This window comes from Pseudogemmobacter faecipullorum (genome assembly GCF_020539525.1).
GTDB lineage: Bacteria > Pseudomonadota > Alphaproteobacteria > Rhodobacterales > Rhodobacteraceae > Pseudogemmobacter > Pseudogemmobacter faecipullorum.
This window is the reverse complement of sequence record NZ_JACDXX010000013.1, coordinates 55,097-110,776: the sequence shown is the minus strand read 5'-3', so window position 1 is coordinate 110,776 and position 55,680 is coordinate 55,097. Positions and strand designations below refer to the sequence as shown.

At 63.0% G+C, this 55,680-nt stretch carries 56 protein-coding genes and 1 tRNA gene (1 of these 57 running past the window's edge); 32 read left to right on the top strand and 25 right to left on the bottom strand.

The features are described from left to right. Positions 1-54: 54 nt before the first annotated feature. Positions 55-795 (bottom strand): rhomboid family intramembrane serine protease, encoded by a 741-nt coding sequence (locus H0485_RS14540; RefSeq protein ID WP_226936661.1) that lies wholly within the window; start codon positions 793-795, stop codon positions 55-57. Between the two features lie 82 nt (positions 796-877). Next, the gene (gene putA, locus H0485_RS14535) at positions 878-4,318 is read right to left on the bottom strand and encodes a bifunctional proline dehydrogenase/L-glutamate gamma-semialdehyde dehydrogenase PutA (RefSeq protein ID WP_226936659.1); all 3,441 of its coding nucleotides are present in this window, start codon (positions 4,316-4,318) and stop codon (positions 878-880) included. A 105-nt stretch (positions 4,319-4,423) separates the two neighbouring features. Between putA and H0485_RS14530 the strand changes: the two genes are divergently transcribed. Continuing rightward, positions 4,424-4,885, top strand: coding sequence for an Lrp/AsnC family transcriptional regulator (locus H0485_RS14530; protein WP_226936658.1), 462 nt, complete (start codon positions 4,424-4,426; stop codon positions 4,883-4,885). 884 nt (positions 4,886-5,769) lie between these two features. Here H0485_RS14530 and H0485_RS14525 read toward each other — a convergent pair. Further along, complete coding sequence (locus tag H0485_RS14525) at positions 5,770-6,645, bottom strand: lytic transglycosylase domain-containing protein (protein WP_435531508.1); 876 nt, start codon at positions 6,643-6,645, stop codon at positions 5,770-5,772. A gap of 365 nt (positions 6,646-7,010) precedes the next feature. Between H0485_RS14525 and H0485_RS14520 the strand changes: the two genes are divergently transcribed. The 13 genes from H0485_RS14520 (at position 7,011) to H0485_RS14460 (ending at position 19,315) form a co-directional block, all read left to right on the top strand. Further along, the gene (locus tag H0485_RS14520) at positions 7,011-7,214 is read left to right on the top strand and encodes a Flp family type IVb pilin (RefSeq protein ID WP_226936657.1); all 204 of its coding nucleotides are present in this window, start codon (positions 7,011-7,013) and stop codon (positions 7,212-7,214) included. Between the two features lie 267 nt (positions 7,215-7,481). After that, a complete protein-coding gene (locus H0485_RS14515) occupies positions 7,482-7,712 on the top strand; it encodes a Flp family type IVb pilin (protein ID WP_226936656.1) in 231 nt (76 codons plus the stop codon). Between the two features lie 60 nt (positions 7,713-7,772). Then, positions 7,773-8,618 (top strand): Flp pilus assembly protein CpaB, encoded by an 846-nt coding sequence (cpaB, locus tag H0485_RS14510; RefSeq protein WP_226936655.1) that lies wholly within the window; start codon positions 7,773-7,775, stop codon positions 8,616-8,618. 228 nt (positions 8,619-8,846) lie between these two features. Beyond that, positions 8,847-10,247 carry a type II and III secretion system protein family protein gene (locus H0485_RS14505; protein ID WP_226936654.1) on the top strand — a complete coding sequence of 467 codons (1,401 nt, stop codon included), beginning with the start codon at positions 8,847-8,849 and terminating at the stop codon, positions 10,245-10,247. A 5-nt stretch (positions 10,248-10,252) separates the two neighbouring features. Further along, entirely contained in the window at positions 10,253-10,897 is a 645-nt protein-coding gene (locus H0485_RS14500; RefSeq protein ID WP_226936653.1) for an OmpA family protein, read from the top strand. Between the two features lie 219 nt (positions 10,898-11,116). Continuing rightward, positions 11,117-12,403 carry a CpaE/TadZ family protein gene (locus H0485_RS14495; RefSeq protein WP_226936652.1) on the top strand — a complete coding sequence of 429 codons (1,287 nt, stop codon included), beginning with the start codon at positions 11,117-11,119 and terminating at the stop codon, positions 12,401-12,403. Positions 12,404-12,430: 27 nt separating this feature from the next. Beyond that, positions 12,431-13,918, top strand: a complete 1,488-nt coding sequence (locus tag H0485_RS14490) for a TadA family conjugal transfer-associated ATPase (protein ID WP_226936651.1) — start codon at positions 12,431-12,433, stop codon at positions 13,916-13,918. A gap of 9 nt (positions 13,919-13,927) precedes the next feature. Then, positions 13,928-14,896: a type II secretion system F family protein gene (locus H0485_RS14485; protein WP_226936650.1), complete on the top strand. Its 969-nt coding sequence runs from the start codon at positions 13,928-13,930 to the stop codon at positions 14,894-14,896. A gap of 8 nt (positions 14,897-14,904) precedes the next feature. After that, entirely contained in the window at positions 14,905-15,885 is a 981-nt protein-coding gene (locus H0485_RS14480) for a type II secretion system F family protein (protein WP_226936649.1), read from the top strand. A 19-nt stretch (positions 15,886-15,904) separates the two neighbouring features. Next, positions 15,905-16,462, top strand: coding sequence for a tetratricopeptide repeat protein (locus H0485_RS14475; RefSeq protein ID WP_435531507.1), 558 nt, complete (start codon positions 15,905-15,907; stop codon positions 16,460-16,462). Positions 16,463-16,509: 47 nt separating this feature from the next. After that, on the top strand, positions 16,510-17,367 hold the full coding sequence (locus H0485_RS14470) for a tetratricopeptide repeat protein (protein ID WP_226936648.1): 858 nt from the start codon (positions 16,510-16,512) through the stop codon (positions 17,365-17,367). Positions 17,368-17,369: 2 nt separating this feature from the next. Beyond that, positions 17,370-17,870, top strand: coding sequence for a prepilin peptidase (locus tag H0485_RS14465; protein WP_226936646.1), 501 nt, complete (start codon positions 17,370-17,372; stop codon positions 17,868-17,870). Between the two features lie 107 nt (positions 17,871-17,977). Beyond that, positions 17,978-19,315: a DUF8689 domain-containing protein gene (locus H0485_RS14460; protein WP_435531509.1), complete on the top strand. Its 1,338-nt coding sequence runs from the start codon at positions 17,978-17,980 to the stop codon at positions 19,313-19,315. 86 nt (positions 19,316-19,401) lie between these two features. Here the strand turns inward: H0485_RS14460 and irrA are convergent, their stop codons facing one another. Further along, positions 19,402-19,821 (bottom strand): iron response transcriptional regulator IrrA, encoded by a 420-nt coding sequence (gene irrA / locus H0485_RS14455; RefSeq protein ID WP_226936644.1) that lies wholly within the window; start codon positions 19,819-19,821, stop codon positions 19,402-19,404. 257 nt (positions 19,822-20,078) lie between these two features. Between irrA and fabA the strand changes: the two genes are divergently transcribed. Together fabA and fabB are read left to right on the top strand one after the other, a co-directional pair. Then, a complete protein-coding gene (gene fabA / locus H0485_RS14450; RefSeq protein ID WP_226936643.1) occupies positions 20,079-20,588 on the top strand; it encodes a bifunctional 3-hydroxydecanoyl-ACP dehydratase/trans-2-decenoyl-ACP isomerase in 510 nt (169 codons plus the stop codon). Between the two features lie 22 nt (positions 20,589-20,610). After that, positions 20,611-21,840, top strand: coding sequence for a beta-ketoacyl-ACP synthase I (fabB, locus tag H0485_RS14445; protein ID WP_226936642.1), 1,230 nt, complete (start codon positions 20,611-20,613; stop codon positions 21,838-21,840). A gap of 176 nt (positions 21,841-22,016) precedes the next feature. Here fabB and H0485_RS14440 read toward each other — a convergent pair. Next, a tRNA-Gly gene (locus H0485_RS14440) sits at positions 22,017-22,090 on the bottom strand. Positions 22,091-22,253: 163 nt separating this feature from the next. Between H0485_RS14440 and H0485_RS14435 the strand changes: the two genes are divergently transcribed. The 7 genes from H0485_RS14435 (at position 22,254) to nrdF (ending at position 28,563) form a co-directional block, all read left to right on the top strand. Next, entirely contained in the window at positions 22,254-22,592 is a 339-nt protein-coding gene (locus H0485_RS14435; protein WP_226936691.1) for a DUF952 domain-containing protein, read from the top strand. Next, positions 22,589-23,650 (top strand): quinone-dependent dihydroorotate dehydrogenase, encoded by a 1,062-nt coding sequence (locus H0485_RS14430; RefSeq protein WP_226936641.1) that lies wholly within the window; start codon positions 22,589-22,591, stop codon positions 23,648-23,650. Before H0485_RS14435 ends, H0485_RS14430 begins: the two co-directional genes overlap by 4 nt. Before the next feature lie 43 nt (positions 23,651-23,693). Continuing rightward, positions 23,694-24,128, top strand: a complete 435-nt coding sequence (locus H0485_RS14425; RefSeq protein WP_226936640.1) for a PaaI family thioesterase — start codon at positions 23,694-23,696, stop codon at positions 24,126-24,128. Between the two features lie 619 nt (positions 24,129-24,747). Further along, the gene (nrdH, locus tag H0485_RS14420; RefSeq protein WP_226936639.1) at positions 24,748-24,969 is read left to right on the top strand and encodes a glutaredoxin-like protein NrdH; all 222 of its coding nucleotides are present in this window, start codon (positions 24,748-24,750) and stop codon (positions 24,967-24,969) included. Positions 24,970-24,981: 12 nt separating this feature from the next. Beyond that, positions 24,982-25,407, top strand: coding sequence for a class Ib ribonucleoside-diphosphate reductase assembly flavoprotein NrdI (gene nrdI / locus H0485_RS14415; protein WP_226936638.1), 426 nt, complete (start codon positions 24,982-24,984; stop codon positions 25,405-25,407). Further along, the gene (nrdE, locus tag H0485_RS14410; RefSeq protein WP_226936636.1) at positions 25,389-27,515 is read left to right on the top strand and encodes a class 1b ribonucleoside-diphosphate reductase subunit alpha; all 2,127 of its coding nucleotides are present in this window, start codon (positions 25,389-25,391) and stop codon (positions 27,513-27,515) included. The genes nrdI and nrdE overlap by 19 nt, the downstream gene beginning before the upstream one ends. Positions 27,516-27,570: 55 nt before the next feature. Beyond that, the gene (gene nrdF, locus H0485_RS14405; protein ID WP_226936635.1) at positions 27,571-28,563 is read left to right on the top strand and encodes a class 1b ribonucleoside-diphosphate reductase subunit beta; all 993 of its coding nucleotides are present in this window, start codon (positions 27,571-27,573) and stop codon (positions 28,561-28,563) included. 51 nt (positions 28,564-28,614) lie between these two features. On the opposite strand, the gene H0485_RS14400 is transcribed toward nrdF, so the two are convergent. From H0485_RS14400 to ccrA, 5 genes are all read right to left on the bottom strand, one after another. Further along, positions 28,615-29,055, bottom strand: a complete 441-nt coding sequence (locus tag H0485_RS14400) for a hypothetical protein (RefSeq protein WP_226936634.1) — start codon at positions 29,053-29,055, stop codon at positions 28,615-28,617. Between the two features lie 105 nt (positions 29,056-29,160). Further along, complete coding sequence (locus H0485_RS14395) at positions 29,161-29,397, bottom strand: Lrp/AsnC ligand binding domain-containing protein (protein ID WP_226936633.1); 237 nt, start codon at positions 29,395-29,397, stop codon at positions 29,161-29,163. Between the two features lie 63 nt (positions 29,398-29,460). Continuing rightward, positions 29,461-31,011: an ATP-dependent DNA helicase gene (locus H0485_RS14390; protein WP_226936632.1), complete on the bottom strand. Its 1,551-nt coding sequence runs from the start codon at positions 31,009-31,011 to the stop codon at positions 29,461-29,463. Between the two features lie 73 nt (positions 31,012-31,084). Next, complete coding sequence (locus H0485_RS14385; protein WP_226936631.1) at positions 31,085-31,267, bottom strand: hypothetical protein; 183 nt, start codon at positions 31,265-31,267, stop codon at positions 31,085-31,087. Positions 31,268-31,422: 155 nt separating this feature from the next. Then, positions 31,423-32,715: a crotonyl-CoA carboxylase/reductase gene (gene ccrA, locus H0485_RS14380; RefSeq protein WP_226936630.1), complete on the bottom strand. Its 1,293-nt coding sequence runs from the start codon at positions 32,713-32,715 to the stop codon at positions 31,423-31,425. 257 nt (positions 32,716-32,972) lie between these two features. Here ccrA and H0485_RS14375 point away from each other — a divergent pair, with 257 nt between their 5' ends. Both H0485_RS14375 and H0485_RS14370 read left to right on the top strand, forming a co-directional pair. Next, the gene (locus H0485_RS14375; RefSeq protein ID WP_226936629.1) at positions 32,973-34,046 is read left to right on the top strand and encodes an NAD(P)/FAD-dependent oxidoreductase; all 1,074 of its coding nucleotides are present in this window, start codon (positions 32,973-32,975) and stop codon (positions 34,044-34,046) included. A gap of 74 nt (positions 34,047-34,120) precedes the next feature. Further along, the gene (locus tag H0485_RS14370) at positions 34,121-34,933 is read left to right on the top strand and encodes a glycoside hydrolase family 25 protein (RefSeq protein ID WP_255613692.1); all 813 of its coding nucleotides are present in this window, start codon (positions 34,121-34,123) and stop codon (positions 34,931-34,933) included. A 157-nt stretch (positions 34,934-35,090) separates the two neighbouring features. Here H0485_RS14370 and H0485_RS14365 read toward each other — a convergent pair whose 3' ends face one another. The 4 genes from H0485_RS14365 to H0485_RS14350 form a co-directional block, all read right to left on the bottom strand. Beyond that, complete coding sequence (locus tag H0485_RS14365) at positions 35,091-37,592, bottom strand: GcvT family protein (protein WP_226936627.1); 2,502 nt, start codon at positions 37,590-37,592, stop codon at positions 35,091-35,093. A gap of 163 nt (positions 37,593-37,755) precedes the next feature. Next, the gene (locus tag H0485_RS14360) at positions 37,756-38,544 is read right to left on the bottom strand and encodes an iron chelate uptake ABC transporter family permease subunit (RefSeq protein ID WP_226936626.1); all 789 of its coding nucleotides are present in this window, start codon (positions 38,542-38,544) and stop codon (positions 37,756-37,758) included. After that, complete coding sequence (locus H0485_RS14355) at positions 38,541-39,368, bottom strand: metal ABC transporter ATP-binding protein (protein ID WP_226936625.1); 828 nt, start codon at positions 39,366-39,368, stop codon at positions 38,541-38,543. The genes H0485_RS14360 and H0485_RS14355 overlap by 4 nt, the downstream gene beginning before the upstream one ends. Further along, positions 39,365-39,895 carry a Fur family transcriptional regulator gene (locus tag H0485_RS14350; RefSeq protein WP_226936623.1) on the bottom strand — a complete coding sequence of 177 codons (531 nt, stop codon included), beginning with the start codon at positions 39,893-39,895 and terminating at the stop codon, positions 39,365-39,367. Before H0485_RS14350 ends, H0485_RS14355 begins: the two co-directional genes overlap by 4 nt. An 80-nt stretch (positions 39,896-39,975) precedes the next feature. Between H0485_RS14350 and H0485_RS14345 the strand changes: the two genes are divergently transcribed. After that, on the top strand, positions 39,976-40,977 hold the full coding sequence (locus H0485_RS14345; RefSeq protein WP_226936622.1) for a zinc ABC transporter substrate-binding protein: 1,002 nt from the start codon (positions 39,976-39,978) through the stop codon (positions 40,975-40,977). Positions 40,978-41,079: 102 nt separating this feature from the next. On the opposite strand, the gene H0485_RS14340 is transcribed toward H0485_RS14345, so the two are convergent. After that, positions 41,080-42,063 (bottom strand): adenosine kinase, encoded by a 984-nt coding sequence (locus tag H0485_RS14340; RefSeq protein WP_226936621.1) that lies wholly within the window; start codon positions 42,061-42,063, stop codon positions 41,080-41,082. Next, positions 42,060-42,701: an endonuclease III gene (gene nth, locus H0485_RS14335; RefSeq protein ID WP_226936620.1), complete on the bottom strand. Its 642-nt coding sequence runs from the start codon at positions 42,699-42,701 to the stop codon at positions 42,060-42,062. The genes H0485_RS14340 and nth overlap by 4 nt, the downstream gene beginning before the upstream one ends. Positions 42,702-42,926: 225 nt before the next feature. Here nth and H0485_RS14330 point away from each other — a divergent pair, with 225 nt between their 5' ends. Continuing rightward, entirely contained in the window at positions 42,927-43,577 is a 651-nt protein-coding gene (locus H0485_RS14330) for a YiaD family glycine zipper/OmpA-like lipoprotein (RefSeq protein WP_226936619.1), read from the top strand. A 71-nt stretch (positions 43,578-43,648) separates the two neighbouring features. Here the strand turns inward: H0485_RS14330 and H0485_RS14325 are convergent, their stop codons facing one another. Further along, positions 43,649-45,643, bottom strand: coding sequence for an AsmA family protein (locus H0485_RS14325; protein ID WP_226936618.1), 1,995 nt, complete (start codon positions 45,641-45,643; stop codon positions 43,649-43,651). A 214-nt stretch (positions 45,644-45,857) separates the two neighbouring features. Here H0485_RS14325 and rimO point away from each other — a divergent pair, with 214 nt between their 5' ends. Together rimO and H0485_RS14315 are read left to right on the top strand one after the other, a co-directional pair. After that, positions 45,858-47,228 carry a 30S ribosomal protein S12 methylthiotransferase RimO gene (rimO, locus tag H0485_RS14320; RefSeq protein ID WP_226936617.1) on the top strand — a complete coding sequence of 457 codons (1,371 nt, stop codon included), beginning with the start codon at positions 45,858-45,860 and terminating at the stop codon, positions 47,226-47,228. 133 nt (positions 47,229-47,361) lie between these two features. Continuing rightward, complete coding sequence (locus H0485_RS14315) at positions 47,362-47,742, top strand: cbb3-type cytochrome c oxidase subunit I (protein WP_226936616.1); 381 nt, start codon at positions 47,362-47,364, stop codon at positions 47,740-47,742. 5 nt (positions 47,743-47,747) lie between these two features. On the opposite strand, the gene H0485_RS14310 is transcribed toward H0485_RS14315, so the two are convergent. Next, on the bottom strand, positions 47,748-48,155 hold the full coding sequence (locus H0485_RS14310) for a YigZ family protein (RefSeq protein WP_226936615.1): 408 nt from the start codon (positions 48,153-48,155) through the stop codon (positions 47,748-47,750). Between the two features lie 8 nt (positions 48,156-48,163). After that, positions 48,164-48,937, bottom strand: coding sequence for a M48 family metallopeptidase (locus H0485_RS14305; protein WP_226936614.1), 774 nt, complete (start codon positions 48,935-48,937; stop codon positions 48,164-48,166). A 173-nt stretch (positions 48,938-49,110) separates the two neighbouring features. On the opposite strand from H0485_RS14305, the gene H0485_RS14300 reads away from it, so the two are divergent. Beyond that, positions 49,111-49,374 carry a DUF8831 family protein gene (locus H0485_RS14300; RefSeq protein ID WP_226936613.1) on the top strand — a complete coding sequence of 88 codons (264 nt, stop codon included), beginning with the start codon at positions 49,111-49,113 and terminating at the stop codon, positions 49,372-49,374. Here H0485_RS14300 and H0485_RS14295 read toward each other — a convergent pair. Continuing rightward, the gene (locus H0485_RS14295; protein ID WP_226936612.1) at positions 49,365-49,622 is read right to left on the bottom strand and encodes a DUF167 domain-containing protein; all 258 of its coding nucleotides are present in this window, start codon (positions 49,620-49,622) and stop codon (positions 49,365-49,367) included. The two genes, H0485_RS14300 and H0485_RS14295, sit on opposite strands and share 10 nt — an antisense overlap. Positions 49,623-49,790: 168 nt before the next feature. Here H0485_RS14295 and H0485_RS14290 point away from each other — a divergent pair, with 168 nt between their 5' ends. Continuing rightward, positions 49,791-50,384: a nitroreductase family protein gene (locus H0485_RS14290; protein WP_226936610.1), complete on the top strand. Its 594-nt coding sequence runs from the start codon at positions 49,791-49,793 to the stop codon at positions 50,382-50,384. 67 nt (positions 50,385-50,451) lie between these two features. Here the strand turns inward: H0485_RS14290 and H0485_RS14285 are convergent, their stop codons facing one another. Then, positions 50,452-50,739: a DUF1467 family protein gene (locus tag H0485_RS14285; RefSeq protein WP_226936609.1), complete on the bottom strand. Its 288-nt coding sequence runs from the start codon at positions 50,737-50,739 to the stop codon at positions 50,452-50,454. 5 nt (positions 50,740-50,744) lie between these two features. Then, a complete protein-coding gene (gene mce, locus H0485_RS14280) occupies positions 50,745-51,149 on the bottom strand; it encodes a methylmalonyl-CoA epimerase (protein WP_226936608.1) in 405 nt (134 codons plus the stop codon). 159 nt (positions 51,150-51,308) lie between these two features. Between mce and H0485_RS14275 the strand changes: the two genes are divergently transcribed. Then, positions 51,309-52,052, top strand: a complete 744-nt coding sequence (locus H0485_RS14275; protein WP_226936607.1) for a response regulator — start codon at positions 51,309-51,311, stop codon at positions 52,050-52,052. A gap of 11 nt (positions 52,053-52,063) precedes the next feature. On the opposite strand, the gene H0485_RS14270 is transcribed toward H0485_RS14275, so the two are convergent. The 3 genes from H0485_RS14270 to H0485_RS14260 form a co-directional block, all read right to left on the bottom strand. Continuing rightward, the gene (locus H0485_RS14270) at positions 52,064-52,798 is read right to left on the bottom strand and encodes a GNAT family N-acetyltransferase (RefSeq protein ID WP_226936606.1); all 735 of its coding nucleotides are present in this window, start codon (positions 52,796-52,798) and stop codon (positions 52,064-52,066) included. Between the two features lie 553 nt (positions 52,799-53,351). Further along, positions 53,352-55,136 carry an aspartate--tRNA ligase gene (gene aspS / locus H0485_RS14265; RefSeq protein WP_226936690.1) on the bottom strand — a complete coding sequence of 595 codons (1,785 nt, stop codon included), beginning with the start codon at positions 55,134-55,136 and terminating at the stop codon, positions 53,352-53,354. Between the two features lie 242 nt (positions 55,137-55,378). Next, a protein-coding gene (locus H0485_RS14260; protein WP_226936605.1) for a primosomal protein N' crosses the window boundary here: on the bottom strand, positions 55,379-55,680 show its 3' portion. 1,888 nt of this gene lie beyond the right edge of the window; the window shows 302 of its 2,190 coding nt (coding positions 1,889-2,190); the start codon falls outside the window, past its right edge — the gene reads right to left on this strand; its stop codon occupies positions 55,379-55,381.

Genomic DNA, 55,680 nt, shown 5'->3' with positions numbered 1-55,680 from the left:
GGAAAATCTGAACAGCGCGGCGATTTCGCCGCGCTTTTTCTTTGCCCCGCCTGCCTAACGACGCCTCCCGGTCCTTGGCACCGAGCTTACCCCGAGCGGGTAGCGCGCCACCGGATGCGGCGGCTGACCTGCGGTGCGTGTCCAGAGCCGCCGGGCGCCCAGCCGCCACCAGAGCGGCAGCGCCAGCGCAATCCCGGCGAAAAAGCCGCCGATATGGGCAAAATAGGCAATCCCCTCATCGCCCTGCACCGCCAGCCCGGCAAAGAGCTGCACCCCGATCCAGAGCCCCAGCACGATCCAGGCCGGCAGAGTGAAGATTTTGAAGAAGATCACCAGGATCAGCAGCACATCGACCCGGGCCCGGGGATAGAGCAGAAGATAGCCCCCCATCACCCCGGCAATCGCACCAGAGGCGCCCACCATCGGCACCGGCGAGCCAGGCTCGGCCAGGATCTGCAAAGCCGCTGCAGCGAGGCCCGAGAGCAGATAGAAGCCAAGATAGGGCAAGGGCCCCATCTCAGCCTCAAGATTATCGCCGAAGATCCAGAGAAACAGCATATTGCCCGCCAGATGCATCCAGCCGCCATGCAGGAACATATGGGTCAGCAGGGTCCAGGGATGCGATCCGCCAGTGATCAGCCCCGGGATCAGCGCCCAGTCCATCCAGGTCCGGGCCAGCTGACCATCGCTGGCGCCGGGGTAATAGGCAAGAAAAATGCCAATATTCAGCGCGATCAGCGCGAGGGTGACAAAGGGCCTGCGCCCCGAGGGATTATGATCGCGGATCGGAAACATGCGCGACCCTCGCAAGGGTCGCGCTTTGGGTCAAGTCAGAGCGGGGCAAAGCCCCCGTTCAGGCCCACGTTCAGCCCCCCGTTCAGGCGCCGGACACTTCCGACAACAGGCGGGCATTGCCGCCCGAAGCGGTGGTATCAATGCAGACATGGCGCTCATGCACCACATGGCCCTGATCCGGCGCGCCGGTGATCAGCGGCAGGATCGGCCCCTGTCGGCTGGCAAGCGCGCGGCCATAGGCGCGCCCCTCGGCCTCACCGCCCCACCACAGCGCGCCGCCAAAGCCCTGCAGCCGGGCCAGCGCCTCGGGCGCGAGATCGGCCAGCGGCAAAGCCAGACCGCCCAGCGCCTGCACGGCTGCGGCCTGAGCCGCTGCCGCCCCGGCCCCCGGGCCAAGGCAAAGCAGCGCCTCGCGCGGGATCTGCCCCAGCCGGTTCGACTCGCCGGTCGGCCCCGGCAGATCGCGCGGCTCGGCCATGGCGGGCGCTTTCAGCCCGGCCAGCGCCGCTGCGGCATCTGCCTCCTGCGCGGGCGTGCCGGGGCTGCCCGCCTCACCGCCCGCAGCTCGGGTGAAGCGCTGCAGATAGTTCGGCCCGCCCGCCTTCGGCCCGGTGCCCGAAAGCCCCTCGCCGCCGAAGGGCTGGCTGCCCACCACCGCGCCGATCTGGTTGCGGTTCACATAGATATTGCCGGCATGGATCTGCTCGACGAAATGCTGCACCCGGTCATCGATGCGGGTGTGCAGGCCGAAGGTCAGGCCGTAGCCGGTGGCATTGATCCCGGCGATCACCTGATCAATCTGGCCGGCGGCGAAGGTGGCCACATGCAGGACCGGGCCGAAGATCTCGCGCTGCATCTCGCCCACGCCGCTGACGCGGATCACCGCAGGCTGGGCGAAAGTGCCGGTTTCGGGCACGTCACGCTCTTTGATCAGCCGCCCCTCGCGCCGCGCGGTGGCGATATGGGCGCGGATCGTCTCCAGCGCCTCAGCATCGATCACCGGGCCGACATCGGTCACCAGCCGGGCCGGATCGCCGATCACCAGCTCATCCATCGCACCTTCCAGCATCTCGAGGATCGCAGGGGCGATGTCTTCCTGCACATAAAGGCAGCGCAGAGCCGAGCAGCGCTGACCGGCCGACTGGAAGGAGGAGGCGAGGATATCGCGCACCGCCTGTTCGGGCAGAGCGGTCGAATCGACCACCATCGCATTCATCCCGCCGGTCTCGGCAATCAGCGGCGCGCCGGGGGCGAGGTTCTCAACCATGGCCTTGCGGATCAGCAGTGCGGTCTCGGTCGAGCCGGTGAAAGCCACGCCATCGACGCGCGGGTCCGAGGTCAGGGCCGCGCCGACATCCCCCTCGCCCGGCAAAAGCTGCAGCGCCGCGGCCGGCACCCCCGCCTGATGCAGCAGGCTCACCGCCAGATGGGCGATAAGCGGCGTCTGTTCGGCGGGCTTGGCAAGCACGGCATTGCCTGCGGCCAGCGCCGCGGCAATCTGGCCCGAGAAGATGGCCAGCGGGAAGTTCCAGGGGCTGATGCAGGTAAAGCGTCCACGCGGCGGCGCGGTGAGCGACAGCGCTTCACTGGCATAATAGCGCAGGAAATCAACCGCTTCACGCAGCTCTCCCACCGCATCCGCCAGGGTCTTGCCCGCCTCAAGCGCCAGAAGCGCAAAGATCTGACCGAAGTTTTCCTCATAGAGATCAGCGGCGCGGTTCAGCACCCCGGCCCGGGTTGCGGCTTCGGCCGCCCAGGGGCTTGCCTGGCCCAGCGCGGTATCCACATCTGCGGCGCTGGCCGTCACCACCTGGCCGATGCCTGCGCCGCTGGCCGGATTGATCACCTCCTGCGGGGCTTGGCCTGCGACCGGGCCCGCGAGCAGCGGCGCAGCCGCGAAGCGGGTCCCGATGAAGGGGGCCCGCGCCGCCTCAATCACCGCCAGATCGGCGCGCGAGGTCAGGTCAAAGCCTTTCGAATTCCGTCGCGCCGGGAAGAGCTGCGGGCCGGGCGGCACCAGCGGACTGGCCTTCGGCGCGATATTTTCCATATAGGCAAAGGGACAGGCGGCGACTTCTTCTGCCGCAACGCTCTCATCGACGATCTGGTTCACGAAGGAAGAATTCGCGCCGTTTTCCAGCAGACGCCGCACCAGATAGGCCAGCAGATCGCGATGCGCACCCACCGGAGCATAGATCCGGCAGCGGGTGCCACGATCCGTCAGCACGATATCATGCAGCCGCTCACCCATGCCATGCAGGCGCTGGAATTCATATTGTGCAGGGCCGACGCCGGCTGCCTCGGCCAGATCCAGCACCGCCGCCACGGTATGGGCATTATGGCCGGCAAATTGCGGATAGATCCGGTCGGTCATGCCCAGCAGTTTACGGGCATTGGCAATATAGGAAACGTCGGTCGCCTGTTTGCGGGTAAAGACCGGGAAGCTTTCCAGACCCAGCACCTGAGCGCGTTTGATCTCGGCATCCCAATAGGCGCCCTTGACCAGACGCACCATGATGCGGCGATTCAGCCGGCTGGCCATATCATAGAGCACATCAATCACCGCGCTGCAGCGCCGACCATAGGCCTGAACCACGACGCCAAAGCCATCCCAGCCCGCCAGCGAGCGGTCTTCGAGCGCGGCCTCGATCACCCGCAGCGACAGATCGAGGCGGTCGGCCTCCTCGGCATCAATGTTAAAGCCGATGCCCGCCGCCTTGGCGAGGCCCGCAAGGGCGCGCAGACGCGGCACCAGCTCGGCCATGACCCGCTCTTCCTGGGCAATCTCATAGCGCGGATGCAAGGCCGAGAGCTTGACCGAAATCCCCGGATTGGCGCCGATATCCTTACCCTTCGCCGCCCCGGCAATCGCGGTGATCGCTTTGGTATAGGCAAGGTGGTAGCGCCGTGCATCCGCTTCGGTCCGCGCCGCCTCACCCAGCATATCATAGGAATAGGTAAAGCCCTTTTCCTCGAGCTCACGCGCGCGCTTCATCGCCTTTTCAATGGTTTCGCCCAGGACGAACTGGCGGCCCATCTCTTTCATGGCGCGGGTGGTGGCGGTGCGGATCACCGGCTCGCCGAGGCGGCGGATCGCGCCGCGCAGGCTGCCGGCAATGCCCGGGCCGCGTTCATCGAGCACCTTGCCGGTCAGCATCAGCGCCCAGGTCGAGGCATTGACGAGGCTGGAGGCCGAATGGCCAAGGTGGCGGCCCCAGTCGGAAGGCGCGATCTTATCCTCGATCAGCGCATCCATGGTGATTGCATCCGGCACCCGCAGCAAAGCCTCGGCCAGACACATCAGCGCAATGCCCTCATCGGTCGAGAGGCCATATTCGGCGAGGAAGACCTCCATCAGCCCGGGCCTGGCCCCGCTACGGATCCGGCGCACCAGCTCGGCCCCGGCGGCGGCGATACGCGCGCGGTCTGCCTGCGAAAGCCCGGCATCCGCTGTCAGCTTTTCAACCAGCTGCGCCTCATCGGTAAGGCTGTCTTCGGCAACGATGTCCCAGGCATTTTTCATAGCGCGCGCTCCTGCGTTTTGCCTATAATACACCGAGATGATAAGTCTGTTTTCCTGATTATCTGAATATGCTAAGTCAGTATGACCACAAAATCGGGGAAACACATGCCGTCATCATCTTTTGAACCCGACCGGTTTGACCATGCAATCCTGCGGATTCTTGCCACCGAGGGCCGGATCAGCGCCGTCGAGCTGGCGCGCCGGGTTGGTCTGTCGAAAAGCCCGGTCCAGGCCCGGATGAAACGACTGGAGGAAGAGGGGCTGATTGCCGGCTACCGCGCCATTCTCGACCCGGTGAAAATGGGCCTCGCCCATGTGGCTTTTGTCGAGGTGCGCCTTGATGATACCCGCGAAGCGGCGCTGCAGGCCTTTAACCGCGCCGTGCTGACCGTGCCGGAAGTCGAGCAATGTCATATGATTGCCAGCCGGTTCGACTATCTGCTGAAGGTGCGCACCTCGGATATTTCCGATTATCGCCGCGTGCTGGCCGAGCGCATTTCCGCCCTGCCCCATGTCGCCCAGACCTCAACCTATGTGGCGATGGAGGCGGTGAAAGAGGCGCTGTAACGGCGACGCGCCCGCCTCCATCGCGCTTGCCTGAAATCAGGCTCTGCTTCAGACTAATCCGTGGAAAGACCCTCAGGGCCGCGCCCCGATGCGCGCGCCCGTTTCTGCCCCCGGCCATCGTCACAGTCGTTGCGAAGCTTACAGATGTCATTCCTGCGCAACCTCACCCTTTGCCTCAGCCTGCTGCCCCTCAGCCTGCCCGCCGCCCTTCGGGCCAAGGGGCGCTCGGTGATCGTGCCTGATGCCTCTGGCTCGATGTAGGGCCAGATCAGCGGGCGGTCAGGCCTGAGATCGAACGCGAGGCCCTGCCCAGCGTGCTGAGCGGCCTGCCCGCCGAAAGCGAGATCGGGCTGATGGCCCAAAGGGCGACTGTGGCCACGCCCTGAGCGGCAGGCCGGTGATCACAAAAGCGCAAGGCCCGGGGGGCATGCCTCCGGGCCTTGCGCTTTTGTGATCACCGGCCCACGGGGCCTGGTACGGACGACGGGGATCGAACCCGTAATTCCTTACGGAAGGCAGATTTTCATCCCACTTCGACTTTCGCCGCCATAGCCCGTTGCGGACCATGTTCGTGGTCTGGACTGTCCCTTTACCATACCTGCGGCAAGCCACAGGCTACAGGCACCACCCGTCCAGTCTCTACACCTTCCCCGGTTGCCCAGGGCTTGGCTCGGGATTGGCATTGCGCCGCAGCGCTTTAGCTTTCCCCGAATTTGAGCGGTTCTACTCCGGAGGTTTCCCTCCGGGCACTCCAATTTTAAAGTCTGCTGCGTCTACCAGTTTCGCCACGTCCGCATCTGCCCCAGGGGGCCGGCACCCCTGCCTAACCGATTGCTGCCGCCCAGGAAAGCCCGTCTTTGCCCGCGCGCGTGCCGGGGAATGCATCAGCCCCCGGTGCCGGAGGCGAGGATGCGAAAGACACAGGGGTCGGTCACCAGTTCAGGCGGGGTCTGACACAGACCCTGGGCCACCTGCCAGGCCGCCAGCACTTTGGGCACATAATCGCGGGTCTCGGCATAGGGCGGCACGCCATTATTCTTTCGCACCGCCCCCTCGCCCGCATTATAGGCAGCAAGCACCATCAGCGGATCGCGGTCAAATTCCTGCATCAGCCAGCTGAGATAGGCGACACCGCCTTTGATATTCTGGGCGGCATCGGTCGGATCTGTCACGCCGAATCGCTCGGCCGTAGCGGGGATCAGCTGCATCAGCCCCACCGCCCCGGCAGATGAGATGGCATCCTTACGCCCGGCGCTTTCAATCCCGATCACCGCCAGTACCAGCGCCGGCGAGACCTCGGTGCCAACCGTCGCCAGCAAAATCTCGCGCCCATAGATCTCGGCCATGGTCTGCATCGACTGCAGCCGTGGTGCGCTGACCTGCGCCCCGCCCGGGCCTTTCGACAAAGCCGAAAGCGCGGCCGGGAAACGTCCGGCCACCTCTGCCCTGCCGGGAGGGATGGCCTCCCAGAACCAGGCATAGGACGAGGCGGGGGCCGCCCCCGGAACTGTTGCGGGGCTGAGCGGCGCCGTGGCATCGGGCTTTTCAGCCGATTTCAGCGCCGGATCTTTCCAGGCCGTGGCGGCCAGACGGCGCGCCTGTTCGGCCGGATCAATCTGCACGGTGATTCTGCGGCTGCTGTCCATCTCGCCGACCCGGATCCGGCGAAAGGTAAAATCCTCCTGCTCTGCCGCCACCGGGCCCGGCAAAAGCGCGGCAGCAAGAAGCACCGCTGCTGTCTCAGCGAATCTACGGATCATGCGGGATGCTGCTCTTTTATCTTTCCCGGCAGAATCGCAGATCTGTCGGCCTGAACAAAGCACAATCCCCCTTTAAAAAAGGCAATTCTGCCTAATTTGACAGAATTACCACGCGGCCAGCATCTGCCCCCCTGCGGCCAGCATCCGCCGTTAATAAATATTTTCATGCAAAATCATATAGATAATGGAATATTCTCCGGGGCAGGATCCCTGCTGCGAAAATGCCCTGGCCCTTTCCCAAAGGCGCCACGATTGAGGATCTATATGTGTTCATCCCGAACGGAAGAGCGGAACGGAACAGAGGCCGGTCTGACACACCCGAGGCGGATGAGCGAAATTTGAGCACCTTTGAAAGGGACAAAGCAATGAAACTGATGACCTTCGTGAACCGCTTCCAGAAAGATGAAGACGGCGCAGTGACCGTTGACTGGGTCGTTCTGACCGCAGCAATCGTCGGCCTCGGCCTGATCGTGATGGCGGCTGTGCGTCCGTCGATCGAAAACCTGGCCGACGACATCGCAGGCGAAGTCGAGAAGGCCGGCAACGAAATGAAGAACGCTGGTTCGTAAGCAGCCTTCCGCCCGATCCACGCGTGGGATCTGCCAGCCGCGCCCCAGGGCGCGGCTTTGGCATAAAACGAAGACCCTTCGCGCAACCCTTCGCACAGTCAGCCCGGCATGCGCTGGCCTGCGCCCGCATTGCGACCGGCCCACACAAGAACACCGGCAGATTACCATGGATATGCCGTATTTTCCGGTCAGTAAGATGCCCTGAAAATTCTCCGTGCAGATTGCAACCGAACTGCCCAGCTATCAGACCACGCCCAGGAGGCTCCCATGCGACAGGCTATCCACAGATTTATCAGATCTGAGTCCGGCGCGGTCACGGTCGACTGGGTCGTCCTGACCGCAGGCATCATTTCCCTGATGTTCCTGCTCGTGCTCACACCGGTGCGCGAGGCGGTGCGCGGTCTCGCAACCGATATCGGCACTGAGATCGATGAGATCAGAACTGCGCTGTTCGGCAGCGCCGCGCCGGATGAGAGTGACGCAGATTCTCAGGGCTGATGGCCCTGCCCCCGGCCTGCCCCAGGCAGGCAAAACAGTTTACCGAGACAGGGAACCATTATGCGAGCGATATTCGGTCTTGTTCTGATCATCGGCGTCGCCCTCGCAGGCTTCGCCGTCTACATGGCCCAGGCATACATCGGGCAAAGTGAGCAGCGGCTGAATGCGGCGCTGAAACAGCAGGAAATCACCGGCAGGCTGATTGAGGTCTATGCGCTCAGCAAGCCGCTGAAATATGGCGATCCGCTGGATAAGGCCAATATACGCAAAATCTGGATCCAGGAAAAATTCGCCCCCGCCGGAATTTATACGGATGAGGCTGTACTTTTTCCGCCAGAGGCAACCCGGCCGCGCTTTGCCCGCCGCTCGATCGAAGTGAATGAGGTTCTGGTTGCCTCGCGCCTGACCGAACCGGGCCAGGTTGCCGCCCTGACCAGCAAACTGGAACCAGGCGAAAGCGCTATCCAGATCCAGGTCAGCACAAATTCCGGGATCGCAAGCTTTGTGATGCCTGACGATTTCATCGACATTTACTGGACCGGCCAGACCGGTGAAGGCGAGGTTACCCGGCTGATTGAAAATGCGGTGCGGGTGATTGCGGTCGATCAGTCCTCCGATCTGACCCAGCGCAGTGATAGTACAGCGCGCACCGTGACCGTCGCCGCCACTAAGGAGGTCGTCGCGCGCCTGACCCAGGCTCAGGCCAGCGGGCGTCTGGCCATGTCTCTGGTTCAGGCAGGCAGCATCGCCAGCTCTGAGCTGATCGAGATCGACCGCAACAAACTGCTCGGCATTGAGGAAAAAATCCCCGAGGCCGTGGTCGAGGCCGCCGCGCCGGAGGTCTGCACCATCCGCACCCGTAAAGGTAGTGAAATTATCGAAACACCGATTGCCTGCACCAACTGACAGGCTGAGAAACCGGGACCGGAGCAGGCTGAGGGCCGCTCCGGTCCCACATCATTTAGGGTAAGCGACAGCAATTGCTGCCTGGCAATGGTGCTGTTGCAGGTTGCCCACATCAGAAAACTGCGACAAGCGGTTGATTCTTGCATAAAAACGGCGAATCCGCCAAAGTCATCTGATTATCAGGGCGCTTAAGACCCGCAATGAGGCGTGATCGAAAGGGCAGATCACATGAGCATTAAGACACAAATAGCAGCCGGTATTTTCGGCTTTGCACTGATCTGTTCCAGTGGCACATCCCCCGTCAGCGCTGACGTTTTGCGGGTTATGTCCGGCCAGGCCTCTTCCGCGCTGGCGGTTCCGATGAATCGCGCCGTGGTTGTGGAAAGTGACGTCCCCTTCGGAGAACTCTCGATCGCCAATCCGGGCATTGCCGATATTTCCACGCTCTCGAACCAGTCGATTTATGTGCTCGGCAAGGCGCCGGGGCGCACCACGATGACGCTGCTGACCCCGGATGGTAAGCTGATCTCGAATGTCGATGTGCATGTGACCCCCGATATTGCCGAATTCAAAGAGCGGCTGCGCCAGATTCTGCCGGGCGAGAATATCGAAGTGCGCACCGCCAATGACGGCATCGTCCTCTCGGGCACGGTCAGTTCCACCGCCAAGCTTGACCGGGCGCTTGATCTGGCCAGCCGCTATGCGCCGGACCGGGTGTCGAATCTGATGGTGGTTGGCGGCACCCAGCAGGTGATGCTGAAAGTGCGTTTTGCCGAAATGCAGCGCTCGGTATCAAAAGGCCTTTCGGCCTCGATCGGGGTGAATTCCAACAGCAATTCGGTCGGCGGCTCGATTGGCACCGGCAATATTGACGGTATCAACAATCTCTTCGCCGGCAATACCGTGACCACCGGGGCCAATGGCGCGCTGGGTCTGGGCTTCTCGGCCGGGGCCCTTGAATTTGCCGTGCTGCTTGAAGCGCTGGAATCCAAAGGCATGGTCCGCACCCTCGCCGAGCCGAATCTGACCGCGCTTTCCGGCCAGGAAGCCAAATTCCTTGCCGGCGGGGAATATCCGATCCCGGTGCGCGGCGATGAGGGCTCGATCACCATCGAATATAAGCCCTTCGGCGTCGAGATGAACTTTACCCCCTATGTGATTGACGGCGACATTATCAATCTGCAGATCACTGCGGCGGTCAGCTCGATTGATGCCGGATCAACCATCAAAACCGAAAATTTCTCGGTCAGCGGCTTTAAACGGCGCGAGACTTCAACCACGGTCGAGATGCGCGATGGCGAAAGCTTTGCCATTGCCGGCCTGCTCCAGGATGACTTCCGCAATTCCAACGGCCAGGTGCCATGGCTGGGCGATGTACCGATCCTTGGCGCTTTGTTCCGCTCGGTCGACTATCAGCGCTCGCAGTCGGAGCTGGTGATCATTGTGACGCCGCATCTGGTCTCGCCGGTGCGCGGCGAGGCGCTGGCCCTGCCAACCGACCGGGTCCGTATCCCCAGCGAGAAAGAGCTGTTCCTGTTTGGCGATGTGGCCGGCAAGCCGACCAAAGGCGCGGCGGGCGAAGTGGCGCGTCAGGACTTCTCGTCCTCCTATGGCTATGTGATGGAGTGAGCGGGATGCAAAGCAATCTGACCCGAAAGCTGCTTGCCCTGAGCTGCGTTCTTGCGCTGAGCGCCTGCAGCGATGCCGAAATCGGCTCGCATGTTGACAGCGGCGAGTTTGGCAATTCCACCATGAACAACACGCTGCTGCACACCGGGCAGATAGAATATACCATCGCTCTCGCCCAGCGCTTCGCAGCCGAAGTCCCTGATACCGTTACTTTTGCCTTCAACAGTGCCGTGCTCAGCCCCGAGGCCCGGGCCGCACTCGACAAACAGGCGCATTTCATCCGCAAATTCCCTGAAGTGCGCTTCAAGGTCTTTGGCCATACCGATCTGGTGGGCAGCAATGCCTATAATAAAGCGCTCGGCAAACGCCGTGCCGATGCGGTTGTCGCCTATCTTGCGGCACGGGGCGTGTCGAAATCGCGGCTTGAGGCCGTGGTCAGTTTCGGCAAGACCCGCCCGCTGATCCAGACCAGCGCCCCCGAGCAGCGCAACCGCCGCACCGTCACCGAGGTCTCGGGATTTGTGCAGAACAACCCGCTGGTGCTGAACGGCAAATATGCCCAGATCATCTGGCGTGAATATGTCGATTCTGCCGCGCGCGCCCATCCGGTCAGCAGCGGCGCCAGCACCGAGGTCGCTGGCGGCGGCTGAGCGCCAGACCCTTGTTCCAGAAGGCCGGGCGATTGCCCGGTCTTTTGCATTTCAATGGCGTTGTATTACCCAGGATTGACGCTAATTCGGCCCCAATCTTGCCCAGGTCAGCAGCCATTTTGCGGCTGTGTAAGGTATGCGGATCATCCGCGAGTCCCCTCTCATCGCGCGTTTCTGGCAGTTCCGGCAGCACGTGAAGGGCATAAAACGTGAGGCGAAATGACGAGCGTGGCGACCATTCAGCCAGATCCGGCCCCCATTCTGGCCTGCACCATATCGCGGGATGTTCAGAACTTTGACCTGCTCATTGATGAGATGGAGCGGGAGATGGGAGAATCCTGGGGCGATCTGGGGTTTGAGGATGCGCTCTCGTTCTTCGGCCAGCCCGAGGCGGCGGATCTCGAATTCATCGCCATCGCGCTTGACAGCGAGGATGAGGCAGAGCTGGGCCTGATCACCGAGGTGATCCAGAGCGCGCGCCGGGCCAATGTACGCATCCTGCTGATTGCCGGCCAGCTTTCGCCCCAGGCCCTGCATCAGCTGATGCGCAGCGGCGCCCAGGACTTCCTGCCCTATCCCCTGCCCGAGGGCGGCCTGCAGGAGGCGATTGCCCGCCTGCACAGCCCGGCAGCTGACGAGCCGGAGGAACCCGCAGTCGCCGCGCCGCCACCGCCACCCGCCGGGGAAGAGCGCAGCACCCCCCCCGCCTTTAAAGCCCGCGGCGATCGCAGCGGCATCCTGCTGCCGGTGCATGGCATGGCCGGAGGCTCGGGCGCTTCGACCTTTGCCGCCAATCTTGCCTGGGAGCTGGCCAATTGCGACAAGACCAGCCCGCCCCGGGTCTGTCTGCTCGATCTCGATCTGCAATATGGCTCGATTGCCACCTATCTCGACCTGCCGCGCAAGGATGCGGTGTTTGAGGTGCTGACCGATCCGCAATCGGTCGACAGTGATTCCTTCCTGAAATCGATGCAGAGCTTTAACGACCGGCTCTGCGTTTTCACCGCGCCGGGCGATATGCTGCCCTTGGAGATTATCAGCGGCGAGGATCTTGGCCGGCTGCTCGAAATGGCCCAGGCGAATTTCGATTTCGTGCTGGTCGATATGCCGAAAACCGTGGTGGCCTGGACCGAGACCATCCTGTCACGCGCCCATATCTATTTCACTCTGATCGATCTCGATCTGCGCTCGGCGCAGAATGTGCTGCGCTTCGTGCGTGCGCTGAAGGCTGAGGGCCTGCCCCATGAAAAACTGCGCTATGTGCTGAACCGCGCCCCGAAATTCACCGATCTTTCGGCGAAATCGCGGGTGAAGCGGATGCAGGAAAGCCTCGATATCTCGATCGAGGTGCAGCTGCCCGATGGCGGCAATGCCGTCACCCAGGCCAATGACCATGGCCTGCCGCTGGCAGAAAGCGCTGCGAAAAACCCCTTGCGCAAAGAGTTGCAGAAGCTTGCCAGGTCGCTGTTTGAACTGAGCAAGGCCTCCGAAGCCGGCCGGTCCTGATCTTTATTTTTTTACGAGGCTTTCCCCATGTTCAGCCGCTTCCGCAAAGACACGCCCCCCGGCCGCCCCGGGGAAAGCGCCCCGGGCACGGCTGCCCGGGCTCCGGCGGCCGGAACGGCTGCGGCGCCTGGTGGCGCGACGGCAGCCCCCTCCGGCCCGGCCCCCGCGCCTGCCACGCTCACCCGTCCGACCCGGATGATGGGCCGCGCTCCGGCCGAGGCCCAAGCATCGGATAAAGAGCAAAAGCGCCGTGACCGGCTGATGGAGCTGAAGCTTGAGATCCACAAGCGCCTGCTGGAAAGCCTGAACCTTTCGGCGCTGGAACATGCCTCCGAAAGCAATCTCAAAAGCGAGATCTCGGCGCTGACCAGCGAAGCGCTGGATGAGATGTCGGTCGCGCTGAACAAGGAAGACCGCAGCACCCTGGTGCAGGAGCTGTATGACGAGGTCATGGGCCTCGGCCCGCTTGAGCCGCTGCTGAAAGACGAGACGATCAACGATATTCTGGTGAACGGCCCGAAACGGGTGTTCATTGAGCGCGCTGGCAAACTGGAACTGTCCGATGTGACCTTCCGCGATGAGCGTCATCTGATGCGCATCATCGATAAGATCGTCTCGGCGGTGGGCCGCCGCGTCGACGAATCCAACCCCTATTGCGACGCCCGTCTGGCCGATGGCTCGCGCTTTAACTGCATGGTGCCGCCGGTGGCGGTTGATGGCTCGCTGGTCTCGATCCGGAAATTTAAGAAAGAAAAGCTGAAGATCGAGGATCTGGTGCGCTTTGGCGCCTTTACCGATGAAATGGCCGCCTATCTCGAGGCGGCGGTCTCCACCCGGCTGAATATCATCGTCTCGGGCGGTACCGGCTCGGGGAAAACCACCACGCTGAACGCTCTATCCTCATTCATCGACAATGATGAGCGGGTGCTGACCATCGAGGACACCGCCGAACTGCAGCTGCAGCAGGTCCATGTCGGCCGGATGGAAAGCCGCCCCGCCAACGTCGAGGGCAAGGGTGCGGTCACCCAGCGCGACTGTCTGCGCAACGCGCTTCGGATGCGCCCTGACCGGATCATCGTCGGCGAGACGCGCGGCGAGGAAGTCATCGACATGCTGCAGGCGATGAACACCGGCCATGACGGCTCGATGACCACGATCCACGCCAATAACCCGCGCGATGGCATCAGCCGTCTGGAAAACATGGTTGCCATGGCCGGGATTGAAATGCCGCTGAAAGCGGTGCGCTCACAGATCGCCTCGGCGGTGAATCTGATCGTCCAGGCCTCGCGTCTGCAGGATGGCTCGCGCCGCATGACCTCGGTGACCGAGATCACCGGCATGGAGGGTGAGGTGATCTCGATGCAGGAGATCTTCCGCTTTGAGCGTCTGGGGGTCGAGCCTTCGGGCAAGATCATCGGCCGGTTCAATGCCACCGGGATCCGCTCGGCCTATTCCGAGCGCTTCCGCTCCTGGGGCTATAATCTGCCGGCCACGATCTACGAACCCATCAACTGAGGACCGGATATGACCCTGTCGATCGCACCCCTGATCTATATTCTGGTCTTCGTCGCCGTGCTTTTGCTGGTGGAAGGCATCTATCTGACGGTGTTCGGCAAATCGATCAGCCTGAACAGCCGCATCTCGCGCCGCCTGACCCTGCTGGAAAAAAACTCCAACCGCGAACAGGTGCTGGAACAGCTGCGCAAAGAGATGAACCAGCATCTTAATGCCCGCAATATTCCGCTGTATTCGCTGCTCGCGAAAAAGGCGCAGCGCGCCAATATCGCTTTCTCGCCGGTTCAGCTGATCGGCATGATGGCGGCCCTCGCCGTCTTTGCCTTCCTGCTCCTGACCATCGGCACCGGGGCCGAATTTGGCATTCGCTGCCTGATCGCGGCCGGTATGGGCATCGGCGGCATCTATGTCTGGGTCAATGGCAAAGCCAAAAAACGCATGAACCTGCTGGAAGAGCAGTTGCCCGATGCGGTTGAGCTGATGGTGCGTTCGCTCAGGGTCGGCCATCCTTTCACCGCCGCCATCGGCATTGTCGCCAAAGAGGTGCCCGATCCTTTGGGCACCGAATTTGGCGTGATTGCCGATGAGGCCGCCTATGGCCGCGATATCGGAGAGGCGCTGAAGGCTTTCGCCGAGAGAATGGACAGCCAGGATCTGCGCTTCCTCGCGGTGGCGGTGACCATTCAGCAGCAATCGGGCGGCAACCTGGCCGAGATCCTCGAGGGCCTCGCCAAGGTGATCCGCGCCCGGTTCAAACTGTTCCGCCGCGTCCGCGCCATCACCGCCGAGGCGAAATGGTCGGGCATGTTCCTCTCGGCTTTCCCGATCCTTGCCCTGATCATGATCAATGTGATCCAGCCCAATTATTACGACGGGGTGAAAGAGACCGCGGTCTTCGTTCCGGTGGCGCTGCTGGTCTGCGTCTTCCTGATCCTCAACGTGATCTTCATGAAGATCATGGTCAACATTAAGGTCTGAGGTGTGAAATGATCGCTGCAGTCAACGACTTTCTGACCTCGCGGTTTGGCACGCTCGGCCCGCTGATGGCCGTCGCCGCGCTTGGCCTTGTGCTCGTCGCCATCGCTTTGCCGAGCATGATGCGCAAACAGCGCGACCGCTTTGCCGAGCTTGCGCAGCATAAAGATGCCGATACCAGGCGCGAGACTGACAAAAAGCTGCGCCGCAGTTCAACCGCAGGCGACCGGCTGGAGAAATACGCCCACCTGCTTGAGCCGCAGAAAGAGGAAGAATTCTCGGCCACCCGGCAAAAGCTGATGCGCGCCGGTTACCGCGACAAGGGCGCGGTGCGGGTGCTCAATGCCGCGAAAATGGTTCTGGGCGTCGGCGGTATGGTGGTCGGCGTCATCTATGCGCTGACCAGCAGCGCCGGTGATGCCGAGGTTTCGACCCAGACCCTGCTGATCTATGCGCTGATCCCGGCGGTGGCGGGCTATTACCTGCCCGGCTACTGGGTGGATAAGCGGGTTGAGAAGCGCCGCAATGAGATCATCGAGGGCTTTCCCGATGCGCTTGATATGATGCTGGTCTGTGTTGAGGCCGGCCAGTCCCTCGACCAGGCTATTCTGCGCGTCGCCAGGGAAAGCCGCGCCGGCTATGCCGCGCTTGGCGAGGAGTTTGACATCGTCGCCAATGAGGTGAAGGCCGGCAAAGAGCGGGTGCAGGTGCTGAAAGATATGGCCGACCGGGTGGGCGTGCCCGATGTTGCCTCTTTCGTCACCACCCTGGTGCAATCGGCTTTGTTCGGTACCTCAATCGCCGAGGCCTTGCGGGTCTATTCCGCCGATATGCGTGACAAACGTGTCATGCGCGCCGAAGAAAAAGCAAATATGCTGCCCACCAAGCTGACGCTCGGCACAATGCTGTTCACAGTTCCGCCGCTGCTGATTATCCTGATCGGACCATCGGTGCATGGCATCGTGGTGATGATGGGGCAGATGGCCAGATAAACGGCCGGATGAGGGGCATGTGACGCATAGGCGACTGCTGATCCTGGCCTGCAGCCTGCTGCTCGCCGGCTGCGCTCTGACAGAGGGCGGCAGGCTGAAGGACGGCCATGGCATCAATCCGCGCGGCGAATCCGTCGACGGGCTGCTGGTCGGCCACCGTCTGATGGCGGCGGATGAGCCGGAGCTGGCGCTGAAAGCCTATCTGCGCGCCGCTTCCGAAGATGGGATCAGCGTCGACACCCTTTCGGCCATTGGTTCGGCCAATCTGGCTCTGGGGCGGCTTGGCCAGTCAGAACAGGTGCTGCGCCGCGCGCTCGAGATTGATCCGCAATTCGTTCCGGCGCTCAATAATCTCGGCGTGGTGCTGATGGAGCGCGGCAAGACCGGCGAAGCCAGGGTTGTATTCCAGCAGGCCTATGCAATCGACAGTGGCCAATCTGACTCGATCCGCGACAATCTGAAACTGGCTATCGCGAGAACAGAGGCCAGCGTATATAACTCTGATAATGAAGAAAAAGGCGAGTTCCAGCTGGTGCGCCGCGACAAGGGCCAATACGTGCTTCTGACGCAGCTCTGAGCCGGGCATCGCTGACCAGCGGGCAGTTACAAAAGGGACGCAGAAACATGCGCCAGCCGGGTGTTATTGCGCTGTGCCTTCTTGGCACGGCTTTTCTTGCAGGCTGCCAGGGCGCAACCGACGCCGAGGTGCAGCGGGCCGTCAAAGATGTGAATGTCATCGACGAGTCCAATCTCAACGATATTATGCTGACCATCGGTGACCCGAATGAGGCAGTCGCCTATTTCCAGGGGGCCTTGCAGAAAGACCCTTCGCGCATTGATTTCAAACGTGGCCTTGCCAGATCGCTGATCCGGGCCGGAAAGGCCAATGAGGCGGCCCAGGTCTGGGAACAGGTGGCCGGATCCGCCGCAGGCACGCCCGAAGACAAAGTGATGCTGGCCGATGCCCAGATCCGCTCGAACCAGTGGGACAAGGCGAAGGCGACGCTGAATTCGGTGCCCCCCACCCATGAGACCTTTGACCGCTACCGGCTTGAGGCGATGATCGCCGACAGCGAAAAGAACTGGAAGAAGGCCGACAGTTTCTATGAGATTGCCTCGGGCCTGACCACCAAGCCGGGCAATGTCTATAATAACTGGGGCTTCTCAAAGCTGACCCGCAAGGATTACCCCGGGGCCGAGCGGCTGTTCATCCAGGCCCTGACCTATGACCCGACGCTTTTCACCGCCAAGAACAATCTGATGATGTCGCGGGCCGCGCAGCGCAAATATGACCTGCCGGTGGTCGAAATGACCCAGACCGAGCGGGCCGAACTGCTCTACACCGCTGCCCTGGCGGCCATTAAGCAAGGCGATATTTCCGTCGGCAAGGGTCTGCTGCAACAGGCCGTTGACACCCATCCGCAGCATTTTGAGGCCGCAGCCCGTTCGCTTGCCGCCCTCGACAGCAATGTGAAGATGTAAACATGAGCATTATGCCGACCACTGATCTGGCGCTGTGGCTTTTGCCCGCCACCCTGCCGATCGCGCTCTGGGTCTCATATACAGACCTGAAATACATGAAAATCCGCAATAAGGCCTGCCTTGCCATGGCAGCGGCCTGGGCGATCTTAGGCTGGCCCGCGGTCGGGATGGAGCTCTGGCTCTGGGGCTTTGCCATTATGGCCATCGTGCTGGTGCTGGGCTTTCTTGGCAATATGGCCGGCCTGTTTGGCGCCGGCGACGCCAAATTCGCCGCTGCGATGGCCGGGGTTTTCACCGGCGGTGACCCCTGGTTCATTGCCATGCTTTATGCCCTCTGCTCGATCCTGGCGCTGATCGGCCAGCGCCTGGCCCGCGCCCTGCCCTTCGTGCGCGCCATGGCGCCGGACTGGACCAGCTGGACCTCGAAGAAATTCCCGATGGGCCTCGCCTTGTCGATGATGCTCATTCTTTACCTTCTCGCCGCCTTCCTGCCCAAAGGCTGACATTTTTTCCTGCAAATCCTGTCTTCAAGCGGGCCGTCCCTCGTGGGCGGCCCGCTGCTTTTTCAGGATGAATTTTCGCGGCCATCCGGCTGTGGGGGCGGGATATGATGAATATGCAGGCAAATCAGGGCCAGGCCGGCGCGACGGCCGCAGGCGTGCAGGCCCCGCCCTCGCCGCGCTCGCTGGAAGATACCGGCATCAGCCCGGTGATGCTGCGCGATCTTTTGCTGAAGACGATGTTTCGCACCAATCTCGACAGCACCAGCGCCATTGCCCGCGCCATTGCTTTGCCGGTGCCGCTGACCCAGGAGCTGATCGATGCCGCACGCGGCCAGCGCCTGCTGGAAGCAACAGGGACCATGCATGCCAATTCCGGCAATGAGATGGGCTTCCAGCTCACCGATGCCGGCAAAGCCCGCGCCCTCGACGCCCTGTCACAATCTGAATATTACGGCGCGGTGCCGGTGCCGCTGGAGCAATACAGCGCGCAGATCAGACGCCAGTCGATCCGCAATATCAGACTGACCCGCGATCAGCTGATGGAGGGGATGGGCGGGCTGATCCTGCCGCCCGATATGATCGGCAATCTTGGCCCGGCCGTCACCTCCGGCCGCTCAATCCTGATGTATGGCCCGCCCGGCAATGGTAAATCCTCGATCTCGCACGGCATCCGCAAAGCCATTGGCGACAGGGTCTATGTGCCACGCGCGATTGAATATTCGGGCCAGGTGATCTCGGTCTATGACCCGATCGTCCATGCCGCGGCCGAAGCGGCGCTGGATGATCCGAACAGCCTGCGCCGCACCTCAAACCGCTTTGACAACCGCTATGTCTGGTGCGAACGGCCTTCGGTGATCACCGGGGGCGAGCTGTCGCTCGATATGCTGGACCTGTCCTATAACCCGGTGTCGCGCACCTATCAGGCGCCTTTGCAGCTGAAGGCGACGGGGGGCATTTTCATCATCGACGACCTTGGCCGCCAGGCCGAGCCGCCGCAGAAAATCGTTAACCGCTGGATCGTGCCGCTGGAGGAAAGCCGCGATATTCTGGCGCTGCAGTCGGGCGAGAAATTCACCGTGCCCTTTGACACGCTGGTGATCTTCTCGACCAACTTCCATCCCAATGAGATTTTCGACGGCGCGGCTCTGCGCCGGATCTTCTTCAAGATCAAAATCGACGGGCCAAGCCAGGAGATGTTCCTGAAGATCTTCGCCATGGTGGCGCGCAAAAAGCAGATGCCGCTGAATGAAGAGGCGCTGATGTATCTGCTGAAGGTGAAATATCCGACCATTGAGATGAATTTCGCCAATTATCAGCCGACCTTCCTGATCGATCAGATGATTGCGATCTGTGCTTTCGAGGGCATCCCCAATCAGATGTCGCCCGAGCTGATCGAGCGCGCCTGGGGCAATATGTTCGTCCGCCAGGAAGAGATCGCCCGCTGATCCCGCCACGCTGCCCCCGCCACGGCAGCCCCGCGCGCAAAACAAAAGCCGCCCCGGGGGCGGCTTTTTCGGCCTTCGGCGCGCGCTCAGCGCGGGCGGCGCAGCCGGATCACCACATCGACGCGGCTCACTTCCGTGCCCTCGGGGGCTTTGGGAATACGGGCCAGCTCCAGCTCTTCCTTCGGGGCATCGGTCAGCACGGCGCTGTCCTCCCAGAAGAAATGCGGGTGATCATCCATCCGGGTGTCGAAATAGCTTTTCGAGCCATCGACCACGACCTCATTCATCAGCCCGGCATCGCAAAACGCCCGAAGAGTATTGTAAACCGTGGCAAGGCTTACCTTTTCTTCGGCCACCGCCGCCATATCAAACAGGCTTTCCGCAGTGACATGGCGGTCTTCGCCATCGCCGATCAGCAGGCTGGCCAGGGCCAGACGCTGCCGCGTCGGCCGCAGGCCGCCACGCTCCAGCCAGTCAGCGGCATTCTGAATTGCGCTCGTCGCCATATAAATCTGCTCCTGCCGCTCCTCGGTCGCGGGGCAGATTTGCGTATCATACGAAAGCCCGCGACCTGTCGCTGGAATGATTATAAAGTGTGAAATGCCCCGGTTTCAATTGAAAACCGAAAAAAAGCCGTTACATGGCGCCCTGAACCGCCCGATGATCGGCGGCAGGGACCGGAATCCCGGGGGCTGTGCTTGCTCTCAACTCCCGGCCTCTGATACAGCAGAGCTTAAACCATCACAGACCGACGGGAAGTTTTATGGGGCGTTATCCGAACAAGTTCGACCGGGAAGACCTGCTGGCCTGCGCAAGGGGTGAGCTCTTTGGCCCCGGCAACGCCCAGCTGCCTGAGCCGCCGATGCTGATGATGGACCGCATCACCGAGATTTCGGAGGATGGCGGCCTGCATGGCAAGGGCCATGTGGTGGCTGAATTCGATATCAATCCGGATCTGTGGTTCTTCTCCTGCCACTTCCCCGGCAACCCGATCATGCCCGGCTGCCTCGGCCTTGATGGCCTGTGGCAGCTGACCGGCTTTAATCTGGGCTGGCGTGGCTGGGAAGGCCGCGGCTATGCTCTCGGCGTGGGCGAGGTCAAGCTGACCGGCATGGTCCGCCCCGAGCGTAAGATGCTGCGCTATTACGTCGATTTTACCAAAGCTGTCTCGACCCGCCGCCTGACCATGGGCGTGGCCGACGGCCGCGTCGAAGCGGATGGTGAGACCATCTACCTCGTGAAAGATATGAAGGTCGCCCTCTCGGCTTCCTGATCCACAGACAAGGACCACAGCTATGCGTCGCGTCGTTATCACCGGCCTCGGCATCGTCTCTCCCATCGGCAATGATGTTGCCGAAGTAGAAGCCAGCCTGCGCGCCGGGAAATCGGGCATCAGCTTTGCCGCTGACTATGCCGAGCGGGGGTTCCGCTCGCGCGTACACGGCCAGCCGGTCATCACTTTTGAAGACCATATCGATAAGCGCGACCTGCGCTTCATGGGCGATGGGGCGGCCTATAACTTCATCGCCATGCAGCAGGCGGTGAAGGATTCCGGGCTGGAGCAATCCGATATCTCGAATGAGCGCACCGGCATTATCGTCGGCTCGGGCGGCCCTTCGACCAAATCCTTCTTCAAGGCCCATAACCTTGTCGCCGAGACCGGCTCGCCCAAGCGCATCGGCCCGTTCGGGGTGACCAAGGGCATGTCCTCGACCACTTCGGCCTGCCTCGCCACGCCGTTTAAAATCAAGGGCGTAAACTATTCGATCACCTCGGCCTGCTCGACCTCGGCGCATTGCATCGGCAATGGCACCGAGCTGATCCAGATGGGCAAGCAGGATATCGTCTTTGCCGGCGGCGGCGAGGAGCTCGACTGGACCCTGTCCTGCCTGTTCGACGCCATGGGCGCGATGTCGTCGAAATATAATGACACGCCCGAGCGCGCCTCGCGCACCTTTGACGCCAACCGCGACGGTTTCGTCATCGCGGGCGGCGGCGGTATCGTGGTGCTGGAAGAGCTGAACCATGCGCTGGCGCGTGGTGCCAAGATCTATGGCGAGGTGACCGGCTATGGCGCGACCTCTGACGGTCATGACATGGTAGCCCCCTCGGGTGAAGGCGGTGAGCGCTCGATGAAACTGGCGCTCTCGACGCTGGGCGAAGGCCGCCGGATTGATTACGTCAATTCGCATGGCACCTCGACCCCGGCAGGCGATATCACCGAGATCCTCGCCCTGCGCCGCGTCTTTGGAGAGGGCAATCTGCCGCCCGTCACCTCGACCAAATCACTGACCGGCCACAGCCTCGGCGCCACCGGCGTACATGAGGCGATCTATTCGCTGATCATGATGAACAAGGGCTTCATCGCTGCTTCGGCCAATGTCGAAACCCCCGATCCGGCGCTGCTGCCGGGCGAGATCGTCACCAGCCTGCGCGAGAATGTCGAAATCGACGGCGTGCTGTCGAACAGCTTTGGCTTTGGCGGCACCAATGCCACCCTGGTGATGAGCAAATACCTGGGCTGATCCCCGCAGCTTCCGCGCTAAAAACCCGAAACGCCGCCCCCTTGCCGGGCGGCGTTTTTCATTGCCCGCCCCCCAGGATGCGACAGGCGATGCGCCTTTGTCCGGCACCGGAAAAGCCCAGGCCGGAACATACCGGCAGAAAGGCCTGCAGCTCTGGTTTTAAAGGAGAGAGAATTTGGAGCGGGCGACGGGAATCGAACCCGTGTCTCTAGCTTGGAAGGCTAGGGTCTTACCATTACACAACGCCCGCTGCCTCTGGCCGGGCATCGCTGCCCGCGCGTTGTTATCTTCAAATAACGTCCTTGCCGATCCTCCGCAAGCCCATGCGGCGGTTCAGAAACGCTTTTCCGCGCAGTCTGCAGCGGACCGGCAAAGCGATTGACTGGCCCGGCGCATGGGTGCATCAGCAGAATATGCTGATCCTGAAAATTCTCCGCCGCCCCGAATGGGATGCGTTCCGTGCCGCTGGCCAGACCGGGGGTGCGCCCGTCGATCTGGCGGATGGCTATATCCATTTTTCGACCCCTGCGCAGGTGGCGGAAACGGCGGCGAAGCATTTCAGCCATGAAAGCGATCTGGTGCTGGTGGCCTGCGATGCAGACCGCCTCGGCCCGGCGCTGAAATGGGAGGAATCGCGCGGCGGGGCCTTGTTCCCGCATCTCTACCGGGCGCTCACGCTCGCTGATGTGATCTGGGATAAATCCCTGCCCCTGGGCGCGACCGGCCATATCTTTCCCGAAGGTGTCCTGTGAATTTTATCGAAAACGCCGGGCTGAAGGCCCTGCATCTGTGCGATCCTGAACGCGCCCATCATCTGTCGATCACTGCCCTGCGCCTTGGGCTGGCACCGCTTTCCGGCCTCGTGACCTCGGCCCGGCTGAAAACCAGCCTCGCCGGCATGGCGCTGGAAAACCCGATCGGGCTGGCGGCGGGCTATGATAAGAACGCCGTCGCCCTCGCGCCGCTGTCGCGCGCCGGTTTCGGCTTTATTGAGGTGGGCGCCGCAACCCCGCGCCCGCAGCCGGGCAATCCGAAGCCGCGGCTGTTCCGGCTGACCGAGGACCGCGCCGCGATCAACCGCTTTGGCTTTAACAATGAGGGGATGGAGGTCATTGCCGCCAGGCTGAAGGCGCGCAAGCCCGGCCCGGTGCCGGTCGGTCTGAACCTCGGCGCGAATAAAGACAGCGCTGACCGCGCCCAGGATTTCGCCCGGGTGCTGACGGCCTGCGGCCCTTCGATTGATTTTGCCACCGTTAATGTTTCCTCGCCCAATACCGAAAAGCTGCGCGACCTGCAGGGCCCCGCGGCCCTTTCAGCGCTGCTGGCCGGGGTGATGGAGGCCCGGGCCGCCCTGCCCCGGCCGATCCCGGTCTTCCTGAAAATTGCTCCGGATCTGAGCCCTGAGGATCTGGAAGGCATTGCCGAAGTGGCGCTGACCTCGGGCATCTCGGGGGTGATCACCACCAATACCACCCTGTCGCGCGAGGGGCTGAAGAGCGCGGATCGCGACCAGGCGGGCGGGCTGTCGGGCGCGCCGGTGTTTGAACGCTCGACCCGGGTGCTGGCGCAGCTGTCGCAGCTGACCGATGGGAAGATCCCGCTGATCGGCGTTGGCGGTATCTCCTCGGCGGAACAGGCCTATGCCAAGATCCGCGCCGGGGCCTCGGCGGTGCAGGTCTATACCGCACTGGTCTACCAGGGCCTGTCGCTGATCCGCGAGATTGCGCTTGGCCTCGATGCACTGCTGGCACGCGATGGCTTCGCCTCGGTGGCCGAGGCAACAGGCACCGACCGCGCGCGCTGGCTCTGAGGGGCACACACAACATATAGTAGGACCCTCCGGAGGTAAGCCGATGCCAGAGCTCACTAAAATCACCATGGATGCCCCTGCTCTCAGCGCTTTTATGGCGCGGGAATTCAGCCAGGTCGCCGATGATTTTGAGCTGGGCGAGGTCACTCCGCAGGGGCTGCGGCTCTGGCTCAAAGCCAGTGAAAAGCACCTGCGCCCGGGCGGTACAGTCTCGGGCCCGGCGATGTTTGCTTTGGCCGATATTGCGGTCTATCTGGCGATCCTGTCGCGCATCGGCCCGGTTGCCCTGGCGGTCACCACCAGCTGCTCGATCGATTTCATGCGCAAGCCCGCCGCCGGTCACGCGGTCTGCGCCGATGTCCGGCTGCTCAAGCTCGGGCGCAGCCTCGCGGTGGCAGATTTGCTTATTTACAGTGAAAGCGAGGCCGATCCGGTGGCCCGCGCCAGCATGACCTATGCGATTCCCCCCAGCCGCTGAGGCTTCGAATCGCGCGCCCCGTCCCGCTCCGTGCCAGGGGTTCGGGCAAGACCGGGCCAAGCCTGCCGCAGGGGAAGCCCCGGGTTATCCCCAGAGTCACCCACAACCCGGCGCAGCCGCCCTCTGCCTGCCGATGCCCGCCATTTATGCAAGCCAAAATATTTCTTCCCGGCAGGCTGCGGCAAGTAGACCACTGTCAGCGCGCAGGCACTGTCGTTAAACCGCGTGTTTCCTGCGTTTTTACCCGTTCCGCCGCTGGTCACAGCCCCTCTGCATCGCGCCCCCAGGGCGACACAAGATATTGACAAGCGTTCAGACGAAGCGGCAATATGCAGATGTTCTGGCACCCAGGTTTGCAGCTGGCGTGACGAGGGGCAGACCGGGGAAAACCGGCACCGACCCCGGCTTCGTCCGCCGCAAGCAAGGCTGAAGCTTTCCGTCCGTTTCCTCAGGGATCCGGCCGGAGAGATCGGGCAACAGTCCGCAACCAGGGGCCCTGCCAGGGCATGAAAGGCAACGAAACCGTGCGAAGGCGCGAAGACCCGTCCCGGCAGGATGTTTTCCTGGCGGTTCTTATTTTGCGAACTCTCGCCATCCGGGACAGAAGAAGGATCAGGCAATGTCCATTACCGTCTATTCCAAACCGGCCTGCGTGCAATGCACCGCCACCACCCGCGCCCTCGATGCGAAGGGCATCACCTATTCGGTGATCGACCTGACCGAGGATGAGCTTGCCATGGAAAAAGTCATGGCCATGGGCTACCGCCAGGCTCCGGTTGTGATTGCCGGCGACGACCACTGGGCGGGCTTCCGCCCCGACATGATTGGCCGTCTCGCCTGAGGAGGTTGCATCGTGTCTCCTGCTTTAGGGCTGGTTTACTTTTCTTCCGTATCGGGCAATACCGCGCGCTTCATCGCAAAGCTTGGCCTGCCAGCCCAGCGCATCCCGATTTCACCAAAAGATGAGATGCCCGTCCCAGTCGGGAATTACGTCCTTGCCTGCCCGACCTTCGCCGATGGCGAAGGCCGGGGTGCCGTCCCCAAACAGGTGATCCGCTTCCTGAATGATCCGGCGCGCCGTGCCGGGCTGAAGGGACTGCTCGCCGGGGGCAACCGTAACTTTGGCGCGACCTGGGCCCTTGCCGGCCGGATCATCGCCGAAAAATGTAATGTACCGGTCCTGTACTCGTTTGAGCTTGCCGGAACTGAAACCGATGTCGCCCGCGTTCGGCGCGGGCTCGATTTATTCCGGGGGGTGGAATGCTCGATAATGGCGTGAAACCGGCGCTTGATTACCACGCGCTTAATGCAATGCTGAACCTTTACGATGGTGAAGGGAAAATCCGCTTTGAGGCCGACCGGATGGCGGCGCGGCAGTATTTCCTGCAGCATGTCAACCAGAACACGGTATTCTTCCACTCGCTGGATGAGAAACTGCGCTATCTGGTGGAAGAGGGCTATTATGAGCCTGAAGTGCTGGATCAGTATTCCAAAAACTTCCAGCGCGCGATCTGGGATGCCGCCTATGAGCGTAAATTCCGCTTCCCGACCTTCCTCGGCGCGTTCAAATATTACACCAGCTACACGCTGAAGACCCGCGACGGTCAGCGCTATCTTGAGCGCTATGAAGACCGTGTTGTGATGGTCTCGCTGGCGCTGGCGCGCGGCGATGAGAAACTCGCCATGTCCTTCATGGAAGAGATCCTCTCGGGTCGCTTCCAGCCCGCCACGCCCACCTTCCTCAATGCCGGCAAAATGTCGCGCGGCGAGCTGATCTCGTGCTTCCTGCTGCGGCTGGAAGACAATATGGAATCGATCGGCCGCTCGATCAATTCGGCGCTGCAGCTCTCGAAGCGCGGCGGCGGCGTGGCGCTGATGCTGACCAACCTGCGTGAGCTGGGCGCCCCGATCAAAGGCATCGAGAACCAGTCCTCGGGCGTGATCCCGGTGATGAAACTGCTGGAAGACAGCTTCTCCTATGCCAATCAGCTCGGCGCACGTCAGGGCGCGGGCGCGGTCTATCTGAACGCACATCACCCCGATATCCTGCGCTTCCTCGACACCAAGCGCGAGAATGCCGATGAGAAGATCCGCATCAAGACGCTGTCGCTGGGCGTGGTGATCCCCGATATCACCTTTGAGCTGGCGAAGAAGAACCAGGATATGTACCTGTTCTCGCCGCATGACATTCAGAATGTCTATGGCGTGCCCTTCTCGGAAATCTCGGTCAGCGAGAAATATCACGAGATGGTCGCCGATAAGCGGATCCGTAAGAAAAAGATCAATGCGCGTGAGTTCTTCCAGACCATCGCCGAGATCCAGTTCGAGAGCGGCTATCCCTATGTGATGTTTGAGGACACGGTGAACCGGATGAATCCGGTGCATGGCCGCATCACCATGTCGAACCTCTGCTCGGAAATTCTGCAGGTCAACGAGGCCTCGGAATATAACGAGGATCTGGGCTATAAGCATCTCGGCACCGATATTTCGTGCAACCTCGGTTCGCTGAATATCGCCGCGACCATGGATGGCCCGGATTTCGGCAAGACCATCGAGGCCGCGATCCGGGCACTGACGGCCGTGTCGGAAATGTCGTCGATTGAATCCGTACCCTCGATCCGTCGCGGCAATGATGAGGCCCATGCGGTCGGCCTTGGCCAGATGAACCTGCATGGCTATCTGGCGCGCGAGCATGTCTATTACGGCTCGGATGAAGGCGTTGAGTTTACCAGCGTCTATTTCGCCGCCGTGGCCTATCACGCGATCCGCACCTCCTGCCTGCTGGCGCAGGAAAAGGGTTCGACCTTCAAGGATTTCGACAAGTCGAAATATGCCGATGGTTCGTTCTTCGGAAAATACACCAGCCGCGACTGGCTGCCGGTCAGCGAAAAAGTCGCCGCGATGTTTGGCGCCATCACCCTGCCAACCCGCGAGGACTGGGAGGTGCTGAAGGCCGATGTCATGCAGCACGGCCTCTATAACCGCAACCTGCAGGCGGTGCCGCCGACCGGCTCGATCAGCTATATCAACAATTCGACCAGCTCGATCCACCCGATCGTCGCCAAGGTTGAGATCCGCAAAGAGGGCAAGATCGGCCGCGTCTATTACCCGGCGGCCTTCATGTCGAATGAGAACCTGCACTATTATCAGGATGCTTATGAGATCGGCCCTGAAAAGATCATCGACACCTATGCGGCAGCAACCGAGCATGTCGACCAGGGCCTGTCGCTGACCCTGTTCTTCCCGGCCGAGGCCACGACGCGCGATATCAACAAAGCGCAGATCTATGCCTGGAAGAAAGGCATCAAGACGATCTACTACATCCGCCTGCGCCAGACCGCGCTGGAAGGCACGGAAGTGCAGGGCTGCGTGAGCTGCACGCTCTGAGGCTGAGCGCCGGGGGCTTTCGGCCCCCGGACCCCCCGAGGATATTTAGAGACAGATGAAAGGATTCTTCGCTGTGAAGGATCATGTAGCGCAAAAAGCCGCTCTGAAGGCGATCAACTGGAACCGTCTCGAGGATGAGAAGGATCTGGAAGTCTGGAACCGCCTGACCGTCAATTTCTGGCTGCCCGAGAAGGTGCCGCTGTCAAATGACGTGCAGTCCTGGGCCACCTTCCGCCCGGAAGAGCGCGAGCTGACCATCCGCGTCTTCACCGGCCTGACGCTGCTTGACACCATCCAGTCTTCGGTTGGCGCCATCTCGCTGATGCCGGATGTGCAGACCCAGCATGAAGAAGCCTGCCTGACGAATATTGCCTTCATGGAATCGGTCCATGCGCGCAGCTATTCCTCGATCTTCTCGACGCTGTGCTCGACCAAAGAGATTGATGATGCCTTCCGCTGGTCGGAAGAAAACCCGCATCTGCAGGCCAAGGCCCGGATCATCCTTGAGAAATACAAGGCCGGCGAAGACCCGATGAAGCGTAAGATCGCTTCGGTCTTCCTTGAGAGCTTCCTGTTCTACTCGGGCTTCTATCTGCCGATGTACTGGTCGTCGCGCGCCAAGCTGACCAATACCGCCGACCTGATCCGCCTGATCATCCGCGACGAGGCGGTGCATGGCTATTACATCGGCTATAAATACCAGCGCGCGGTGGAAAAGCTGGACGAGGCCCGCCGTCAGGAGCTGAAGGATTTTGCCTTCGCGCTGATGTTCGACCTTTATGCCATCGAGACCCAGTATACCCAGGAGCTTTATGACGGCATCGGTCTGACCGAAGACGTTAAGGCCTTCCTGCATTACAATGCCAATAAGGCGCTGCAGAACCTCGGCTATGAGGCTTTGTTCCCGGCCTCGGTGGCCGAGGTCAACCCGGCGATCCTCGCCGCGCTCTCGCCCGACAGCGAGAACCATGACTTCTTCTCGGGCTCGGGCTCGAGCTATGTCATCGGCAAAGCCGTGGCGACCGAAGACGACGACTGGAACTTCTGATCTCTCAGGAGTCATTTTAAAAGGCCCGGAGCATCACGCTCCGGGCCTTTTTCACTGCGGCCAGTCTTCCTGCCTCTGCCTTGCCCGGCGCAGGACGCGGGCGGCGATGAAAAGACCGAAACTCTGGAACACCGCGAAGCCGGTCATCAGGAAGCCGCCGAGCACCAGAGCCGTACCGCGATCGCTGTCGCGGACCAGCAGGCCGGTGGCGATCATCATCGGGGCCGCGGCGAGAAACAAGCCAGCCGCGATCAGCAGCGCGCGCTCAATCCCGCGCAGGCCGGAAGGATGGGTGACGTGCCAGCAGAGCGCGGCACTAAACACAAGTCCTGCACAGATCAGCAGGAAGGGCATGCCCTCAACCCGGCTTCCCTCATCAAAGCCGGTCGCGAGGCTGAACAGCATGAAAAGCGGCGCAGCGCCCCAGGCGATCAGAAGCGAGGCCGCAGCCGCCTGCAACCATGTCTTCCAGCATCTCTGCCGCTCTGCCATCTCTGCCCCCCTGCGCCCCGGTTCTGATCTGCTGCTGCAATGCCACGGGCAGCGTGGCGCGCATAGTCCGGTTCTCCAGTCCCGCGCGCCCCCCCGTGGCAGGCCTCAGAAAGCGCGGAAGGTCATGGTGGTCAGGGTGCGCTGGATATCGGGAATATCGAAGAGCTTCGAGCTGAGGTAATGGCCGGTATCCTCGCCCTCGGGGATATAGACCTTGGCGATCAGGTCGAAATCGCCGCTGGTCGAGTAGAGCTCGCTCACGACCTCGCGGTCCCAGATCGCATTGGCCACCTCATAGGTCTTGCCCGGTGCGCAGCGGAACTGAACGAATACCAGCGACATGATCGGATCCTCATCTGTGATTGGCGTCAGAGTAGCGCCGGGGCCGGGAAAGGGAAATCCCGCTCAGGCCTCAGGCGCTTCGGCTTTCAGCTCGAGCTTCGGCGCCGGGCCTTTGAGATCGGCAATGCCGAGGGTCTCACGCGGGCGGCCAAGGCGGTTGCGCACCACCCAATGCAGCCGGTGCTCGGCCCGGGTGATCGCCACATAGGCAAGGCGCTTCCACAAAGGCACACCGGCTTCGCTGCGGTTGGCCCAGGCAGCGGCCGAGAGATCGGGTGCGAAAACCTGCACCTCGGGCCACTGGCTGCCCTGGGCTTTATGAATGGTCACCGCCGCGCCATGCAGGAAGGCGGCGCCCATGGTGGCGGCATGGGGGATGAAGGGCTCTTCCTCATCGGGGCGCTCAATCTTGATGATCGAGGCCGCCGAGAGCTGCGGATCCTCGGCCCCGATCACATGCAGCCTGGCAAAGCCGGTGCGGTTGCCCGGGCCCAGATAGATCACCTGCGCGCCCTTGATCAGGCCGCGGGCCTCCAGATCGACGCGTTTTTTGCGGTGTTTTGCGGGCAGTTCGATACCGTCGCAGATCAGCGGTTCGCCCGGCAGCAGATCCTCTTCCGGCGCGCCATGGGCGACGCGGAAGGCGCGGATCAGCTTGATCCTGGTGGCATTGCGCCAGACCAGCACCGGCGAGCGCGCCATCAGATCGCTGTCGACGCGCTCGGACCAGACCACCCGGTCATCCTGCGCCGCCTTCTGGCGCACCAGCCGCTCAAAATCATCAAAGCCAAGGCTGTCATCGGCCAGGGCATGGGCCAGATCGAGGATCGGATTGTCTTTTGTCTGGCGGTGAATGCGGTTCAGGACCAGCTGGCGCTCGGGCGGGAAACCCTCAAACACCATTTTGCCGGACTGGCCGACCGGGGCCAGCTGCGCCGGATCGCCAAACAGCACCAGACGCGGGAAGATTTCGCGCAGATCCTCAAACTGACGCTCATCCAGCATCGAGGCCTCATCGACAAAACCCAGATCCAGCGGCTCTTCGCGCCTTTTCCAGCCTTTGATGAAATCCGAACCCTTCAGCCCCGCCGCCGCCAGCGCGCCGGGAATCGAGGGCACCTGACCATAAAAGGCATGGGCCCGGTCGAGCGCCTGTTCGCTCAGCCCCTCAACTCCCAGCCCTTCGAGCTGGGGCCGCTCGGCCTGGCCCGCCAGCCATTCAGCGATCCGCTCGTAATGCGGATCATAAAGCGGGGTGTAGAGAATGCGGTGAATGGTGGTCGCGGGCACGCCGCGCAGCCGCAGAACCGAAGCCGCCTTATTGGTCGGGGCGAGGATCGCGAGGCTGCGGCGTTCTTTGCGTTTGCGCCCCTCGAAATCGCCCGAAACGATATCGATGCCGGTCTCTTTCAGCGCTTTATAAAGCTGGGCCAGCAGCAGGGTTTTTCCCGAACCCGCCTTACCGATCACCGCCAGCGGCTCGGCAAAATTGCCCTCGACCGCCGGGCGGGTAAAGCCCTCGGTCAGGTCAATGCCGCCTGCCTTCAGCGAAGCGGAGATACGGTCCCAGGCCTCGGCCTGATCATCAGAGAAAATGGGGGCGAGGGCCTGCATGGCGCGAGACTATCCTGCCCGGTGGCGAAGGACCAGAGGCCGCGCCCGGGCCAAAGCCTGCCGCGATCCGGTTTCAGTGCCTGAAGCCCTTATCCTCGTCGGGCGGTGCAGAGCCGCCGTCCATCTCGGCCCGCGCCACGTCCAGAGCCTCTTGTGCTTTCTCTGCCAGCCCGGGCAGATCATTGGCCAGCGCATAATCCTGCAGGTCCCGCAGCACCTGGAACACCCAGGCATGCCGTCGCACAGCCTCACTCATACCCACCTCCGGTGATCGCCCGTCTGATCTGAGCTAACACCCGCGCCCTGCCCCGGCCTATCCGTCCACAGGGCGACAATCCCTGGGCGCTGTCGCGCAAAAAGAAACGCCGCATCGCGGGGATGCGGCGTGAAGGCTCCGACAGGGAAAAGAACTCAGGCCTTGCGGCTGGCCTCAAGCGTGTCCTCAAAGGTGCGCAGGCCCGTATGCGGTGCCTGCACCAGCACCGCCATATTGCCCGGCTTATGCTGGTTTTTCAGCATAAGCGTATGGGCGCGCGGGATCTCGGCCCAGGGGAAGACCTCGGACATGCAGGGGTCAAGGCGACGCTCGCACATCAGCTTATTGGCTGCCGCCGCCTGTTTGAGATGGGCGAAATGGCTGCCCTGCAGGCGCTTCTGATGCATCCACATATAGCGCACGTCAAAGGTGCAGTTGAACCCCGAGGTGCCGGCGCAGATCACCACCATGCCGCCTTTTTTGCACACCAGCGACGAGACCGGGAAGGTCTGCTCACCGGGATGCTCAAACACCATATCGACATTGACGCCCTTGCCGGTGATGTCCCAGATCGCCTTGCCGAATTTGCGCGCCTCTTTCAGCCAGCTGTTATATTCCTCGGAATTCACCTTAGGGAGCTGGCCCCAGCATTTGAAATCATTGCGGTTGATCACGCCTTTGGCGCCCAGCCCCATGACGAAATCGCGCTTACTCTCATCCGAGATCACACCGATCGCATTGGCGCCTGCGGTATTGATCAGCTGGATCGCATAGGAGCCAAGGCCGCCGCTCGCGCCCCAGACCAGCACATTCTGCCCCGGTTTCAGATCATGCGGCTCATGGCCGAAGAGCATACGGTAGGCGGTGGCCAGCGTCAGCGTATAGCAGGCGCTTTCCTCCCAGGTCAGATGCTTCGGGCGCGGCATCAGCTGCTGGGCCTGCACCTTGGTGAACTGCGAGAACGAGCCGTCATGGGTCTCATAGCCCCAGATGCGCTGGCTGGGCGAAAACATCGGATCGCCGCCATTGCATTCCTCGTCATCGCCATCGTCCTGATTGCAGTGGATCACCACCTCATCACCGACTTTCCAGCGTTTGACATTAGACCCCACCGCCCAGACGATGCCCGAGGCATCCGAACCCGCGATGTGATACTCCTGCTTATGCACGTCAAACGGCGAGATCGGCACGCCAAGCCCGGCCCAGACGCCGTTATAATTGACGCCCGCCGCCATCACCATGACCAGCACTTCATTGCTGTCGAGCTTCCAGGTGTCGACCACCTCGAGCTGCTGTGCCTGTTCGGGCTCGCCATGGCGCTCACGCCGGATCGCCCAGGCGTACATTTTCGCCGGAACATGGCCCAGCGGCGGCATTTCACCAATCTCATAGAGATCTTTGATCGGGGCGTCGTAGCTCATGATTTTCGCCTGCGTATCCAGTGCCATCGGCCATTCTCCGGGAGGGGCGTGTCTGAAGATGTTTCCGCACCGCAGAATCGATGCGCCTGCAGCAGAACTTAAATCGAGAGGGAAATATTGCAATATTAAATATGCTATTTTGGGTAACTTTATGTCCGCCGCATCGCAGCATGAACAGCGACAGGAAGGCTGAGCAAAGGCAATGACTTGCGCGCTGGCAGCCAGGGTGATCTGTCAGACAGGGATAAAATCCGGCCAGAGCACCGGATGGCAGGGGGCGAGAAATGCAGGATTTTCTGATCATCGGCGGCGGAATTGCCGGGGTATCGCTGGCGGCACGGCTGGCCCCGCATGGCAGCCTGCAGCTTCTCGAGGCCGAGGATCATCTGGCGCATCACGCCTCGGGCCGCTCAGCCGCCCTCTACGAGCCGCGCTATGGCGCTGCGGCGGTGGTCGGGCTCAGCCTTGCCTCCGAGGACTGGTTCCGGGAAAGCGGCACCCTTTCGCCGCGCGGGCTGCTGATGATCGCACCGGAACAGGCGCGCGACAGCTTCTTTGCCGATCTGGCGGCCATGGGCTTTGATCAGATCACCCCCGCCGAGGCGCGGGCGATGATCCCGATCCTGCGCGAGGATCAGCTGCATTATGCCGCTTTTTCCAGCCATGCCGAAGATATTGATACCGATCTGCTGCTGCAGGGGTTCGCCCGGCAAGCGCGCCAGCAGGGTGCCGTTTTCACCACCCGCGCCCGGGTCGGTCAGATCCGCCGCATTCCCGGCGGCTGGCAGATCCGCTGGCCGGGTGGCGCAGCCGAGGGCCGTATCGTGATCAATGCCGCCGGGGCCTGGGCCGATCAGATCGCTTCCATGGCAGGTGTGCCCTCCCCCGGCTTTGCGCCGCTGCGCCGTTCGATGGCGCGCATCGCCGCCCCTGCCGGTCTGGATGTCTCGCGCTGGCCGATGCTGTTCGGCCCGGGCGAGAGCTGGTATATGAAGCCCGATGCCGGGGCGCTGATCGTGTCTCCGGCCGAGGAGGATCCGGTCGATGCGCCGCATGATGCCTGGGCCGATGATATGGTGCTGGCCGAGGGGCTGGCACGTTATGAGGCCGCGGTGAGCCAGCCGGTCACCCGGCTGCTGGCCAGCTGGGCCGGATTGCGCACCTTCGCCCCCGACCGGGTGCCGGTGATCGGTTTCGCCCCCGGCCAGCCCGATTTCTTCTGGCTGGCAGGACAGGGCGGCTATGGCTTTCAGACCTGCCCCGCCGCCAGCCAGCTGGCCGCCGATCTGCTGCTTGGCCGGGAACTGCAGCTTAGCACCGACCTGGCAGCCCGGCTTTCGCCTGCGCGCTTTGCCTGAGGCCGGGCCCGGGCGCAGAGCAGAGTGCTGATAGCCAGGTGACAATCGCCTCAGGCTCAGCCAGTCTCTGGCGCATGATCCGCATATTCTCCTGCCTCGCCCTCAGCCTGACGCTCGCCGCCTGCGGCGGCTCTGCGCCCCCACGCCAGAAACCCGATGCCCGCGCGCCCGTCGCGCTTGCCTCAGATACCGTGACAAGCGCCAATTTCGGCGATGCCCGACCCATCGACAGCTGGGGCGGCAAGCCACCGCAGAGCTATGCGGTGCATGGCATTGATGTGGCGCGCTACCAGACCGCCGTCGACTGGCCGACCGCCCGGGCCAATGGGGTGAATTTCGCCTTCATCAAAGCCACCGAGGGCGGCGACCGGGTTGATCCGATGTTTGAGGACCACTGGCGCGGTGCCGGCCGCGCCGGCATCCGTCGCGGCGCCTATCATTTCTACTATCATTGCCGCCCGGCTGCCGAACAGGCGCGCTGGTTCATTCAGCATGTTCCGAAAGTCAAAGGCGGGCTGCCGCCGGTTCTCGATATGGAATGGACCCCCTTCTCGCCGACCTGCACCATCCGCCGCGCGCCCGAGGTGATCCGCGAGGATGCCCGGATCTTTATTGACATGCTGACCCGGCATTATGGCCAGAAGCCCATACTCTATACCTCGATCGATTTCTTTGAGGATAATCAGATGTGGAAGGTCCAGGGCGCTGATTTTTGGCTGCGCGCCGTGGCGAAACATCCCCAGGATCTCTACGCCGGTCAGCACTGGCTGTTCTGGCAATATACCTCAACCGGGCTGATCCCGGGGATCGCGGGCCAGGTCGATATCAATGTTTATGAGGGCTCGCCCGCCCAGTGGCAGGCCTGGCTCGCCGCCCGCGCGCCATAAAGACAGGCCGGGGCCAGAAAGCCTGGCGCGCCGCACCGGACCCCGGGATATCCATGAACAGATGCAAAGGCTGAAAGGCCGGCCCCCTTGGGAGCCGGCCTTCCTCATTCATCTGTCTCTCAATATCCCGGGGGTGTGGGGGCAGCGCCCCCAGCTTTCAGCCGTTGATCCGGATCCGCGCATTCTCGGGGTCATGCGGGCTGTCCTCGACCACCACCGCATCCCATTCCTGCAAGAGCATCTTCACCTTCAGCCTGGTGCCGACCTCTGCCAGATCGGGGCGGACATAGCCCATGCCGATCTGCTTGCCGAAGACCACCGACCAGCCGCCCGAGGTCAGGCGCCCGACCTTTTCGCCGTTCAGCAACAGGGCCTCCTTGCCCCAGGGATCGGTATCCGAAGGCCCGTCGATCAGCAGGGTGACGCATTTTGAGCGGATACCGGTTTCGAGCATCTTCGCCTTGCCGCGGAAGTCTTTCTCCAGATCGACAAAGCGGTCGAGCCCGGCCTCGAGCGGTGTCGCATCGCGGCCCAGTTCGGTGCCAAAGGCGCGGTAGCTCTTTTCCTGGCGCAGCCAGTTCTGTGCCCGCGCGCCGACCGGCTTCAGCCCGTGTTTCGCGCCTTCTTTCAGCAAGAGATCCCAGAGATAGCGGCCAAATTCGATCGGGTAATGCAGCTCCCAGCCCAGTTCGCCGGTATAGGCGACGCGGATCGCGCGCACCGGGCACATGCCAAGCTCAATCTCGCGGCACGACAGCCAGGGGAAGCGCTTATTGGACAAAGCGCTTTCCGGCTCGGCGTCGCGGATCAGCCCGGCCAGAATGGCCCGCGCCGCCGGACCGGCCAGCGCATAGACGCCCCATTGAGTGGTCACGTCATGGATCTCGATAGTGCCACCCCCTGCGGCGATGAAGTCCTCAGAGGCTTTCTTCAGGAAATCATAGTCATAGGCGGTCCAGGCCCCGGCCGAGATCAGGTAATATTCATCCTCGGACAGCCGCACGATGGTATATTCGGTGCGCGTCGTTCCGGCCTCGGTCAAGGCATAGGTCAGGTTGATACGGCCGGTTTTCGGCAGCTTATTGCAGGTGAAATGGTCGAGGAACGCGGTCGCGCCCGGGCCACGCACCAGATGTTTGGTAAAGGCCGAGGCATCGATGATGCCACAGGTCTCGCGTACGGCTTTCGCCTCGGCTTCGGCATATTGCCACCAGGCGCCGCGACGGAAGCTGCGGGAATTATGGTCGAAATCGGCGGGTGCACCCACTTCGCCGTAGTAATTCGGCCGCTCCCAGCCATTGACCTGGCCCATCTGCGCGCCAAGCGCGATCTGGCGGTCATAGGCGGGGGCGGTGCGCAAAGGCCGTGCCGCTTCGCGCTCTTCATCGGGATGGTGCAGGATGAAGACATGCTCATAGCATTCCTCATTCTTTTTCACCGCATATTCGGTGGTCATCCAGCCGCCGTAGCGCTTGGGGTCAAGCGAGGCCATATCGATCTCGGCCTCACCCGCCACCATCATCTGCGCGAGGTAATAGCCGGTGCCTCCCGCCGCGGTGATGCCGAAAGAGAAGCCCTCGGCCAGCCACATATTGCGCAGACCCGGTGCCGGGCCGACCAGCGGATTGCCATCGGGCGTATAGCAGATCGGGCCGTTGAAATCATCCTTCAGCCCCGCCACCTCTGAGGAGGGAATGCGGTGGATCATCGACATATATTCCGCCTCGATCCGCTCGAGATCGAGCGGGAAGAGATCGGCGCGGAAGCTGTCGGGCACGCCATATTGGAAACGCGCCGGGGCGTTCAGTTCATAGGGGCCAAGGATCCAGCCGCCGCGCTCCTCGCGGGCATACCATTTGGCATCGGCATCGCGCAGCACCGGATGTTCAGCATGACCGGCCTTGCGGTAGGCCACCAGCGCCGGATCCGGCTCGGTGACGATATACTGATGCTCGACCGGGATCGCCGGGATTTTGATGCCGAGGAGTTTCGCGGTGCGCTGTGCATGATTGCCGGTGGCAGTGACCACATGTTCGGCATGGATCTCGTATTTCTCCTCCGAGGGCACCAGATTGCCGCCCTGCTCGACCATGCGGGTGACCGAGACGATCCATTCCGAGCCGGTCCAGCGATAGCCATCGACCTGAATCTTGCGCTCGATCACCACGCCCAGCTGACGCGCGCCCTTGGCCATGGCCTGGGTCACATCGGCGGGGTTGATATAGCCGTCCTGCGGGTGGAAGAGCGCGCCTTTCAGGTCATCGGTCCGGACCAGCGGCCAGCGCTCGGCAATCTGAGCTGGCGTCAGAAACTCATGATAGACCCCGGCGGTCTCGGCCACCGAGGAATAGAGCATATATTCGTCCATGCGGTCCTGGGTCTGCGCCATCCGCAGGTTGCCACAGATCGAGAAGCCCGCGTTCAGCCCGGTCTCGGCCTCAAGGGTTTTATAGAAATCGACCGAATATTTATGAATATGCGTGGTCGCATAGGACATATTGAACAAAGGCAGCAGCCCCGCCGCATGCCAGGTCGAGCCAGAGGTCAGCTCGTCGCGCTCGACCAGCATCGTCTCCCATCCGGCTTTCTGCAGATGATAGGCGATCGAGGTGCCAACGGCACCGCCGCCGACCACGAGGGCTTTGACATGGGTTTTCATCGAATGGCTCCGCGGCGAAAAAAGATGCCTCCTTTCTGCCAGAGCCAGGCGCGGCCGAGCCGATCTGCGCGACCAGATGCGGCCTAAAACGACATTCGTCGCGCTGTGCCGGAACCGGCTGCAGAGAGGGAGGTGCAGGCGGCACCTCTCTCCCTGTCAGGCCTCAGCCGCGCAGCCGGGAGGCAAGGCCGCAGAGCGCGAACAACCCGGCTGCCGCGACGATGATCGAAGGGCCGGCCGGCGTATCCTGCCAGAGCGAGAGCTGCAGCCCGAGCGCGGTTGCCACCATGCCGATCGCAACCGCCAGCAGGGCCATGCTTTCGGGGCTGCGGCTCAGCCAGCGCGCAGAGGCGGCCGGGATGATCAGCATCGCCGCGATCAGCAGCGCGCCCACCACTTTCAGCGCCACGGCGACCACCACGGCAAGTGCCACCACCAGCACCAGCCGCTCACGCGCGGGCGAAATGCCCGAGGCATGGGCCAGCTCTTCGTTCAGGGTCGCGGTCAGCAAAGCCTGCCAGCGCCAGATCAGCAAAGCCGCAACCAGAGCCGCGCCGCCCCAGATCAGCCAGAGATCGTTCTGCCCGACGGTCAGGATATCGCCAAACAGCCAGGCAGAAAGATCCGTGCGCACGCCCGGAAACCAGCTGACCGCCACAAGGCCAAAGGCCAGCGCCGAATGCGACAAGACGCCCAGCGTCGTATCCATGCCCCAGCCGCGCGAGGCGAGGCCGGCCACGGTCAGGGCCATGGCCAGCGCCACGACGAGCGTGCCAAGGGTGATCGGCAGATCCAGCGCCAGCGCCAGCGCCACGCCAAGGATCGCCGCATGGGCCGTGGCATCGCCGAAATAGGCCATGCGCCGCCAGACCACGAAAGCGCCCAAAGGCCCGGTGGCCAGCGAAAGCCCGGCACCTGCAAAAGTGGCGCGCATTACCAGATCATCAATCATTCTCCGGCCTTTCCGCTCGGCTGGGCCGCGTTATGGCTGCAGCCCGGCCCGTGGTCATGGGGGTGATGCCCATGGCTGTGATGGTCATGGGGTTCACTGTGATCATGATCATGCTCATGGCGGTAGAGCGCGAGCGCGCCGCGCGTGCCAGGGCCGAACAGAGCCCGATATTCCGGCGCGGTTGAGACCACGGCTGGCGTGCCCTCGCAGCAGATATGTCCATTAAGGCAGATCACCCGGTCGCTGGCCGCCATAACCACATGCAGATCATGGCTGACCATCAGCACCGCAAGCCCGGTGCGGGCGCGAACCTCTTCGATCAGCCGGTAGAAATCCGCCTCGCCGGGCTGATCAAGGCCCTGGGTCGGCTCATCCAGCATCAGGATCTGCGGATCGGACAGCAAGGCCCGCGCCAGCAAAGCGCGCTGCATCTGACCGCCCGAAAGCCCGGCCATCTGCAGCGCCCCTTTGCCCTCGAGGCCGACCTGCGCCAGCGCCGCCCCGGCCCGCTGATCACTGACCCGCAGCGGCAGCGACAGAAACCGGCGCAGGGTGATCGGCATTGAGGGATCAATGCTCAGACGCTGCGGCAGATAGCCGATCCGCAGCCCCGGGGCGCGGGTCACGCCACCACCTGCCGGGGCGATAATGCCGAGGAGCGCCCGCAGAAGCGTCGATTTTCCCGAGCCATTCGGCCCGACGATGGTCACGATCTCGCCCGGACGCACCCCGAGAGAGACATTGTGCAAAACCTCGGTTCCGCCATAGCGGATGCAGATATTCTGCGCCGAGATCAGCGGCGCGGGCTGGGGGGCACGGCTCATTCAGCGCGCTCCTGGCAGGCCGGGCAGCGCCCCAGCGCCTCAACGGTTGAACGCTCGATGACAAAGCCCAGTGCAGCCGCCGCCTGATCGAGCGCCGCTCGCACCGGCGCGGCCGGGGCCTCGGCCACGCTGTTGCAGCCGCTGCAGATCAGAAAGGCCGGGGCATGGGCCTCGCCCGGATGCATACAGGCGGCAAAGGCGTTCAACCGACGAATGCGATGGGCAAGCCCTTGTTCCACCAGAAATTCCAGGGCGCGATAGGCAACGGGGGGCTGATTGCCGAACCCCTCTTCAGCAAGGCGTTTGAGCACATCATAGGCCCCCATGGCCCGATGTTCTTCCAGCAGGATTTCCAGCACCCGGCGGCGCACCGGGGTCAGCCGTGCGCCCTGGGCCCGGGTCAGCGCCGCGGCCCGTTCAAGCACGCCCTGGGCGCAGTGATCGTGATCATGGCTGAGAAATGCCGCTGCAGGCTCGCTGCAGCCAAAGCAATCGGCGGGATGGTCATGGCTATGTCCGGCAGGCATTGCGGCCCCTTGACTTGTTATGATATTACATTCATCACTGCCTCCAGCCCCGGATGTGGTGCCAGTGGAAGGCTTTATCAATGCGTTATATCATATCACTCACTCTGACCAGTAGCCTCGCGCTGACCACCTCCATGGCCATGGCGGCGCCGCCACAGATTGTGACCGATGTGCCGGTGGTGCATTCGCTGGTCTCGATGGTGACCGGCGATCTGACCCAGCCGGAACTGCTGCTCGAAAAGGGCGGATCGGAGCATCATTTCCAGCTGCGCCCCTCGCAGGCCTCGCTGATCGCGGCGGCGGATCTGGTGGTGCAGATCGGGCCGGAGCTGACCCCCTGGCTGAATAAGGCGCTGGCTTTGCGCCCGGCTGAGGCCCCGGTGCTGCAGCTGTTGCACGATAAAGGCACGCATCGCCGGACCTATGGCGAAGCGGCAGAGAGCGAAGCGCATAACCACGACCATGACCACGATCATGACGCCCCTGCCGGTGAGGCTGAGGCGCAGCATGACCACGACCACGACCACGACCACGACCATGCGGGCCATGATCACGGTCCCGGCTCAACCGATCCCCATGCCTGGCTCGAGCCCGGCAATGCCCGGCACTGGCTGGGGCTGATCGCGGCCGAGCTGGCCCGGCTCGACCCGGAAAATGCTGCAACCTATGCCGCCAATGCCAGGGCCGGTGCGGCTGAGATTGCCCGCGCCGATCAGGAAGCCCAGGCAAAGCTTGCGCCTGTAGCGGCAAAGCCTTTCGCGACATTCCATGATGCTTATGGCTACTATACCGCGCATTACCGGCTGAATTTCGCGGGCAGCATTGCCATGGGCGATGCCGGAACCCCCGGCGCGCGCCATCTGAGCGCATTGCGTGCCCGGGTGCAGGCGGGCGAAATTCTCTGCCTCTTCCCCGAGGTCGGCCATGATCGCGCGCCGCTGGAACGGGTGGCCGAAGCAACCGGGGTGCAGATCGGTGGGCTGCTCGACCCGGTCGGTACCGGCATGGAGCCGGGCGCCGCCCTCTACCCGACCCTGCTGACCCGGACCGCAGATACCCTGGCCGAATGCCTCAGCCGCTAAGCCCTTCCGACCGGGCAGCCGGCCGTCTTTCTGGCCGGTGAGATCTGCACCCCCCCCCGCCGGGGGCAGCGGCGGGCAGGCTTCTGCCCGCCGCTTTCATCATCAGATCAGGCCATTGGCGCGAAACAGCGCTTTGATATCCTGCCCGGGCCGCGCGCCGTAATGCGAGATCACCTCGCCCGCCGCCACACAGCCCATCCGGCCTGCCACTTCCAGCGAAGCGCCGCTGGCGAGGCCGAACAGGAAGCCCGCCGCAAACTGATCACCGGCGCCGGTGGTATCGACCGGGGTGATGCGGCTGACCGGGACCGTGACTTTTTCCGCGCCCCGGATCAGCTCAACCCCCTCGCCCGAGCGGGTGCAGACCACAAGGCCAACATCCGCCGCCGCCAGTTGCAGCGCCGTGTCGAGATCGCTCTGATAGAGCGACTGCCATTCATATTCATTGCCGATCACATAGGTCAGCCCCTTGATCAGGCGACGAAAATCATCGCGGTGCCGGTCAACGCAGAACGGGTCGGACAGCGAGACGCCAGGCTGGCCGCCCGCCGCACGGGTCAGCGCCGCCGCGCGTTCCAGCGCCGCCTTGCCCTTATCCTTGTCATAGAGATAACCCTCGATCAGCAGCACTTCGGTATCTGAGACCACCGCCTCTGACACATCCTCGGGCCCAAGCTCCGAAGAAATCCCCAGATAGGTGTTCATCGAACGCTCGCCATCGGGCGAGACAAAGATCATGCAGCGCGAGGTCGGCAGCTCGCCCCCCGCTACCGGCGGATTGACGAAATCGGTGCCCTCGGCGGCCAGCCCCCGGGCGTAAAAGCGACCGAGACTGTCATCGCAGACCCGGCCAATGAAAGCGGTCGGCAGGCCCAGCGCCCCGATGCCGGCAATGCTGTTGGCGACCGAGCCGCCCGGGGCCTGAACCCGGTTCGCCATGGCGCTGTAAAGCGCTTCGCCCCTGGCCTGATCGACCAGCTGCATAATGCCTTTCTCAATGCCGTTCCGGGCGAGGAAAGCCTCATCTGCGGGCGAGATCACATCGACAATCGCATTGCCGATGCCGGTCACCTGATATTTTTTCATGTCTTTTCCTCGTAGAGGCACCAGTCCCGGATCGGGCAGATGCCACATTTTGGCTTGCGTGCCACGCAGATATAGCGGCCATGCAGGATCATCCAGTGATGCGCATGCTGCTGAAATTCAGCCGGGATATTATCCTCAATCGCCCGCTCGACCGCCGCCTCATCCTTGCCCGGACAGATGCCCGAGCGGTTGCCGAGGCGGAAGATATGGGTATCGACCGCCTGAGCCGGCAGCCTGAACCACATATTCAGCACCACATTGGCGGTCTTGCGCCCCACGCCTGGCAGGCTCACCAGCGCCGCGCGCGAGGAAGGCACCTCGCCGCCATAGACATCAATCAGCCGCTGGCAGAGTTTGATGACATTCTTCGCCTTATTGCGAAAAAGGCCGATGGTCTTGATATGCTCAATCAGCCCCTCCTCGCCCAGCGCCAGCATCTTTTCCGGCGTATCGGCAATCGGGAACAGATCACGGGTGGCGCGGTTCACGCCCTTATCCGTGGCCTGAGCCGAGAGCGCGACCGCGACCAGCAGAGTGAAAGCATTGGTGTGATCCAGCTCACCCTGCGGCTCGGCCTCAGCCTCGCGCAGGCGGGAGAAAATGGCGTGAATGGCGGGATAATCAAGCTGCGGTGTCATGGAGAGGATGTGCCATGGAGGCGGCGCGAAAAACAAGTCCTGCCAGCGCCGGCCGCCTTTCACCCGGCCTTACCCGGCGAGGCCTGGGATCGGCACTGATCCGCGCATATCGGCGGGGTGAATCTCGCGACTGTCACCCCAGGCGAGAGATTGCTATACTGGAGGATGAGAGCCGGGCTGTTCCAGCGCCGGATTATGTTCGTTTATTTGCCAATGAGCAGGATAATGATCAAACTTCCCCTTCTTCTCGCCTCTGCAGGCGTTATCGCTCTGACCGGTTGCGTTGATCCCAATGCCTATCCCGACAATCCCAATGCCCGCACCCAGCAGGGCGCGGTGATCGGTGGCCTGCTCGGCGCCGCAGCCGGGGCCAGCGGCGGTGGCAAAGGTGCTTTCGGCAAAGCCGCAGCCGGTGGTGTGATCGGCGCGATTGCCGGCGGTGCCATCGGCGCGACGCTCGACGCCCAGGCAGCCGAGCTGCGCTCGCAGATGTCGCCCGGCGTCGGCGTCACCAACCATGGCGATTACCTGCTGGTCAACATGCCGCAGGATCTGCTGTTCGCAACCGACAGCGCCACGCTTTCGGGCTCGCTGACCCGCGATCTGAACGCGCTGGCCTCGAACCTGCTGCGCTATCCGAACAGCACCATCCAGATCGTCGGCCATACCGATTCGACCGGCGATGCCGCCTATAACCTCGACCTGTCGCAGCGTCGCGCCTCTTCGGTGGCTTCGGTACTGCGCAATAATGGCGTGCCCGCCGGCCGCGTCACCGCCACCGGCCGTGGTGAGGATCAGCCGATCACCACCAACCTCACCCCGGAAGGCCGCGCGAAGAACCGTCGCGTCGAGATCTTCATCCGCCCGACCAACTGAGGCTCTGGCGATCCGCACAGAAAAGGCCGGGGATTTTTCCCCGGCCTTTTTCCGTTCAGCTCTGGCGCGGCTCAGTTGCCGCCAATCAGCCCCTCCAACATCCGCGCTGCCTCATCGCTCAGGGCCTCACGAGCGCGGCGCTTCACCGCATCTTCCAGCTTCTCATCCTGGCCCGCCTCAACCCCCAGCTCTTTTTTCAGCTTTGCCTCCAGCTCGGCCCTGGCCTTTGCCTCAGCGGCTTTTGCTTCCGCTTCCATCTTCTCGCGGGCGATGGATTCCAGATCCAGCCGGTATGAGGGCGCAGCCCAGGGGCCGGTGATCCGCAAAGGCACCATCACCCCGCCCGTACCATCCTGGCCCGGGAAGGCCACCGGGCGGATGCGGTAATCGAGATCACGCGCCCCAAGCCCCACCCGTCCCGAACCAGAGGCATTCAGATAGGGCGCCATCAGCTTCAGATCCTCATTGGTCAGATTGCCGTCGAGAATGTTGAAACTGCCCGCGATACCGTCGAAAATCGTCTTCTGCCCCTCGCCGACATAAGAGGTATCGAGGGTGCGCAACATGCCTGCGATATCAAGGCCACGGATCTCGCCCTTGCTCAGGGACAGGCTACCCTCGCCTTTCAGCCCGCGCATCAGCTCATCAAGCGAATTGCCGACCCCGAGGAAGCTGAAATTCAGATTCACCCGCGATATCAGCCGGTCCCAGCCTGCCAGATCCGAGAGCAGGCTCTGGGTGTCGATCCCGGCAAGGGCGAGAGTGCCGCCGACCGAAAGCCCGCCCCGGCCATTGAGCACAAACTCCCCGGTCACCGCGCCGCCATAGGCCGCCAGCTCGCTGATATCGAAAACCGCGCGCGAGCGGTCAATGCTGAGCAAAAGCCGGGTCTCGCCGAATTTCAGCCGCCCCAGATCCACCGAGCCCGCGCCAAGGCTGACTTCGGTATCAATCGCCCCCAGAGCCGAGACATCGATGCGCTCTTTCGACCAGCCCTCACCGCCGCTGGCGGGGGGAGCGGCGCTGCCCGCCCCGGCGACGTCACCGGTGCTGCCGCTAAGGCCGCGCAGGTTCAGCGCATTGGCCCGCAGATTGCCGCTGAGCTTTGGCCGGGCCTCGCCCTGGCGCAGATCGAGATCGCCCGCGAGGATATTGTCATCCGCCTCAATCCTGGTGCCGCGCAGATAGAGCGCGCCTTTGTCATCCAGGGTCAGCTGGCCGCTCAGCGCCAGTCTGCGCGCACCAAAACCCTCGGGCGGGGCCGAAACGGAAGTGCCGCTCAGCGCGCCAAGCGCCGCGAGGTCCGAAAGATCGGCGGTGATTTTGCCCTCGGCAGCCATCGGCTGCCAGCCGCCCCGCCCCTCAAAACTCAGCTTCGCATCGCCGACGCCTGCGGTCAGGCTGACCGGCACGATCCGTCCTTCGGTAAAGGCCGAGAAGATCCCGCCGGTGGCATTCAGCGTCAGCCGCTGGCCCGAGACAACCGCACTGGCGCTGGTGGTGAAGGCCCCGCCGAAATCGGGGATAGCAAGCTCGGCATTCAGCCCGTCCAGCGTGATATCGCGGCCCGAGATCTGATCGACGAAGCGCAGCGTGCCATTGCTGATCAGGCCTTTTTCCAGCGTCCAGGCCCGGCCTACCCCAGGGGTGGCCTCGCTGATCTCGCCGCCCTCGCCGCCACCGCCAAACACCCAGTTCTCGCGGCCCTTGTTATCACGCTCCAGCAGGATGCGCGGCCGCTCGGCCTCAATCCCGAGGATCTTCACCTCGCCCCCCACCAGGGCCGCGGCGTTGATCGAGATCATCAGGCTGTCAGCGGCGAACATCGGCCCCTCAAGCCCCGACCATTCCGCATTGGAAATGCTGACCGGGCCGGTGGTCACGCCCAGCACCGGCCAGAAGCGCGGCGAGACCTCTCCCTCAAAGGTCAGGCTGCGTCCGCTCAGTTCCTGAAATTTATCGGCGGCCAGACGCGCCACCCGATCCGCCGGGATCATCATCACCAGCAGCAGAATAAGCATCACGAAGACCACAAGGGCGACCGAAATCCGCAAGATCCACCGCATCGCCTGCCTCCGTCTATCTTTATGATTTGGAAGTGAGTTTAGGGCGATCAGCCGCAGTCCGGCAAGAAGCCGCGCAAAGCTTCCGGCCCCGGGTGGCATCAATTTGCCGGGAGCAGGTTCTGTTCAGCGGGGCCTGGGCGCGCACCGGGGCCAGGCCCGCTGCAGGGCCGCCTTGCGCAATCGGGCTATTTGCAGCGTGCTTCGGTTGCATTATATGCCGCCCATGTTGCAAAATCCGCCCCTCCTCCGCCCCGATCTCGCCCGCGCCACCGTGCCCGATACCCCCCGGCGCGAAGGCCAGCCCACGATTGGCATGGTTTCCCTTGGCTGCCCCAAGGCCCTCGTTGACAGCGAGCGGATTCTGACGCGCCTGCGCGCCGAAGGCTATGCAATCTCGCCCGATTACAAAGGCGCGGATGCGGTGATCGTGAACACCTGCGGTTTCCTTGATTCTGCCAAGGCCGAAAGCCTCGAGGCCATCGGCGAGGCAATCCGCGAAAACGGCAAGGTGATCGTCACCGGCTGCCTTGGCGCCGAGCCGGAATATATCACCGGCACCCATCCCAAAGTGCTGGCCGTGACCGGGCCGCATCAGTACGAATCCGTGCTCGATGCCGTGCATGGCGCGGTGCCGCCCTCGCCCGATCCCTTCATCGATCTGCTGCCAGCCTCGGGCATCCGCCTGACGCCGCGCCATTTCAGCTATCTGAAAATCTCAGAGGGCTGCGATCACAAATGCAAATTCTGCATCATCCCCGATATGCGCGGCAAATTGCAGTCGCGTCCGGCCAAAGCCGTGCTGCGCGAGGCGGAAAAGCTGGTCGAGGCGGGCGTGAAGGAACTGCTGGTGATCAGCCAGGACACTTCCGCTTATGGCACCGACTGGAAGGGCCGCGATGAGAAATTCCCGATCCTGTCGCTGGCGCGCGATCTGGGCTCGCTCGGCGCCTGGGTCAGGATGCATTACGTCTATCCCTATCCGCATGTGCGCGAACTGATCCCGGCCATGGCCGAGGGGCTGATCCTGCCCTATCTGGACATCCCGTTCCAGCATGCCCATCCCGATGTGCTGAAGCGCATGGCCCGCCCGGCGGCTGCCTCGCGCACGCTTGATGAGATTGCCGCCTGGCGCAAAGACTGCCCCGGGATTGTGCTGCGCTCGACCTTTATCGTCGGCTATCCGGGCGAGACCGAGGCAGAGTTCCAGACCCTGCTCGACTGGATGGATGAGGCGCAGCTCGACCGGGTTGGCGCGTTCAAATATGAGAACGTCGCCGGCGCGCGCTCCAACGCTCTGCCCGATCATGTGCCCGAAGAGGTGAAGCAGGAGCGCTTTGAGCGTTTCATGGAAAAGGCCCAGGCCATTTCCGAGGCGAAACTGGCGGCCAAAGTCGGCACCCGTCTGGATGTCATCATTGATGAGATCGATGAAGAGGGCGCGACCTGCCGCACCAAGGCTGACGCGCCTGAAATCGATGGCAATCTCTTCATCGACGAAGGGTTCGAAGATCTCAGCACCGGCGATATCGTCACCGTCGAGGTCGAGGAAGCCAGCGAATATGACCTCTGGGGCCGGCTCGTCTGACGCGGTTTCCCCCGCGCGAGATCCAGAAAGCCGCTGCCCCCGGGGCGGCGGCTTTTTCTTTCCGGCCGCCGTTAACCCTGTCCGCTGCTCTCTCTGTTACCCTTCCGCGCAGAAGCTTTGGGGAGAGATCAGGATGCGTGTCGCTAAGGGCTTTCTGGTCACCGGCGCCTTCTGGCTGGTGATCGGCTTTCTGATCGGGATCATCATGGGGGCAATGGGCGATCATTCTCTGATGCCACTGCATGCGCATATGAACCTGATCGGCTTTACGCTGATGACCGGCTTTGGTCTCGGCTATGCCCTGCTGCCGGATCTGCATCCGGGCCTTGCCCGGGCGCATTACTGGCTGCATCAGGCCGGAACCCTGGTGATGATGATCGGGCTTTACCTGAAATATGCCATGGATCACCCGCTGGCCAAGCCCCTGCTGGTGCCCGGCTCTTTCCTGATCCTGGCCGGGGCCATCCTGTGGCTGATCAATCTGCTGCGGCTGAAGATCAGCGCGCCGGGCTGAGCTGTTCAGCTGCGGCGGCGATATGCCTCAAGAAAGGCCCGCACGCAGGCGGTGACATGGGCAAAGCGGTCGCCGCCCAGATGCACGCCGCCATACCAGCGCGTCACGACGATGATCTGATCCTGCAGGGCTTCGCGCTCAAGCATTTTCAAAATCAGTGCCGCCGCGCCGCTTTCGCCGTCATCATTGCGCAGCGGCCCTTCGGCGCTGGACAGCAGCGCCCAGCTGTTATGGGTGGCTTTGGCGAATTTCTTGTCGCGCTTCAGCGCCGTCAGAAAGGCCTGGGCCGCGGCTTTATCCCCGGCCCGCCCGCCTGAGACCGCATAGCGCGAGCCGCGGTCACGGATCACATCCCCGAGGGTAAAGCCCTCGCCCGGCAGTCCTGGCGCTGCGGCTCTGTCCTGTTTCGACATGGCCGGCCTCAGCTGCCGGTCAGGCGCCGGACCCGCGCCGCGACCACCGCCTGCCGTTCGGCATTGGCCGGATGGCTGCCCAGAAGCTTATCGCCCGGATCGGGCAGACGCGCGAAGAAGGCCGCGCCGCGCTGCGGATCAAAGCCGGCATAAAGCGCAATTTCCGCGCCGAGCCCATCGGCTTCCAGCTCAAAGGCCTTGGAATATTGCTGGGCGGCAAGGCCCGCGCCGATCTCCTGGACCCGCGCCAGCTCGGCCCCGGACAGCCCGGCCGACTGGCCCAGAATGCCAACGAGGATCGCGCCGGTGGCGGCCTGATCCTGACGCCGCGGAATATGCCCCTCGATATGATGCGCCGCCTCATGGCCCAGCACGAAAGCCAGCTCATCAAGATTCTGCGCCATATTCAACAGCGCCGAGGTGAAGACCACCACCGGCCGCCCGGAAGGGTCGAGGGTCTGGAAGGCATTGGCGGCCTGGCCCGGCTCATCATCGACCGCGATGACGAAATTGCAGTCACGATTTTTTACCCGCTCGCGGCAGATCTGCTCCATCACCGGCTCAACCCGCGCCACCACCAAGCTCAGCGGCGCATTGGCAGGCAGAGGCCGGCCCGAGGCGGTGATGATCTGATCCGACCGGCCTGGCCCAGGACCGTCCGCCCCTCCGCTCATCCCGCCCGGCAGCGGCAGACCGACACAGCCCGAAAGCAGGCCCGCGGCCAGCAAGAGGAACAGGCGGCCAGAACTGAAATTTTTACGGGCAAGCGAATCAACGAACATAATCAGGGGAGCTTCCGCCGGAGATTAGGGGGATCTGAGAGCGAACCTATCAGCTCTGGCGGCGGCTGAAAGGCCCGGTCTCCGCGATTTCGCTGAAAGCCGGCAGCAGATGCGCCGGGGCCGCGACGCCTGATCCCATTGCCCCGCTGCCGCCCCTGTGTCAGGTTTGGCGCATGTTTACGATTGAGCACGAATTCGATGCCACCACCATCACCCTGATTGACGAGGGCGATGAGGGCATGCCGCTGCAGGGCGATGTGGTGATCCGTGGTTTTGAGGAATGCGTGACGGTCGAACAGGTCGATCCGATCACCGGATCTGTCATGCAGATCACGCTGTCGATGGCGCAGATCACCGATCTTTCCGCCGCGCTGAACCTGCCCGAGGGCGCCTATCGGATTGAGCGCCGTGCCCCGGCTGAGCCCGGTCAGGACTGATCCAGACGAAACAGCTTATCGCGCGATTTCGTGCCCCGCACCAGGCTCAGCCGCGATTTCGCCACGCCGAGCGCCTCGGCCAGCATCTGCCGCGCCGCTTCGGTCGCCTTGCCATCCTCGGGCACCACGGTGACGCTGATGCGCACCGGATCGCCGGGTTCGAGCCCCGCGCGCCGCGCATTGGGGGTTACCCGCACAGAGATCAGCGCGCCAGGCACAGCACGCCCGCTCAGATCCGGCACTGACATGACTGCATCCCCCTTCCTGGCCCGGCCCGTTCTGGCAATCTGCCCGGCCAGAGGCAAGCCCCCATCCGCCCGCGCCCGCGTTCCGGGCGGATGGGCGGCAGGATCAGGCTCTGGCCAGCAGACCGGGCCGGGTCTAGTCTCGCTGCCGGATAATGAACGGAGCCTGCCATGACTGCCGCCAGTGACGCTGCCTTTTCTTTTCTCGCGCAGCGTCTGTCTCAGCCTGCCAAACTGTTTCGCGCCCCGGTGCCTGACCGTGCCCAGCTGGAGGAGATCCTGACCGCCGCCCTGCGGGTGCCCGATCACGGCAAGCTGGAGCCCTGGCGGCTGATCGTGCTGCAGCGCCCTGATTTCATCCGCCTCGCCGATCTGGCCGGGGCCCGCGCCCGGGAGCTGGGCGGTGATGAGGCGATGATCGAAAAGGGCCGGGGCCAGTTTGAGCGTGGCCTGCTCGCGGTGGCGGTGATTGCCTCGCCCAAGCCCTCGGAGAAAATTCCGCCCGCCGAGCAGTTCCTCTCTGCCGGGGCGCTTTGCATGAATCTGCTCAGCCTCGCCACCGCGGCAGGCTGGGGCGCGAACTGGCTGTCGGGCTGGCCCTCACATGATGCCCTGTTCCGCGCCCGGGCCTTCGGCTGCAGCGAGGAGGAGCGCGTGGCCGGGCTGATCCATATTGCCACCCCGGGCCTGCCCTTCCCCGACCGCCCGCGCCCGACCCTCGCGGCAAAGGTGCAATGGGGCCTCGGCGACGCAGCCAAAGCCTGAACAAAGAAACCCCCGGGGCCCTTGTCGGGCACCGGGGGTTTTACGCTGCGCGGTGCAGGTTTTGCGCTTACTGGCTCAGCGGCTGGACTTCCTCATCCTTCGACAGGATACCCCGGAAATCGAGATCTTCGGTGGTGATCCAGCCCGAGAGGATAATCGCTACCAGGGCCAGCCAGATCGCCGTGCCAAAAGCGGTGGCGATCAGCGCCGAGCGGCCGACATTCTCTTCCGCCGGCGCACCGGCGGGCGTGCCGGGCACGATTACTCCGACATCCTGCTGGCTGCGCGGCCGCAGCATGATCACGATGTAAAACGTCAGAAACCAGGTGATGGCGTAAAGGACGAAGGCAGACATAATGCTCATAGCTGTTCAAGCTCCACGAGACAGCCGTTGAAGTCTTTGGGATGCAGGAACAGTACCGGCTTGCCATGCGCGCCGATCTTCGGCTCGCCATTGCCCAGCACCCGCGCGCCCTGCTGTTTCAGCCGGTCCCGCGCGGCAAGGATATCCTCCACTTCATAGCAGATGTGATGGATCCCGCCCGATGGATTTTTCGCGAGAAAGCCCGCGATCGGAGAATCGTCGCCCAGAGGGCAGAGCAGCTCAATCTTGGTATTCGGCAGGTCGATAAAGATCACCGTCACGCCGTGATCCGGCTCCTCCTGGGGTGCGCCGACATGGGCACCCAGCGTATCACGATACTGTTTTGCAGCGGCTTCAAGGTCAGGGACAGCAATGGCAACATGGTTGAGACGACCGATCATCCTGAGACTCCCGCTGATCGTTTTTATGCTGCCTCGCTTATGCGTGGCTCAGCCCCCCCGGGCAAGGGCAGATGGTGTCGCAGAACCCGCTGTGAGCGTTAACTCTGCTTTCATCCTTACCAGGTGAAACTGCCGGGCTGCCAGACCGGGGGGGTCGCCATGCCACAGCCGGTCACACCGGTTTTCATATCGCCTTACGGCCTTCCCCCTTTGCTGCCGGTACCGCCCCTGCTGTCCGGGCGGCTGCCGCTGCAGGGGCTGACCCTGCTCGCGGTCGAGGACAGCCGCTTTTGCTGCGAGGCTTTGCGCCAGCTCTGCCTGCGCTCGGGTGCCCGGCTGAGGCGGGCGGAATCGCTCACTGCCGCGCTGGCGCATCTGCGGCTCTACCGCCCCGATCTGCTGATCATCGATCTTGGCCTGCCCGATGGCCGGGGTGAGGATCTGATCCGCGCGCTTTGCGGCGAGGAGAGGCCCCATGGTCCGGTGGTGCTGGGCTGCAGCGCAGCGGACGACGGCCGACAGCGGGCGCAGGCCGCTGGCGCCATAGGCTTTCTCGATAAGCCGCTGCCCGGTCTGACGGATTTTCAGGCGGTGATCCTGGCCGCGCTGAAGGGACGTGAGCTGCCCGCCCCCCTGGCTGTGGCGGATACAAGTGATCCTTTGGCCCTGCGCGATGATCTGGTGCGGGCGCAAAAAGCGCTGCGCCGGCAACAGGATAAAGGCGGCCAGGACTGGCTCAGCGGATTTCTCACCGGCCTGGCCCGGCAATCCGGGGATCAGGCCCTGGCGGAGCTGGCCGTAGCGCTGCGCGAGGGGCCATCCGCCCGCAGCGCGCTTGAGATACTGCTAGCGGACCGTATCAGCCCCTCGGGCGGGGTGGTCATGGCACACAGCGGGCGCTGAGCGCGCGGGGGTCAGCCCGTGAGGCCAGGATCCGCGCTGACCCGGACCAGCCGGGTCAGATCCGACAGGCTTTCACGCTGCCGCCCCGCTGCGTCGAAATTCGACGGTGCAAACCAGGCGGCAAAGGCCTCGCGCAGCGCGGGCAGATCCTTGTCGATCACCGCAAACCAGGCGGTATCGCGATTGCGCCCCTTGACCACCGCTGCCTGACGGAAGATCCCCTCATAGCTGAACCCCAGCCTTTGCGCCGCACGGCGCGAGGCCATGTTCAGCGCATTGCACTTCCACTCATAGCGCCGGTAGCCGAGGCGGAAGGCATGATCCATCATCAGCCACATCGCCTCGGTGAACAGCCGGCTGCGCTGGAAGGCTGGCGCGATGCAGATATGGCCGACCTCAACCGAACCCGCCGCCGGGCTGATTCGCAGATAGGAGGCAATCCCCGCCAGATGCCCGCTCGCCCGGTCGCGCAGCACAAAGAAGGCCGGATCGCCCGAGGCCCCGGCCTCTTTCGCCCAGCGGTGATAGGCCGCGGCGGAAACGAAGGGCCCATAGGGCATATAATCCCAGAGCCGGTCATACCCGCTGAACGCCTGAAACAGATCCGCGGCATGCTGATCGGCCACCAGTGGCTCCAGCCGCACCACCTCACCCTCAAGGATCACCCCGCCCGGCAGCGGCGGCGCGGTCCAGCCCGCCAGCTCCTCGCCCATAAACCGCTGATCGTCGCTGATGCCACCGCTCATGCGCCCGCACCTCCCCTTCTCTGTTCCCGGATAAGGCTAGGGCCGCTGCCGCAGAGCGGCAAGCGCCTGCGGGCCTGCTGCCCGGCCTGGACTGATCAGCGCGGCTGATCTGGCAGGACAGAGGCGGTAAAGCCGTCAAAATCAGCCTCGCTCAGCGCCACGCCCGAGGCCAGCAGCGCCGCATAACCCAGGCTGATGCGGAAGAAAAATCTGGCATGCCATAGAGATGGACAAAATCTCCGGCGCGCAGAACTGCAGAACCGCTTCGGGATCGGTCAGAAATTCCGCAGGCTTCAGTGCCCCCAGCATGGCACGGGTCACCGCGAGGCGCGGGCCCAGCGCGCGCCCCGGGCAGATCCGGCGGATCGCGCCCCGCCAGGGTACAGGCGATTTCCATGGAAAGGCCCGCCGCAGTCTCAGACTGCCAGCGGGCCGTTTCACTGTCTCCAGGCCGGGCGTCAAGCGCATCGGGCCCCGCCATTGCCACCATATCCGCGATGCGCGACAGGTCATGGCGTAAGACGGGGACCGTGGCCTGATAGAGGCCGCTGGCTCAGCTCTCCTTCGGGATCACCCGCAGCCGCAACTCGCGCAGCTGCTCATTGGTGGGATCCGAAGGCGCGTTCATCAGCAGATCCTCGGCGCGCTGGTTCATCGGGAACATGATGACTTCGCGGATATTGGTGGTATCGGCCAGCAGCATGACCAGACGGTCAATGCCGGCGGCGCAGCCACCATGGGGCGGTGCGCCATATTTGAAGGCCTTCACCATACCGCCAAAGCGCTTATCCACTTCGGAATTCGGGTAACCGGCCAGTTCAAAGGCCTTATACATGATTTCCGGCTTGTGGTTGCGGATCCCGCCCGAGATCAGCTCATAGCCGTTGCAGGCGAGGTCATACTGATAGGCGTAGATATCCAGCGGATCTTTGCTGGTCAGCGCCTCAAGCCCGCCCTGGGGCATCGAGAAGGGGTTATGCGAGAAGTCGATCTTGCCGTCATCGGTCTTCTCATACATCGGGAAGTCGACGATCCAGGCAAAGCGGAAGCTGTCGGTCTCGGTCAGCCCCAGCTCGCGGCCGATCTCATTGCGCGCACGTCCCGCCACGCCCTCAAACACCTCGGGCTTGCCGCCGAGGAAGAAGACGGCATCGCCGACATCAAGGCCGAGTTCACTGCGGATCGCCTCGGTGCGTTCAGCCCCAATTGCCTTTGCAATCGGACCTGCGGCCTCGGTCGAGCCATCCTCGGCCTTGCGCCAGAAAATATAGCCCATGCCCGGCAGGCCTTCTTTCTGCGCGAAAGCATTCATCCGGTCGGCAAATTTACGCGAGCCGCCGGTCGGGGCCGGGATAGCGCGCACTTCGGTGCCTTCGTTTTCCAGGAGGTTCGCGAAGATCGCAAAGCCCGAACCACGGAAATGCTCAGACACCTCAACCATTCTGATCGGGTTGCGCAGGTCGGGCTTATCCGAGCCATACCATTTCAGCGCATCACGGTATGCGATCTGCGGCCATTCGGTATCGACCTTGCGGCCCTTGCCGAAATGCTCGAACAGGCCCTGGATCACCGGCTGGACCGCCGCGAAGACATCTTCCTGGGTGACGAAGGACATCTCAACGTCAAGCTGGTAGAAATCGGTCGGGCTGCGGTCGGCACGCGGGTCTTCGTCGCGGAAGCAGGGCGCGATCTGGAAGTAACGGTCAAAGCCCGCCACCTGGATCAGCTGTTTGAACTGCTGCGGCGCCTGGGGCAGCGCATAGAATTTACCGGGATGCAGACGCGAGGGCACGAGGAAGTCGCGGGCGCCTTCGGGGCTCGACGCGGTGATGATCGGGGTCTGGAATTCGGTAAAGCCCTGATCCCACATATTATTGCGCAGCCAGCGCACCACGTTCGAGCGCAGCATCATATTGTCATGCATGCCCTGACGGCGCAGGTCGAGGAAGCGGTAGGTCAGGCGGGTCTCTTCCGGATATTCGGTCTCGCCAAAGACCGGCAGCGGCAGTTCACCCTCCACCGCGCCCAGAACCTCAACCCCGGTGGCATAGACCTCAATCCCGCCGGTCGGGATCTTGCTGTTCACCAGGCTCTCGTCACGGGCTTTCACCCGGCCGTCGATCCTGACCACCCATTCCGAGCGGACTTTCTCCAGCGCGGCGAAAGCCGGGCTGTCGCTGTCGGCCAGAACCTGGGTGATGCCATAATGGTCACGCAGATCGATGAAGAGGACGCCGCCGTGATCGCGCACGCGGTGGACCCAGCCAGAGAGGCGAACGGTCTCGCCGACATTGGCTTTGTTAAGGCCCGCACAGGTATGGCTGCGATAGGCGTGCATCATCATTCCCCTTCCCGAGGTACTGTATTGATCTGCCGTTCCGTAAATCGCCGCAGGTCTGCGAAGTCAAGGCCGCGCCTGTCAGACATGGCGTTTCACCGCTCTGGCCAGGGCCTCCGGCGGGGATACTGAAGGAAGGGGAACAGTGCCGGCCACGCGCTTCCCCTTCTGCAAATATCCCGAAATATCCCAGGGCGCAGGCCGCAGGCCGGGGGTCGCGCCCCTCCGCCCGCCTTACGGCATCACAGGAAGCTTTGCGGATCAATATCCACCGCGAGCTTAATCCCCCTTGGCTGGCGCAGCTGGCGCAGCCAGGCGCTGATGGCCTGCTGCAAAGGCGCGGTTTTGGGCGCTTTGATCAGCAGCCGCACCCGATGCTTGCCGCGCACCCGGGCAATCGGGGCCGGAGCCGGGCCGTAGAGCCCGGCGCCGATCTGGCGCAGGGGCCGGTCGAGCCGCGCCAGTTCGGCCCCGTAATCAAACAGCGGCTGCAGCTCCTCGCCCGAGAGGATGATCCCGGCCATACGGCCAAAGGGCGGCGCCC

Coding starts and splice junctions, on each gene's coding strand:
- H0485_RS14525 (WP_435531508.1), bottom strand. CDS start 6,645: ATGATCCGTAGATTCGCTGAGACAGCAGCGGTGCTTCTTGCTGCCGCG.
- H0485_RS14330 (WP_226936619.1), top strand. CDS start 42,927: ATGATCAAACTTCCCCTTCTTCTCGCCTCTGCAGGCGTTATCGCTCTG.
- H0485_RS14515 (WP_226936656.1), top strand. CDS start 7,482: ATGCGACAGGCTATCCACAGATTTATCAGATCTGAGTCCGGCGCGGTC.
- nrdH (WP_226936639.1), top strand. CDS start 24,748: ATGTCCATTACCGTCTATTCCAAACCGGCCTGCGTGCAATGCACCGCC.
- H0485_RS14505 (WP_226936654.1), top strand. CDS start 8,847: ATGAGCATTAAGACACAAATAGCAGCCGGTATTTTCGGCTTTGCACTG.
- H0485_RS14485 (WP_226936650.1), top strand. CDS start 13,928: ATGACCCTGTCGATCGCACCCCTGATCTATATTCTGGTCTTCGTCGCC.
- fabB (WP_226936642.1), top strand. CDS start 20,611: ATGCGTCGCGTCGTTATCACCGGCCTCGGCATCGTCTCTCCCATCGGC.
- H0485_RS14315 (WP_226936616.1), top strand. CDS start 47,362: ATGCGTGTCGCTAAGGGCTTTCTGGTCACCGGCGCCTTCTGGCTGGTG.
- H0485_RS14470 (WP_226936648.1), top strand. CDS start 16,510: ATGCGCCAGCCGGGTGTTATTGCGCTGTGCCTTCTTGGCACGGCTTTT.
- fabA (WP_226936643.1), top strand. CDS start 20,079: ATGGGGCGTTATCCGAACAAGTTCGACCGGGAAGACCTGCTGGCCTGC.
- nrdF (WP_226936635.1), top strand. CDS start 27,571: ATGAAAGGATTCTTCGCTGTGAAGGATCATGTAGCGCAAAAAGCCGCT.
- H0485_RS14520 (WP_226936657.1), top strand. CDS start 7,011: ATGAAACTGATGACCTTCGTGAACCGCTTCCAGAAAGATGAAGACGGC.
- H0485_RS14425 (WP_226936640.1), top strand. CDS start 23,694: ATGCCAGAGCTCACTAAAATCACCATGGATGCCCCTGCTCTCAGCGCT.
- mce (WP_226936608.1), bottom strand. CDS start 51,149: ATGATCGGTCGTCTCAACCATGTTGCCATTGCTGTCCCTGACCTTGAA.
- H0485_RS14540 (WP_226936661.1), bottom strand. CDS start 795: ATGTTTCCGATCCGCGATCATAATCCCTCGGGGCGCAGGCCCTTTGTC.
- cpaB (WP_226936655.1), top strand. CDS start 7,773: ATGCGAGCGATATTCGGTCTTGTTCTGATCATCGGCGTCGCCCTCGCA.
- H0485_RS14375 (WP_226936629.1), top strand. CDS start 32,973: ATGCAGGATTTTCTGATCATCGGCGGCGGAATTGCCGGGGTATCGCTG.
- H0485_RS14465 (WP_226936646.1), top strand. CDS start 17,370: ATGAGCATTATGCCGACCACTGATCTGGCGCTGTGGCTTTTGCCCGCC.
- nrdE (WP_226936636.1), top strand. CDS start 25,389: ATGCTCGATAATGGCGTGAAACCGGCGCTTGATTACCACGCGCTTAAT.
- H0485_RS14325 (WP_226936618.1), bottom strand. CDS start 45,643: ATGCGGTGGATCTTGCGGATTTCGGTCGCCCTTGTGGTCTTCGTGATG.
- H0485_RS14500 (WP_226936653.1), top strand. CDS start 10,253: ATGCAAAGCAATCTGACCCGAAAGCTGCTTGCCCTGAGCTGCGTTCTT.
- H0485_RS14400 (WP_226936634.1), bottom strand. CDS start 29,055: ATGGCAGAGCGGCAGAGATGCTGGAAGACATGGTTGCAGGCGGCTGCG.
- H0485_RS14285 (WP_226936609.1), bottom strand. CDS start 50,739: ATGTCTGCCTTCGTCCTTTACGCCATCACCTGGTTTCTGACGTTTTAC.
- nth (WP_226936620.1), bottom strand. CDS start 42,701: ATGACACCGCAGCTTGATTATCCCGCCATTCACGCCATTTTCTCCCGC.
- H0485_RS14360 (WP_226936626.1), bottom strand. CDS start 38,544: ATGATTGATGATCTGGTAATGCGCGCCACTTTTGCAGGTGCCGGGCTT.
- H0485_RS14350 (WP_226936623.1), bottom strand. CDS start 39,895: ATGCCTGCCGGACATAGCCATGACCATCCCGCCGATTGCTTTGGCTGC.
- H0485_RS14310 (WP_226936615.1), bottom strand. CDS start 48,155: ATGTCGAAACAGGACAGAGCCGCAGCGCCAGGACTGCCGGGCGAGGGC.
- rimO (WP_226936617.1), top strand. CDS start 45,858: ATGCCGCCCATGTTGCAAAATCCGCCCCTCCTCCGCCCCGATCTCGCC.
- H0485_RS14530 (WP_226936658.1), top strand. CDS start 4,424: ATGCCGTCATCATCTTTTGAACCCGACCGGTTTGACCATGCAATCCTG.
- H0485_RS14270 (WP_226936606.1), bottom strand. CDS start 52,798: ATGAGCGGTGGCATCAGCGACGATCAGCGGTTTATGGGCGAGGAGCTG.
- H0485_RS14435 (WP_226936691.1), top strand. CDS start 22,254: ATGCTGATCCTGAAAATTCTCCGCCGCCCCGAATGGGATGCGTTCCGT.
- H0485_RS14340 (WP_226936621.1), bottom strand. CDS start 42,063: ATGAAAAAATATCAGGTGACCGGCATCGGCAATGCGATTGTCGATGTG.
- H0485_RS14300 (WP_226936613.1), top strand. CDS start 49,111: ATGTTTACGATTGAGCACGAATTCGATGCCACCACCATCACCCTGATT.
- H0485_RS14480 (WP_226936649.1), top strand. CDS start 14,905: ATGATCGCTGCAGTCAACGACTTTCTGACCTCGCGGTTTGGCACGCTC.
- H0485_RS14295 (WP_226936612.1), bottom strand. CDS start 49,622: ATGTCAGTGCCGGATCTGAGCGGGCGTGCTGTGCCTGGCGCGCTGATC.
- H0485_RS14390 (WP_226936632.1), bottom strand. CDS start 31,011: ATGCAGGCCCTCGCCCCCATTTTCTCTGATGATCAGGCCGAGGCCTGG.
- H0485_RS14495 (WP_226936652.1), top strand. CDS start 11,117: ATGACGAGCGTGGCGACCATTCAGCCAGATCCGGCCCCCATTCTGGCC.
- H0485_RS14460 (WP_435531509.1), top strand. CDS start 17,978: ATGAATATGCAGGCAAATCAGGGCCAGGCCGGCGCGACGGCCGCAGGC.
- H0485_RS14305 (WP_226936614.1), bottom strand. CDS start 48,937: ATGTTCGTTGATTCGCTTGCCCGTAAAAATTTCAGTTCTGGCCGCCTG.
- H0485_RS14345 (WP_226936622.1), top strand. CDS start 39,976: ATGCGTTATATCATATCACTCACTCTGACCAGTAGCCTCGCGCTGACC.
- H0485_RS14385 (WP_226936631.1), bottom strand. CDS start 31,267: ATGAGTGAGGCTGTGCGACGGCATGCCTGGGTGTTCCAGGTGCTGCGG.
- aspS (WP_226936690.1), bottom strand. CDS start 55,136: ATGCACGCCTATCGCAGCCATACCTGTGCGGGCCTTAACAAAGCCAAT.
- H0485_RS14290 (WP_226936610.1), top strand. CDS start 49,791: ATGACTGCCGCCAGTGACGCTGCCTTTTCTTTTCTCGCGCAGCGTCTG.
- irrA (WP_226936644.1), bottom strand. CDS start 19,821: ATGGCGACGAGCGCAATTCAGAATGCCGCTGACTGGCTGGAGCGTGGC.
- ccrA (WP_226936630.1), bottom strand. CDS start 32,715: ATGGCACTGGATACGCAGGCGAAAATCATGAGCTACGACGCCCCGATC.
- H0485_RS14370 (WP_255613692.1), top strand. CDS start 34,121: ATGATCCGCATATTCTCCTGCCTCGCCCTCAGCCTGACGCTCGCCGCC.
- H0485_RS14275 (WP_226936607.1), top strand. CDS start 51,309: ATGCCACAGCCGGTCACACCGGTTTTCATATCGCCTTACGGCCTTCCC.
- H0485_RS14490 (WP_226936651.1), top strand. CDS start 12,431: ATGTTCAGCCGCTTCCGCAAAGACACGCCCCCCGGCCGCCCCGGGGAA.
- putA (WP_226936659.1), bottom strand. CDS start 4,318: ATGAAAAATGCCTGGGACATCGTTGCCGAAGACAGCCTTACCGATGAG.
- H0485_RS14355 (WP_226936625.1), bottom strand. CDS start 39,368: ATGAGCCGTGCCCCCCAGCCCGCGCCGCTGATCTCGGCGCAGAATATC.
- H0485_RS14365 (WP_226936627.1), bottom strand. CDS start 37,592: ATGAAAACCCATGTCAAAGCCCTCGTGGTCGGCGGCGGTGCCGTTGGC.
- H0485_RS14395 (WP_226936633.1), bottom strand. CDS start 29,397: ATGTCGCTGGTATTCGTTCAGTTCCGCTGCGCACCGGGCAAGACCTAT.